The 57,671-nt window shown below is 73.8% G+C and carries 41 protein-coding genes, 1 tRNA gene and 1 pseudogene (2 of these 43 cut by a window edge); 29 read left to right on the top strand and 14 right to left on the bottom strand.

The window, feature by feature from the left end; translation table 11 throughout:
* Positions 1 to 729, top strand: the 3' portion of a protein-coding gene (locus ACFTWP_RS05420; protein ID WP_380262940.1) for an MBL fold metallo-hydrolase. It extends 93 nt beyond the left edge of the window; 729 of the gene's 822 nt are visible here — the last part of the coding sequence; its start codon lies off the left edge, out of view; its stop codon occupies positions 727 to 729.
* A gap of 100 nt (positions 730 to 829) precedes the next feature.
* On the opposite strand, the gene ACFTWP_RS05415 is transcribed toward ACFTWP_RS05420, so the two are convergent.
* From ACFTWP_RS05415 to lpdA, 3 genes are all read right to left on the bottom strand, one after another.
* Positions 830 to 1,504: a Crp/Fnr family transcriptional regulator gene (locus tag ACFTWP_RS05415; protein WP_073924653.1), complete on the bottom strand. Its 675-nt coding sequence runs from the start codon at positions 1,502 to 1,504 to the stop codon at positions 830 to 832.
* A 297-nt stretch (positions 1,505 to 1,801) separates the two neighbouring features.
* Positions 1,802 to 2,689: an SPFH domain-containing protein gene (locus tag ACFTWP_RS05410; RefSeq protein ID WP_380262939.1), complete on the bottom strand. Its 888-nt coding sequence runs from the start codon at positions 2,687 to 2,689 to the stop codon at positions 1,802 to 1,804.
* Positions 2,690 to 2,878: 189 nt separating this feature from the next.
* Entirely contained in the window at positions 2,879 to 4,282 is a 1,404-nt protein-coding gene (gene lpdA / locus ACFTWP_RS05405; protein WP_380262938.1) for a dihydrolipoyl dehydrogenase, read from the bottom strand.
* 299 nt (positions 4,283 to 4,581) lie between these two features.
* Here lpdA and nth point away from each other — a divergent pair, with 299 nt between their 5' ends.
* The 4 genes from nth (at position 4,582) to ACFTWP_RS05385 (ending at position 8,483) form a co-directional block, all read left to right on the top strand.
* Entirely contained in the window at positions 4,582 to 5,508 is a 927-nt protein-coding gene (nth, locus tag ACFTWP_RS05400; RefSeq protein WP_380262937.1) for an endonuclease III, read from the top strand.
* Positions 5,505 to 6,236 carry an NUDIX hydrolase gene (locus ACFTWP_RS05395; protein ID WP_380262936.1) on the top strand — a complete coding sequence of 244 codons (732 nt, stop codon included), beginning with the start codon at positions 5,505 to 5,507 and terminating at the stop codon, positions 6,234 to 6,236. The genes nth and ACFTWP_RS05395 overlap by 4 nt, the downstream gene beginning before the upstream one ends.
* Positions 6,237 to 6,342: 106 nt before the next feature.
* Entirely contained in the window at positions 6,343 to 7,527 is a 1,185-nt protein-coding gene (locus ACFTWP_RS05390) for a MarP family serine protease (protein ID WP_380262934.1), read from the top strand.
* A 254-nt stretch (positions 7,528 to 7,781) separates the two neighbouring features.
* Entirely contained in the window at positions 7,782 to 8,483 is a 702-nt protein-coding gene (locus ACFTWP_RS05385) for a metal-dependent hydrolase (protein ID WP_380262932.1), read from the top strand.
* A gap of 78 nt (positions 8,484 to 8,561) precedes the next feature.
* Here ACFTWP_RS05385 and ACFTWP_RS05380 read toward each other — a convergent pair whose 3' ends face one another.
* The 4 genes from ACFTWP_RS05380 to nhaA all read right to left on the bottom strand — a co-directional run bounded on the left by ACFTWP_RS05380 (position 8,562) and on the right by nhaA (position 12,297).
* A complete protein-coding gene (locus tag ACFTWP_RS05380) occupies positions 8,562 to 8,771 on the bottom strand; it encodes a hypothetical protein (protein ID WP_380262930.1) in 210 nt (69 codons plus the stop codon).
* Between the two features lie 337 nt (positions 8,772 to 9,108).
* Complete coding sequence (locus ACFTWP_RS05375) at positions 9,109 to 10,146, bottom strand: alpha/beta fold hydrolase (protein WP_380262928.1); 1,038 nt, start codon at positions 10,144 to 10,146, stop codon at positions 9,109 to 9,111.
* A 122-nt stretch (positions 10,147 to 10,268) separates the two neighbouring features.
* Positions 10,269 to 10,745 carry a phage holin family protein gene (locus tag ACFTWP_RS05370; protein WP_380262926.1) on the bottom strand — a complete coding sequence of 159 codons (477 nt, stop codon included), beginning with the start codon at positions 10,743 to 10,745 and terminating at the stop codon, positions 10,269 to 10,271.
* A 205-nt stretch (positions 10,746 to 10,950) separates the two neighbouring features.
* Complete coding sequence (gene nhaA / locus ACFTWP_RS05365) at positions 10,951 to 12,297, bottom strand: Na+/H+ antiporter NhaA (RefSeq protein ID WP_380262924.1); 1,347 nt, start codon at positions 12,295 to 12,297, stop codon at positions 10,951 to 10,953.
* 526 nt (positions 12,298 to 12,823) lie between these two features.
* Between nhaA and ACFTWP_RS05360 the strand changes: the two genes are divergently transcribed.
* Positions 12,824 to 14,059, top strand: coding sequence for a serine hydrolase domain-containing protein (locus ACFTWP_RS05360; RefSeq protein WP_380262922.1), 1,236 nt, complete (start codon positions 12,824 to 12,826; stop codon positions 14,057 to 14,059).
* 75 nt (positions 14,060 to 14,134) lie between these two features.
* Here ACFTWP_RS05360 and acs read toward each other — a convergent pair whose 3' ends face one another.
* The 3 genes from acs to ACFTWP_RS05345 all read right to left on the bottom strand — a co-directional run bounded on the left by acs (position 14,135) and on the right by ACFTWP_RS05345 (position 19,985).
* Positions 14,135 to 16,090 (bottom strand): acetate--CoA ligase, encoded by a 1,956-nt coding sequence (gene acs, locus ACFTWP_RS05355; protein ID WP_380263087.1) that lies wholly within the window; start codon positions 16,088 to 16,090, stop codon positions 14,135 to 14,137.
* Positions 16,091 to 16,300: 210 nt separating this feature from the next.
* Positions 16,301 to 18,604 (bottom strand): SulP family inorganic anion transporter, encoded by a 2,304-nt coding sequence (locus tag ACFTWP_RS05350; protein ID WP_380262920.1) that lies wholly within the window; start codon positions 18,602 to 18,604, stop codon positions 16,301 to 16,303.
* A gap of 391 nt (positions 18,605 to 18,995) precedes the next feature.
* The gene (locus ACFTWP_RS05345; RefSeq protein WP_380262918.1) at positions 18,996 to 19,985 is read right to left on the bottom strand and encodes an ATP-binding protein; all 990 of its coding nucleotides are present in this window, start codon (positions 19,983 to 19,985) and stop codon (positions 18,996 to 18,998) included.
* Positions 19,986 to 20,132: 147 nt separating this feature from the next.
* On the opposite strand from ACFTWP_RS05345, the gene ACFTWP_RS05340 reads away from it, so the two are divergent.
* On the top strand, positions 20,133 to 21,068 hold the full coding sequence (locus ACFTWP_RS05340; RefSeq protein ID WP_380263086.1) for an oxidoreductase: 936 nt from the start codon (positions 20,133 to 20,135) through the stop codon (positions 21,066 to 21,068).
* Positions 21,069 to 21,580: 512 nt separating this feature from the next.
* On the opposite strand, the gene ACFTWP_RS05335 is transcribed toward ACFTWP_RS05340, so the two are convergent.
* Positions 21,581 to 22,426 carry an HAD family hydrolase gene (locus ACFTWP_RS05335; protein WP_380263085.1) on the bottom strand — a complete coding sequence of 282 codons (846 nt, stop codon included), beginning with the start codon at positions 22,424 to 22,426 and terminating at the stop codon, positions 21,581 to 21,583.
* 1,043 nt (positions 22,427 to 23,469) lie between these two features.
* Between ACFTWP_RS05335 and ssd the strand changes: the two genes are divergently transcribed.
* The 7 genes and pseudogenes from ssd to ACFTWP_RS05300 all read left to right on the top strand — a co-directional run.
* Positions 23,470 to 24,585, top strand: a complete 1,116-nt coding sequence (ssd, locus tag ACFTWP_RS05330; protein WP_380262916.1) for a septum site-determining protein Ssd — start codon at positions 23,470 to 23,472, stop codon at positions 24,583 to 24,585.
* Entirely contained in the window at positions 24,585 to 25,943 is a 1,359-nt protein-coding gene (locus ACFTWP_RS05325) for a TadA family conjugal transfer-associated ATPase (protein ID WP_380262914.1), read from the top strand. The genes ssd and ACFTWP_RS05325 overlap by 1 nt, the downstream gene beginning before the upstream one ends.
* Positions 25,944 to 26,054: 111 nt before the next feature.
* Positions 26,055 to 27,149, top strand: coding sequence for a type II secretion system F family protein (locus ACFTWP_RS05320; RefSeq protein ID WP_380262912.1), 1,095 nt, complete (start codon positions 26,055 to 26,057; stop codon positions 27,147 to 27,149).
* On the top strand, positions 27,077 to 28,132 hold the full coding sequence (locus ACFTWP_RS05315) for a type II secretion system F family protein (RefSeq protein WP_380262910.1): 1,056 nt from the start codon (positions 27,077 to 27,079) through the stop codon (positions 28,130 to 28,132). The genes ACFTWP_RS05320 and ACFTWP_RS05315 overlap by 73 nt, the downstream gene beginning before the upstream one ends.
* A 49-nt stretch (positions 28,133 to 28,181) precedes the next feature.
* Positions 28,182 to 28,484, top strand: a complete 303-nt coding sequence (locus ACFTWP_RS05310) for a DUF4244 domain-containing protein (RefSeq protein ID WP_380262908.1) — start codon at positions 28,182 to 28,184, stop codon at positions 28,482 to 28,484.
* Between the two features lie 67 nt (positions 28,485 to 28,551).
* On the top strand, positions 28,552 to 28,911 hold the full coding sequence (locus ACFTWP_RS05305) for a TadE family type IV pilus minor pilin (RefSeq protein WP_380262906.1): 360 nt from the start codon (positions 28,552 to 28,554) through the stop codon (positions 28,909 to 28,911).
* Positions 28,899 to 29,342 (top strand): annotated as a pseudogene (locus ACFTWP_RS05300) (Rv3654c family TadE-like protein); the annotation flags it as partial. The gene ACFTWP_RS05305 and the pseudogene ACFTWP_RS05300, both read left to right, overlap by 13 nt.
* Before the next feature lie 237 nt (positions 29,343 to 29,579).
* Here ACFTWP_RS05300 and ACFTWP_RS05295 read toward each other — a convergent pair.
* Positions 29,580 to 32,066, bottom strand: a complete 2,487-nt coding sequence (locus ACFTWP_RS05295; protein WP_380262904.1) for a DEAD/DEAH box helicase — start codon at positions 32,064 to 32,066, stop codon at positions 29,580 to 29,582.
* Positions 32,067 to 32,286: 220 nt separating this feature from the next.
* Here ACFTWP_RS05295 and bldG point away from each other — a divergent pair, with 220 nt between their 5' ends.
* The 15 genes from bldG to ACFTWP_RS05220 all read left to right on the top strand — a co-directional run bounded on the left by bldG (position 32,287) and on the right by ACFTWP_RS05220 (position 55,615).
* Positions 32,287 to 32,628: an anti-sigma factor antagonist BldG gene (gene bldG, locus ACFTWP_RS05290; protein ID WP_014178436.1), complete on the top strand. Its 342-nt coding sequence runs from the start codon at positions 32,287 to 32,289 to the stop codon at positions 32,626 to 32,628.
* Positions 32,629 to 32,749: 121 nt separating this feature from the next.
* On the top strand, positions 32,750 to 33,166 hold the full coding sequence (locus ACFTWP_RS05285; RefSeq protein ID WP_380262902.1) for an ATP-binding protein: 417 nt from the start codon (positions 32,750 to 32,752) through the stop codon (positions 33,164 to 33,166).
* Between the two features lie 518 nt (positions 33,167 to 33,684).
* Entirely contained in the window at positions 33,685 to 34,053 is a 369-nt protein-coding gene (locus tag ACFTWP_RS05280; protein WP_380262900.1) for a cyclophilin-like fold protein, read from the top strand.
* A gap of 127 nt (positions 34,054 to 34,180) precedes the next feature.
* On the top strand, positions 34,181 to 34,894 hold the full coding sequence (locus ACFTWP_RS05275) for a small secreted protein (protein ID WP_380262899.1): 714 nt from the start codon (positions 34,181 to 34,183) through the stop codon (positions 34,892 to 34,894).
* A 164-nt stretch (positions 34,895 to 35,058) separates the two neighbouring features.
* Positions 35,059 to 36,606, top strand: a complete 1,548-nt coding sequence (locus ACFTWP_RS05270) for a methyltransferase (protein WP_380262898.1) — start codon at positions 35,059 to 35,061, stop codon at positions 36,604 to 36,606.
* Positions 36,607 to 36,870: 264 nt separating this feature from the next.
* Positions 36,871 to 37,350 (top strand): DUF3592 domain-containing protein, encoded by a 480-nt coding sequence (locus ACFTWP_RS05265; protein ID WP_380262896.1) that lies wholly within the window; start codon positions 36,871 to 36,873, stop codon positions 37,348 to 37,350.
* Positions 37,351 to 37,860: 510 nt separating this feature from the next.
* Complete coding sequence (gene topA / locus ACFTWP_RS05260) at positions 37,861 to 40,719, top strand: type I DNA topoisomerase (protein WP_380262894.1); 2,859 nt, start codon at positions 37,861 to 37,863, stop codon at positions 40,717 to 40,719.
* Positions 40,720 to 40,865: 146 nt separating this feature from the next.
* Entirely contained in the window at positions 40,866 to 44,087 is a 3,222-nt protein-coding gene (gene tmk / locus ACFTWP_RS05255) for a dTMP kinase (RefSeq protein WP_380262892.1), read from the top strand.
* Positions 44,088 to 44,253: 166 nt separating this feature from the next.
* A complete protein-coding gene (locus ACFTWP_RS05250) occupies positions 44,254 to 45,465 on the top strand; it encodes a DNA polymerase III subunit delta' (protein ID WP_380262890.1) in 1,212 nt (403 codons plus the stop codon).
* A gap of 258 nt (positions 45,466 to 45,723) precedes the next feature.
* Entirely contained in the window at positions 45,724 to 46,830 is a 1,107-nt protein-coding gene (locus ACFTWP_RS05245; protein ID WP_380262888.1) for a hypothetical protein, read from the top strand.
* A gap of 347 nt (positions 46,831 to 47,177) precedes the next feature.
* Positions 47,178 to 48,842, top strand: a complete 1,665-nt coding sequence (locus ACFTWP_RS05240; protein ID WP_380262886.1) for an alpha/beta hydrolase — start codon at positions 47,178 to 47,180, stop codon at positions 48,840 to 48,842.
* Positions 48,843 to 48,945: 103 nt separating this feature from the next.
* Positions 48,946 to 49,608 carry a leucine efflux protein LeuE gene (gene leuE, locus ACFTWP_RS05235; protein ID WP_380262884.1) on the top strand — a complete coding sequence of 221 codons (663 nt, stop codon included), beginning with the start codon at positions 48,946 to 48,948 and terminating at the stop codon, positions 49,606 to 49,608.
* A gap of 136 nt (positions 49,609 to 49,744) precedes the next feature.
* Positions 49,745 to 49,818 (top strand) — tRNA-Thr (locus ACFTWP_RS05230).
* 1,241 nt (positions 49,819 to 51,059) lie between these two features.
* Positions 51,060 to 51,389 (top strand): trypco2 family protein, encoded by a 330-nt coding sequence (locus ACFTWP_RS05225; RefSeq protein ID WP_380262882.1) that lies wholly within the window; start codon positions 51,060 to 51,062, stop codon positions 51,387 to 51,389.
* Positions 51,390 to 51,616: 227 nt separating this feature from the next.
* On the top strand, positions 51,617 to 55,615 hold the full coding sequence (locus tag ACFTWP_RS05220) for a tetratricopeptide repeat protein (protein ID WP_380262880.1): 3,999 nt from the start codon (positions 51,617 to 51,619) through the stop codon (positions 55,613 to 55,615).
* Between the two features lie 50 nt (positions 55,616 to 55,665).
* Here the strand turns inward: ACFTWP_RS05220 and ACFTWP_RS05215 are convergent, their stop codons facing one another.
* Positions 55,666 to 57,276, bottom strand: coding sequence for a DUF2079 domain-containing protein (locus tag ACFTWP_RS05215; protein ID WP_380262878.1), 1,611 nt, complete (start codon positions 57,274 to 57,276; stop codon positions 55,666 to 55,668).
* A gap of 1 nt (position 57,277) precedes the next feature.
* Positions 57,278 to 57,671: the 3' end of a glycosyltransferase 87 family protein gene (locus tag ACFTWP_RS05210; RefSeq protein WP_380262876.1), read on the bottom strand. It continues 878 nt past the right edge of the window; the window shows 394 of its 1,272 coding nt (coding positions 879-1,272); the start codon falls outside the window, past its right edge — the gene reads right to left on this strand; its stop codon occupies positions 57,278 to 57,280.

The following is a 57,671-nucleotide window of genomic DNA, read 5'->3' as shown; positions in this document are numbered from 1 at the left end:
ATGACGCTGGACGGCACCAACACGTGGCTGCTCGCCGAGCCCGGCTCGGACCTGGCCGTGGTGGTCGACCCCGGCCCGCTGGACGAGGCGCACCTGCGCCGCGTCGTCGAGACGGCCGAGCGGCAGGGCAGGCGGGTAGCGCTCACCCTGCTCACCCACGGCCACGCCGACCACGCGGAGGGCGCGGCCCGCTTCGCCGAGCTGACCGGCACCAAGGTGCTCGCGCTGGACCCGGCGCACCGGCTGGGCGACGAGGGCCTGCGGAACGGGCAGCGGCTGGAGGTCGGCGGCCTGGACCTGCGGGTGGTCGCCACCCCCGGCCACACCGCCGACTCGCTCACCTTCCACCTGCCCGCCGACGGCGCGGTGCTGACCGGCGACACCGTGCTGGGCCGCGGCACCACCATGGTCGCCCACCCCGACGGGCAGCTCGCCGACTACCTGGACTCGCTGCGCCGCCTGCACACCATGGCCTCCGAGTACGGCGTCCGGACGGTGCTGCCGGGCCACGGCCCGGTGCTCGCGGACGCGCTCGGCGCGGTGGACTACTACCTGGCGCACCGGGCGAACCGCCTGGCCCAGGTGGAGACCGCGGTGGAGGCCGGCTGCCGCACCGCCGAACAGGTGGTGGCCCGGGTGTACGCCGACGTGGACCCGTCCCTGTGGCCGGCCGCCGAGCTCTCCGTCCGCGCCCAGCTGCGCTACCTGGAGGACCACGGCCTGATCTGAGCGCCGGCCGCCCCCGCGCGTGCGGGACGGGCGGCCGCTCCGCGCCCGGTACGCGTGAGGGCCCGCACGCCACCGGCGTACGGGCCCTCACGAGCGGGTGTCAGCGCGAGCGCCGGGACAGCCGCTCGACGTCCATCAGGACCACCGCGCGGGCCTCCAGCTTCAGCCAGCCGCGGCCGGCGAAGTCGGCGAGCGCCTTGTTGACCGTCTCGCGGGAGGCGCCGACCAGCTGGGCCAGCTCCTCCTGGGTGAGGTCGTGGGCGACGTGGATGCCCTCGTCGGACGGCACGCCGAAGCGGCGCGAGAGGTCCAGCAGGGCCTTCGCCACCCGGCCGGGCACGTCGGAGAAGACCAGGTCGGACATGACGTCGTTGGTCCGGCGCAGACGGCGGGCGATGGCCCGCAGCAGCGCGATGGAGACCTCCGGGCGGGCGTGCAGCCAGGGCTGCAGGTCGCCGTGGCCGAGCCCGAGGAGCTTGACCTCGGTGAGCGCGCTGGCGGTGGCGGTGCGCGGGCCCGGGTCGAACAGCGACAGCTCGCCGATCATCTCGCTGGGGCCGAGCACCGCGAGCATGTTCTCGCGGCCGTCGGGCGAGGCCCGGTGCAGCTTGACCTTGCCCTCGGCGACCACGTAGAGCCGGTCGCCCGGGTCGCCCTCGTGGAAGAGGGACTCGCCGCGGGCGAGGGTCACCTCGGTCATGGAAGCGCGCAGCTCGCCGGCCTGCTCGTCGTCGAGTGCCGCGAAGAGTGCGGCGCGCCGCAGAACGTCGTCCACGTGCTTCCTCCTTCTCGGCCGTCGGCCCGTCGGGGCGTCCGGCGCAAGTCCGTACAGTGCTCTGCATCACCAAGCATGGCGCATGTCGCTCCGATCATATGAGGAGGGGGTGCGCCGGGGAGCACTGTACGGGGCCATTCGTACTCATCGGTTACATTTCGGCCCCGCTGGTCAGGGCCCGGGCGGGGCCGCTGGGAGCCCGCCGCCGGTCGGACGGCGGCCGGTCCCCTCGCCCCGCGGCGCCGGGCCCTCGGCGTCCGGATTCGGTGTCGGCCCCGGTGCCCGGGCGCCGGCGGGTCAGCGCTTGGTGCCGTCCACGATCACCGGTGTGCCGGCCGAGCCGCACGGGCTGGCGTAGACCGGGTTCTTCTCGGCCGCCGCCTTGAAGGCCTCGATGCACTGGCTCAGCAGGATCTTGTCGGTCAGCGAGTTGGCGATCGCGGTGTTGGCCGCCGCCTGGCTCTCGGAGTCGATCTTGCGCTTCTCGGCCTCGGCCTTCGCGGTGCGCACCGCGGCCTCGGCCTGGGCGGTCGACTGGTCCTGCTGGATCTTCTGGTCGATCGCCTTCTGCAGGCCCTCGCTGGGCTTGACGTTGCGCAGGTTGACGCCGTTCACCAGGATCCCGCGCGGAGCCAGCCGGGCGGTGATCAGCTTGTCGATCTCGGTGCTGATCGCCTCCCGCTGCGAGGAGTAGCCCTCGACGCTGGTGTGCTTGGCGAAGACGTTGCGGACGATCTCGCGGCTGTCCGGGTAGACCAGGCGCTGCTGGACCGCCTCGGCGCTGCCGGCCAGCTTGTACAGCGCCAGGGTGTGCTCGGCGTCGATCGACCACTTCACGGTGAGGTCGGCGTAGAGCACCCCGCCCTCGGAGGAGCGGACCTCGACCGTGTCGTCGCCGGTGAGGTTGAGGTCGGTCGGCCGGGTCGAGAAGGTGGTCACGTCGGTCAGCGGCGACTTGAGGTGCAGCCCCGACTGCCAGGTGCCGCCGACCTTGCCCAGCGTGGTGGGCACGCCCACGTGGTACGGCTCCACCACGTACGTGAAGGTGCTCAGACCGGCGGCGAGCCCCACCACGGCGGCCAGGCCGCCGCCCACGGCGGCCCACCGGGAGGTCGTCACCCGGCGCCGTCTGAGCACGAGCAGGATCACGCCGGTAACGAGGAACAGGATCGCTATGAAGAGCATCGTCACATCTCTCGGAGTCTGGTGCGGAACGGCCGCAGCCTAGGCAGCGGCGTCCCGACCCGGCGGTGAGTTCGGACGATGTTCATGAAGGTACGGACCATTCGGCCCGCGGCGGCCGGTCCGCACCCGTGCGGGGCGCGGACCGGCCGGGGGATCGAGGTGTCCCGTTGGCGCCGGTCGGCCGGAGCGTCAGAAGTTGATCATGTGCCCGGCGAGGCCGTGCACCGCTTCCTTGACGGCCTCGCCCAGGGTCGGGTGCGCGTGCACGTTGCGGGCGACCTCGTGCACGGTGAGGTCCCACTGCTGGGCCAGGGTCAGCTCGGGCAGCAGCTCGGTGACGTCGGGCCCGATCAGGTGGGCGCCGATGATCTCCCCGTACTTCGCGTCGCTGATCAGCTTCACGAAGCCGGTGGCGTCGCCGAGGCCGTGCGCCTTGCCGTTCGCGGTGAACGGGAACTTGGCGACCTTGACGTCGAAGCCCTGCTCGCGGGCCTGCGCCTCCGTCCAGCCGAAGCTGGCGATCTGCGGCTGGCAGTAGGTGGCGCGCGGGATCATCGGGTAGTCGAGCTCCATCGTCTCGGCGTCCGCGATCGTCTCGGCGGCGACCACGCCCATCGCCTCGGCGGTGTGCGCGAGCATCAGCTTCGCGGTCACGTCCCCGATGGCGTAGATGTGCGGCACCGAGGTGCGGCAGCGGCCGTCCACGTCGATCGCGCCGCGCTCGGTGAGCCGCACCCCGGTGGCCTCCAGGCCGTAGCCGGTGACGTTCGGCGCGAAGCCGATCGCCTGCAGGACCTTGTCGGCCTCCAGCACCCGCTGCACGCCGTCCTTGCCGGTGACGGTGACCCGCACCTGCGGCCCGGACTCGTCGATCGACTCGACCCGGGTCGAGGTCAGGACGTCGATGCCGAGCTTGCGGTACTGCTTGGCCAGCTCCGCCGAGACGTCCGCGTCCTCCAGCGGCGCGATCCGGTCCAGGAACTCGACGACGGTGACCTTCACCCCGTAGTTGTGCAGCACGTACGCGAACTCGATGCCGATGGCGCCCGCGCCGGCGATCACGATCGACCGCGGCACGTCCTCCGCCAGGATCTGCTCCTCGTACGTGACGACCCGCTCGCTGCGGCTGGTGCCGGGCAGCAGCCGGGGCGTCGCGCCGGTGGCGATGATGCAGTCGCCGAAGCCGATCGTCCGGGTGCTGCCGTCCGACAGGGCCACCTGCAGCGTGTTCGCGTCCAGGAAGGTGCCGCGGCCGTCGAACTCGGCTATCCCGTTCTTCTTCATCAGGTAGTGGACGCCCTTGACCCGGCCGTCCGCCACCCGGCGGCTGCGCTTGAACGCCTCGGTGTAGTCGAAGGTGACCTCGCCGTCGACCTTGATCCCGAAGGTCTTCGCCTCGTGGGTGAAGATGTGCGCCAGCTCGGCGTTGCGCAGCAGCGCCTTGGTCGGGATGCAACCGACGTTCAGACAGACGCCGCCCCAGTACTTCTCCTCGACCACCGCGACGCGCTTGCCCAGCTGGGCGGCGCGGATCGCGGCCACGTAGCCGCCGGGGCCCGCGCCGAGTACGACGACGTCGAACTGCTCGTCCATGGGGAGTTCCTTCCGATGAGGGTTGGTCCAGCCGAGGGGTGGTTCGGCGCCGGCCGGTCCGGCTGTCCACCGTTCGACTGCGGCGGCTCGGGACACCGTCCAGCCCAAGAAGATCACACCCCGCCCGGCGGCGGCGAGGAGAAGGCCGATCCCCGGCCAGCCACCGGCGTGCCCCGGCCACCGCGCGCCGTCGCCCCGCACCGGACGAGCCCGGCCGACCCGGACCGGCCCCCGCGCGGGCCGCGGGCACCGGTCGCAATCGGCTCCGATCGGCCGCACCACCGGCGTAGCCTTCGTGCATGGCAGAGAGCAAGGTCCGGAAGCCGGCGGTGAAGGCCGCGGCCAAGCCGGCGGCGAAGACGGCGAAGCCGAGGAAGCCGGAGTCGCAGCTGGCGATGGTGCGACGGGCGCGGAGGATCAACCGGGAGCTGGCGGAGCTGTATCCGTACGCGCACCCGGAGCTGGACTTCGAGAACCCCTTCGAGCTGCTGGTGGCCACCGTGCTGTCGGCGCAGACGACGGACCTGCGGGTGAACCAGACCACGCCGGTGCTGTTCGCGAAGTACCCCACTCCCGAGGACATGGCCGCGGCCGTCCCGGAGGAGCTGGAGGAGATCATCCGGCCGACCGGCTTCTTCCGGGCGAAGGCCCGCTCGCTGCTCGGTCTCTCCGCCGCCCTGCGGGACGACTTCGGCGGGGAGGTGCCCGGCCGCCTGGAGGACCTGGTCAAGCTGCCCGGCGTCGGCCGCAAGACCGCCAACGTCGTCCTGGGCAACGCCTTCGGGGTGCCCGGCATCACCGTCGACACCCACTTCGGACGGCTGGCGCGGCGCTTCGGCTGGACGACCGAGGAGGACCCGGTGAAGGTCGAGGCGGCGGTCGCCGAGATCTTCCCGAAGTCCGAGTGGACCATGCTCTCGCACCGCGTGGTCTTCCACGGGCGGCGCGTCTGCCACTCCCGCAAGCCGGCCTGCGGGGCCTGCGCGATCGCCCCGCTCTGTCCGTCCTACGGGGAGGGCGAGACCGACCCGGAGAAGGCACGGAAGCTGCTGAAGTACGAGCTGGGCGGGCAGCCCGGCCAGCGGCTGCGACCGCCGGCCGGATACCCGGGGCAGGCCGCCGCGCCCGGGCCGGCGGCCGGCGGGCAGGGCGCGGACGGGCAGGGCACGGACGGGCCGGACCCGGACGGGCCGACGGCGGGCGGCGAGCAGGTGGAGGTCGCGTGAGCATCCCGATCGAGCGGGAGGGGCTGCCCGCCTGGCTGCTGCCCGTCCGGGACGCGGCCGAGACCGTCCGGCCCGAGCAGCTGAGCCGGTTCCTGCCGCCGCCCGAGGGCGGCCGGCCCTCCGCCGTGCTGATGCTCTTCGGGGAGGGGGCCGCCGGGCCGGACCTGCTGCTGATCGAGCGGGCCCGCTCGCTGCGCTCGCACGCCGGGCAGTCGTCCTTCCCCGGCGGCGCACTGGATCCGGAGGACGGCGACCCGGACGGGCCCGGGCCGGTGGCCGCCGCGCTGCGGGAGGCCCGCGAGGAGACCGGCCTGGACCCCTCGGGGGTGCAGGTGTTCGCCACCCTCCCCGCCTTGTACATCCCGGTGAGCCGGTTCGTCGTCACCCCGGTGCTCGGCTGGTGGCGCCGGGAGAGCCCGGTCGCCCCGGTGGACCGGGCCGAGACCGGAGCGGTGTTCCGGGTGCCCGTCGCCGAGCTCACCGACCCCGCCAACCGGGCCAGGCTCCGGCACCCCTCGGGCCACCTCGGGCCGGCCTTCGCGGTCGCCGACCGGCTGGTCTGGGGCTTCACGGCCGGTGTGATCGACCGGGTGCTGCACCACAGCGGTCTGGAGCGCCCCTGGGACTCCACCCGGACGCTGTCCCTCTCCGAGGAGGCCATCACCCTCGCCCAGCGCGGCCTCGGCCCCGCCCGGGCCCTGCTGCGCGACACCCCCGCCACGGGATAGCGGTGGCCCGCTCGCCTCGTCCAGGGTTGTACGGGCGACGGTCGGGGCAGGAGCGGGGCACCGAGCCTGGTGCCCGCCCGGCCCGACGCCGTGGGAGGGTGTCCGGGTGAACGTCCTGGATCTGCTGTTGATCGCCGCCGCCATCGGCTTCGCCGTGTCCGGGTACCGGCAGGGATTCGTGGTCGGCGTGCTGTCGGTCCTGGGGTTCCTCGGCGGCGGACTGATCGCCGTACAACTGCTCCCGCTGCTGCTCAGCCACCTCAGCCCGGGCACCACCGCCTCGGTGGTCGCCGTGGTGGTGGTGATCGTGCTGGCCGCGGTCGGGCAGGCCGTCACCACCCACTTCGGCTGGAAACTGCGCGGCCACATCGACCGCAAGCCGGCCAAGGTGCTGGACGCCGCCGGCGGTTCGGTGGTCAATGTGATCTCGATGCTGCTGGTCGCCTGGCTGATCGGCTCCGCGCTGGCCGGAACGTCACTGCCGACCGTCTCCAAGCAGGTCAGGACGTCCGCCGTGCTCGGCGGGGTGCAGGACACCCTGCCGGCCGACGCCCCCAACTGGTTCTCCGACTTCTCCAAGGCGCTGGCCCGCAACGGCTTCCCGCAGGTGTTCAACCCCTTCGAACACGAGCCCATCACCGAGGTGTCGCCGCCCGACCCGGCGCTGGCGGCCGGCCCGGCGGTGGCCAAGGCCCGGCAGTCGCTGGTGAAGGTGGTCGGTACCGCGACGTCCTGCGGCAAGACCCTGGAGGGCAGCGGGTTCGTCTACGCCCCGCACCGGGTGATGACCAACGCCCACGTGGTGGGCGGCGTCGACGAGCCCACCGTCCAGATCGGCGGCGTCGGGCAGCTCTACGACGCGACCGTGGTCAGCTACGACTGGCAGCGCGACATCGCCGTCCTGGACGTCCCCAAGCTCACGGCGCCGCCGCTGACCTTCGCCGGCGAGGCCCGCACCAACGACAGCGCCATCGTCGCGGGCTTCCCCGAGAACGGCGCCTTCAACGTGCAGCCGGCCCGGATCCGCGGCCGGATCCAGGCCAACGGCCCGGACATCTACCACCGCGGCCAGGTCGTCCGCGACGTCTACTCGGTGCGCTCGCTGATCCGCCAGGGCAACAGCGGGGGGCCGCTGCTGACCCCGGACGGCCAGGTGTACGGCGTGGTCTTCGCCAAGTCGCTGGACAGCGCCGACACCGGCTACGTCCTGACGGCCGCCGAGGTCCGCGGGGACGCCGACCGGGGCGCCACCGCCACGGCCAGGGTCGACACCGAGGGCTGCGCGCTCTGACCCGGTGGTGCCCGCCGGGGGAGTCGCGGTGCCCGCTCCGGGAGCCACGAGGCCCCTCCACGGCTCGGCCGGCGGCGCGCAGGCGTGCACGGTGCCCCGGGCGGGTATCCGGGGTTCGGGCGCGGCCCGCCGGCGCGCACGACGGGGCCGGCAGGGGACGGGGCCAGCAGGGCACGGGGACGGCAGGGCACGGGGACGGCACGCGACGGAGGCGGTAGGCATGACGGGAAGTACGCGATGACCGGGAGCACGCCATGATGGGTCACTCGCACGCGGTCAGCGGCGCGATGCTGTACGCGGCCTCGGCGCCGTTCCTCCCGCCGCTGCTGCTGCACACCACGCTGCAGCCCGCCGACATACTGATGGGCACGGTGCTCTGCGCCGGCGCGGCCCTGCTGCCGGACCTCGACCACCACGACGGGACGATCGCCAACTTCCTGGGCCCGATCTCCAAGCTGCTCTGCCGCTTCGTGGCCTGGATCTCCGGCGGGCACCGGCACGCCACCCACTCACTGCTGTTCGTCGCCCTGATGGGCGCCGGCAGCTGGGCGGGCGTGACGTTCCTCGGCCGCAACTTCACCCTGGGACTGACGTTCTTCCTGCTCGCGCTGGCGATCCGGGCGCTGCACCTGCACCCGCCGGGCGACGGGCCGGCGACGTGGATCATCATCATCGGGCTGGCCGCGCTGGGTACGGCCGGCCTGAACAGGTGGATGCCGAACGCGCCGGGCTGGCTGCCCTACGCGGTCGCGCTCGGCACCCTGGCGCACCTGCTCGGTGACTGCCTCACCAAGAAGGGCGCGCCGCTGCTCTGGCCGCACAAGGAGCGCTACGAGCTGGTCCTGATCAAGCGCAGCGGCAACGGCGTGGAGACCAAGCTGCTGGTGCCGCTGATGTCGCTGGCGACCTTCGTCCTGCTCTGGTTCACGGTGCTGTCGCCGGGCTTCATCGGCTGACCGCCCGCCGTGCCTGCGGCACGGCGGGCGGTGCTCCGGCGGGTGGCGTCAGGTGGGCGGTGGTGCGGCGCGGGCCGGTCAGGTCTCGCGCCGCAGTCGGGCGCCGACCCAGCGGGCCCGGCGTCCGATGATGCGCGGGATGCCCAGCTGGTGCGGGCCGCCCCGGCGCTCCGGCCCGTCGTGGGTGAGGTCGTCCGCCCAGGCGGACCGTCGGGCGAGGCCCTGTGAGCTGTGGCTGGTACGGCGTCGGCTGCGCGGCGCTGCGCTGCGATCGGGCATCCAGGTCATACCGGATGGATGCCCGTGGGCCGTGCGGAGTAACCGCCCGGCGGGTATCGGCTTGGCCTATGCGTTTGTCATATGAGCCCACCATTGCGGTAGTTGACTCCTGACCCGGCGCCAGGCGGCGGTCCCGTGCGGCCGGGCCCCGCGAGCCCCGCCGCGCCCCGTACGGCCGGCCTGACCCCCGGTACGGCCGGTACGGCCCTGCGACGACGGGCCGCCCCCGCCGCGGTCGTACCGGACCGCCAGGCGTCACTCCCGCTCGTACCGGACCGCGGGGTGTCCCTCCCGGTCGTACCGGACCGCCGGGCGGCGCCGCCGCGGGCGTGCGGCGGCCGAACGGTCAGTCCTTGTGCTGCCCGATCCAGTCGATCAGCTCCGCCGAGAACTGCTCCGGCACCTCCTCGTGCGGGAAGTGGCCGACCCCCGGCAGCAGCCGCCACCGGTACGGCGCCTTCACGTACTCGCCGCCGCCGAGGGCGGTGTGCGACAGCAGCACCGGATCCGCCGCGCCCTGGACGTGCAGCGTCGGCGCGGTGATCGCCTTCTTCATCCGGCGGGCGAACTGGATGCCGTCCGGGCGGGCCATCGAGCGCAGCAGCCAGCGGTAGGGCTCGATGGAGCAGTGCGCCGTGCTGGGGATCTGGATCGCCTGCCGGTAGGCGGCGACCGCGGTCCGGTCCAGCTGGTTCGGGCCCGTCCAGGCGTCGAGGTAGCGGCCGACCAGCGCCGCGTCGTCGGCGACCAGCCGGCGTTCCGGTATCCAGGGGCGTTGGAAGCTCAGCACGTGCTCGAACGCGGCCAGCTGGCGGCGGTCCGTCAGCAGGGCCCGGCGCAGGTCCCGCGGGTGCGCCGCGGAGACCGCGGTCAGGCTCTGGATCACCGAGGGCCGCATCACGGCCGCCACCCAGGACAGCGTCCCGCCGGAGGCGTGGCCGACCAGGTGCGCCCGCCGCTCGCCGAGCGAGCGGATCACCCCGGTGATGTCCAGGGCGAGGTTGCCGGGGTCGTAGCCGCGCGGGGTGCGGTCGCTGCCGCCGATTCCGCGCAGGTCCAGCGCGACGGCCCGGTAGCCGGCCTCGGCCAGGGCGGTCATCTGGTGCCGCCAGGCCCACCAGTACTCCGGCCAGCCGTGCACCAGCAGCACCAGCGGGCCCTCGCCGAGTTCGGCGATGTGGAACCGGGCGCCGTTGGCCGCGAGGTCGCGGTGCGTCCACGGCCCGGGCTGCCGGATGCTCCAGTCGCCGCCGCCGAGGCCGGCTCCCGGGCGGGTGCTTTCCGGGCCGGTGCCTCCCGGGACGACGTCGCCGGGGGCGTCACCGGAGGTCGGCTGCGACGGCCGGGGCTGGGGCTGGGGCACGGGCTTCTGGTCGAGCGGCATAGCGAGAGCGTGTCATATCCGCGCGCCGGACACGTGCCCGGCACTCGTACCGGTCGCGCCCGATGCGTCCGGCCCCCACCCGGGCCGGGCCCCCGGTGGGCCGGGTGCCCGCTCCGGCCGGGTCAGGGGCGGCGGCCCAGGGCCCGGTCGATCTCCTCCTTGGTGGCGGGTCGCGGCCTGGCGTTCTTGAGGACCTCGGCGGTCGCCTGGGCGCCCTCGATGGTCCGGCGCGGCGGCTCGATCTTCTTGAAGGAGCGCAGCGCGAGCAGGCCGAGTACGGCGGCCAGGACGAGGTAGGCGCCCGCCACGATCAGGAACGACCAGCCGAGCGTGATGCCCAGCGCGTGCAGCCCGAGGGCGGCCGCGGCGCTCAGCATCGGGACGGCGGCCAGCGCCACCACGCCGGCCACGCCCAGCGAGACGCCGCCGGAGACACCGCGCTTGACGTCCTGCCTGATCTCGGCCTTGGCCAGGGCGATCTCGTCGTGCACGAGCGCGGACAGGTCGGCGGTGGCCGCGGCGAACAGCTCCCCGACCGAACGCTCGCCCTCGTAGGGCGCCCGGCCGTTGATGGACGGGTCTGCGGCTCCTGCGGGCATCAGTGGTCTCCTCTGGGGCATCCGTGCACTGTCGACAGCTCAGAATCATGCCCCTACCGGCGAGTCGGGCACCACTCCGGGGGCCCGGCGGAGCGGCGTGTCCGTCCGGCGCATACCCGGGCGGCGTCCGGGGTACTCCCGGGGCCCGGCGCGGTGGGCCGGTGCGCCCACGGCCGGACGGGCGCGCGGCGCGGTGCGGTGCGGGTCACTCCGGAGGGTCCGGCCGGTGACCCGTCCGGGCCTGCCAGGCCGGGTCGTCCTGCTGGTAGACGTCGGGGACGCCGTCGTCGTCCGTGTCGGCGTTCTCCTCGTCGACCAGCTCGCGGTAGTGCCGGTTGCGCAGCTTGATCAGGACGGTGGCGGCCGTCGCGCACACCAGCGAGCCCACCAGCACGGCGGCCTTCGCCCGGTTGGCCAGCGCCTCGTCGTCCTCGAAGGCCAGCTCGCTGATCAGCAGGGAGACGGTGAACCCGATGCCCGCCAGGGTGGCGACCGCGAACAGGTCCGCCCACTTGAGCTGCGGGTTCAGCTCCGCCCGGGTGAATCTGGCGGCCAGCCAGGTGCCGCCGAAGACGCCGATGGTCTTGCCCGCCAGCAGGCCGACGATGATCCCGAGCGGGGCGGCCTGGGTGAAGACCTGGGCCAGGGCCGAGCCCGAGATCGTCACCCCGGCGGCGAGCAGCGCGAAGACCGGTACGGCGAATCCCGCCGAGACGGGCCGCACCAGGTGCTCGATGTGCTCGCCGGGAGACTGCTTCTCGCCGTCGACCCGGTGGCAGCGCAGGATCAGGCCCATGGCCACGCCGGCGACCGTCGCGTGGACGCCGCTCTCGTGCATCAGCGCCCAGATGACGAAGGCCAGCGGCAGGTACAGGTACCAGCCGTGCACCCCGCGCCGGTGCAGGAACCAGAACAGCACCAGGCCGGCGAGGGAGAGCCCGAGCGCCCAGAACCTGATGCCGGAGCTGTAGAACACCGCGATGATCAGGATCGCGATGAGGTCGTCCACCACCGCCAGGGTGAGCAGGAACGCCCGCAGCGCGGAGGGCAGGTGACTGCCCACCACGGCCAGCACGCCGAGTGCGAAGGCGATGTCGGTGGCCGTCGGGATCGCCCAGCCGCCCAGGTGGCCGCTGGTCGCGTTCACCGCGGCGTAGATGACCGCGGGCAGGGCGACACCGCAGACGGCGGCGACCACCGGCAGCGCGGCGGCGCTGGGGGTGCGCAGCTCCCCGGCGACGAACTCGCGCTTGAGCTCGATCCCGGCCACGAAGAAGAAGATCGCCAACAGCCCGTCGTTGGCCCAGGTGCCGAGGCTGAGGTCCAGGTGGAGGGGGGTGGACGGGCCGACGGTGTGGTCCACCACGCTCTCGTACCCGGCCGGCCAGACGTTCGCCCAGATCAGGGCGATCACCGCGGAGAGCAGGAGCAGGATGCCGCCGACCGTCTCGGTGCGCAGCGCGTCGGTGATGTACGTGCGCTCGGGGAGGGACAGCCTGCCGAGGAACTGGCGGCCTCGGGGCGTCGGCTCGGGGGGCGGCTGGCTGGCCACGCGGGACCTCCTGGGGCGGGGACGGCATGTGGATGCACCTGTGGTGCAGTGCCGACCAGACTTCCCGGCGCGCCCTGTGACCCGTCCAAGATCTTGATGGGTCTTCGACAGTCTAGAGGCCGCAGCTAGGAGATATCCGTTTTGCGCATTTTAGGACGATCGCTCCCGTGGGTCGGGGAACCTCGACCCGAATGGCGGCGGGCGCATGCAGTCGGGTGATGCCGTCCCTATCGTCGGTCGAGGGCGCCACCCGACCGGGGTGGCGCCCTGATCGAAACGAAAGGCACCACATGCCCAGCGCGGAAGCGGACGGCCCCGACGCCGTGCCGCACGCCATAGCCGGCGGCGAGGGCGCGCGGAGCGTCCCGCCCCTGTTATCCGCCCACTCCGGGACATCCGCCCACTCCCGGACCACCCACACCCGGACCGCCGACCTCCGGACCGCGGACACGCGGACCTCCGACACCCGCACGGTAGCCATCCGGACGGCAGCCGTCCGGACCATCGACGCCCAGGGCACCGGCCGATGACCGCCGATGTGATGGACCGTTCGGCGTCCGACCTGGAACCCCGGCTCCGCCCGCTCTTCCGCGCCGCCGCCCCCGGTGCAGGCGTCGCCGTCGCGGTGATCCGCGGCGACGAGCGCTCCGTCTCCTGCCGCGGCTACACCGACCGGGCCGGTGAACGTGCCGTCCGCGCCGACACCCGGTTCGAGATCGGCTCGGTCACCAAGACGTTCACCGCCCTGCTGCTCGCCGAGATGGCGGCCCGCGGCGACGTCCGCTACGACGACCCGATCGACCGCTACCTCCCGGCCGACGCGGTGCCCGGCTATCCGCACGAACGGCCGATCACCCTGCTCCACCTCGCCACCCACACCTCCGGGCTGCCCCGGCTCCCGGTCGGGCTCACCCCGGCGGTGGTCCCCCGGTGGTTCACCAGGCCGTACGCCACCTTCGGGCCCTCCCACCTGCTGCGGGCCCTGCCGCGCACCCCGGTGCGCGGCACGCCCGGGGACACCGTGCGGTACTCGAACCTGGGCTGCGGACTGCTCGGCCTGCTGCTGGCCAACGCGGCGGGCCAGCGGTACGAGGAACTGCTGCGCTCCCGGATCTGCGGACCGCTCGGCCTGGTCGACACCTCCTGCGGACCGGGCGGCGAACCGGGCACCGGGTACCGCCGCGGCCGACGCGTCCCGTCCTTCCGGCTGCCGGCCCTGCCCGGCGCGGCGGCGCTGCGCTCCACGGCCGACGACATGCTCCGCTACCTGCAGGCCCACCTCGCGCTCGACGCCGTCCCGCTGCCCGAACGCACCGACGCGGTGGCACTGCGCACCGCGCTCGGCGAGGTGAGCACGCCCAGGGTCGGCCGCCGGCGGACCGGTGCGCGGATCTGCCTGGGCTGGAACCAGCGCTCGCTGGACGAGGGCGACCCGGTCCGCCGGTACGGCGGTGCCTTCGGGGGCGGAGGTGTTGACGGCGGTGGTGTCGGGGGCGCCGGTGTCGAGGGCGCCGGGCGGGTGGACGGCGGCCCGGGCGGCGCGGGCGACGAGGGCCCGGGCGGTGACGGTGGTGCCGGGGCCGACCAGCTGGTCTTCCACGCGGGAGCCACCCGCGGCTTCACGACCTTCGTCGGCTTCAGCCCCGGCGCCCAGGTGGGGTTGGCGGTGATGGCCGCCACGCACCCGATGCGCGGGCGGGGCATGATCCAGGGCGCCTACGAAACGCTGCGCACCCTGGTGGCGGAGCGGCGACCGGGGTAGCCCGGCGCCCCGCGGGCACGGACGAGCCCGGCTCCCGGACGGTCACGACCGTCCGGGAGCCGGGCACGCACCGGATCAGGCCTGGTTGCCGGCCGGGGGCAGCTGGGACTGGATCAGGTTCATCACGGTGCTGTCCGCGAGGGTGGTGGTGTCGCCGACCTCGCGGCCCTCGGCGATGTCGCGGAGCAGACGGCGCATGATCTTGCCGGAGCGCGTCTTGGGCAGCTCGCTGACCACCTTGACCTGCTTGGGCTTGGCGATCGGGCCGAGCGTGCGGCCGACGTGCGCGCGCAGCTCCTCCACCAGCTCGGGGCTGTCGGTCGCGGTGCCGCGCAGGATGACGAAGGCCACGATGGCCTGGCCGGTGGTGGCGTCGGTGGCGCCGACGACCGCGGACTCGGCGACCGCGGGGTGGCCGACGAGGGCCGACTCGACCTCGGTGGTCGAGATGTTGTGGCCGGAGACGAGCATGACGTCGTCGACGCGGCCGAGCAGCCAGATGTCGCCGTCCTCGTCCTTCTTGGCGCCGTCGCCCGCGAAGTAGCGGCCCTCGAAGCGCGACCAGTAGGTGTCGATGTAGCGCTGGTCGTCGCCCCAGATGGTGCGGAGCATGGACGGCCACGGCTCGGTGAGCACCAGGTAGCCGCCGGCGCCGTTGGGCACCTCGTTGGCCTCGTCGTCGACGACGGTGGCCGCGATGCCGGGCAGGGCGCGCTGGGCGGAGCCCGGCTTGGTCTCGGTGACGCCCGGCAGCGGGCTGATCATCATGGCGCCGGTCTCGGTCTGCCACCAGGTGTCCACGATGGGGGCCTTGCCCGCGCCGATGTGCTCGCGGTACCAGATCCACGCCTCGGGGTTGATCGGCTCGCCGACGCTGCCCAGCACCCGCAGCGACGACAGGTCGAACTTGGCGGGGATGTCGTCACCCCACTTCATGAAGGTGCGGATGGCGGTGGGCGCGGTGTAGAGGATGGTGACGCCGTACTTCTGGACGATCTCCCAGAACCGGCCCTGGTGGGGGGTGTCGGGGGTGCCCTCGTAGATGACCTGGGTCGCGCCGTTGGCCAGCGGGCCGTAGACGATGTACGAGTGGCCGGTGACCCAGCCGATGTCGGCCGTGCACCAGTAGACGTCCGACTCGGGCTTGAGGTCGAAGACGGCGTGGTGGGTGTAGGCGGCCTGGGTGAGGTATCCGCCGGAGGTGTGCAGGATGCCCTTGGGCTTACCGGTGGTGCCGCTGGTGTAGAGGATGAACAGCGGGTGCTCGGCGTCGTGCGGCTCGGCGGTGTGCTCGGCCGACTGGCGCTCGGTGATCTCGTGCCACCACACGTCCCGGCCGGGGGTGAAGGCGGTGTCCTGACCGGTGCGGCGCACCACCAGGACGTGCTCGACGTCCGGGCACTTGGTCAGGGCCTCGTCGATGGCGGGCTTGAGCGCGGTGGGCTTGCCCCGGCGGTAGCCGCCGTCGGCGGTGATGACCAGCTTCGCGTCGGCGTCCTGGATGCGGGAGGCGACCGCGTCGGCGGAGAAGCCCCCGAAGACGACCGAGTGGGTGGCGCCGACGCGGGCGCAGGCCAGCATCGCGACGACGGCCTCGGGGATCATCGGCAGGTAGACCGCGACCCGGTCGCCCTTGCTGACGCCGAGCTCCAGCAGTGCGTTGGCGGCGCGCGAGACCTCGTCCTTGAGCTGGGCGTAGGTGATGGCGCGGCTGTCGCCGGGCTCGCCCTCGAAGTGGATGGCGACGCGGTCGCCGCGCCCGGCCTCCACGTGGCGGTCGACGCAGTTGTAGGCGACGTTGAGCTTGCCGTCGGCGAACCACTTCGCGAACGGCGGGTTGGACCAGTCGAGGGTCTCGGTGGGCTCGGTGGCCCAGTCGAGGCGGCGGGCCTGCTCGGCCCAGAAGGCAAGGCGGTCCTCGGAGGCCTGCGCGTACGCGGCCGCCGTCACGTTGGCCGCGGCGGCGAGCTCCGCGGGCGGGGCGAAGCGCCGCTCCTCCTTGAGCAGGTTGGCCAGGCTCTCGTTGCTCAACGCGCACTCCTCATCGAGTTTCTTCATGGGACACTCCCGTGCGTAGGGATTGTCCCGTGTGTCCCAGCACACAGCTCACCAGGCGAACCGGGCTGTTGACAAGAGGCTCCGAGGAATTGGTGTAGACCTTTGATGTGAAAGCGGCCGCCCGGCGGCGGATCGCGGCGACCGGCCGGGCCCCTGGCCAGCGGTGCAGGGGCCCGGCCGGACTCAGGCGGCGATCTGCAGGGGCTCCTCGTCCCGCTCCGTGACCGGGGAGAAAAGTCCGCTCCGGCGGTCGAGGACGTAGGCCTGGGCGGTCGCGAAGTCGAAGTACATCCCGACCAGTCGCAGCGTGCCCTCCTCGACCCGCCGCTCCACCGCGGGGTTGGCCATCAGCTGGTCCAACTGCTGGACGACGTTGGTGAGGCAGAGCTCTTCCACCAGATCGGCGGTGGGGCGGGCCGCGAACCCGGCCGGTGCCCGGCGCAGCCGGTCGAGCGAGCCGCGGCCGTTGCGCAGCCAGCGGGTCAACGGGCTGGGCGGCCCCGGGCGTTCGTGCACGCCGTCCAGCAGGGCCTTCATCGCCCCGCAGCCGGAGTGCCCGCAGATCGTGATGGACCGGACCTCCAGCGCCTCCACGGCGTACTGCACCGCGGCGGCCACCGAGTCGTCGGCCGCGCCGGGCTCGAAGGGCGCGGGGACGAGGTTGCCGACGTTGCGCACGGTGAAGAGGTCGCCCGGGCCACTGTTGGTGATCATGCTGGTGACCAGTCGGGAGTCCGCACAGGTGAGGAAGAGCTCCGAGGGCGTCTGTCCCTCCCGGGCGAGCCGGGCCAGCTCGGGACGGACCAGCGGCGCCGTGTGCTGCTGGAACACCCGGACCCCGTCCAGCAGCCGGCCGTGCGGGTCCTCCTGCTGCTCGATGCAGTGGTGGCCGACCCAGGGCGTCCAGGCCCGGCAGCGGTGCGGGCCGGGCGAACTGCCCGAGCGCACCGCGCCGTCCGGGTCCAGCAGTTCGTCGGTCGGGCGCTCGGTCACCAACAGGACCGTCCCGCCGCCCGCCTCGTGCCCGGTCCGCCAGGAGTGCAGCGCCTCGTAGGCCGCGTGGTCCAGGAACGAGCCGTCGTGGCAGACGGTCACCCGGGCCGCACCGGGGATCCCGGCCAGGGCCCGGCTCAGCCGGGGCACGGCCGCGAAGGTCAGCGGCCCGTGCGTCCGCACCGAGAACGATCCGTCGGGTGCGGCCGTGACGTCCACATGGGCGCGGGTCAGTCGGTGCAGCGCGAGCAGGACGGCGATCGCGGCGCCCAGCGCCACCCCGGGAAGCACCCCGAGCACGACGACGCCGAGCACCGTGGCCAGGTAGACCGGGAACTCGCGGTGCTGGTGCACCTTGCGGATGTGGGCGAAGCTCACCATCTGCAGGCCGACCACCAGGACCAGCGCGGCCAGTGCGGCCAGCGGGATCCGTCGCAGCCCGCCCGTCAGGGCCACGGCGGCCAGCAGGACCCAGACCCCGTGCAGGACGGAGGACCAGCGGGTACGCGCGCCGGCCCGGACGTTGGCGGTGCTGCGGACCGCGCCGCCGGCCACCGGCAGCCCGCCGAGCAGGCCGCTGACGACGTTGGCGAGACCCTGGCCGCGCAGCTCCCGGTCGAGGTCGCCGGAGCGGTTGGACATCCGGTCGACCGCGACGGCGGAGAGCAGTGACTCGACGCTCGCCACCGCGGTCACGGTCAGCACGGCGGCGACCACGGCGACCGGTGAACCGTGCGGCAGCAGGGGCAGGCTCTGCGGCTCCCAGGCGGGGAGCTCGACCCGGGCGAGCCGCAGGCTCAGGCCCATGGACAGTGCGGTGGCGGCCGCGATGGCGACCAGGGGGCCCGGGATCCGGGCCAGCCGGGAGCCCAACTCCCCGGCCCGGCCGGGCAGCAGGCCCAGCCGGGGCCAGCCGCAGAGGATGGCGGTGGCGAGGGCGCCGACCATCAGGGCGGGGAGGTGCGGTCCGGCCAACTGGCCCGGCAGCGCCACCAGGTTGGCGAGCGCCGAGCTCTGCGGCGAGCCGCCGAGCACCACGTGCAGTTGGGCGATGGCGATCGCCAGGCCGACGCCGGCCAGCATGCCGTGCACGACGGCGGGCGACACCGCCAGCGCGGTGCGGGCCAGGCCGCGGGCTCCCAGCAGGAGTTGGAGCAGACCGGCGGCGAGGGTGATGGCGCAGGTGGCCTGCCAGCCGTACTGGGAGATCAGGCCGGCCGTGATCACGGTGAGGGCCGCGGAGGGGCCGCTGACCTGGAGGGAGGTGCCGCCCAGCAGGCCGACGACGATGCCGCCGGCGGCGGCGCCGATCAGGCCGGAGAGGAGAGGGGCGCCGGTGGCCAGGGCGATGCCGAGGGAGAAGGGTAGGGCGATCAGGAAGACCACCAGCGAGGCCGACAGGTCGCGGGAGCCGCGCAGCCGGGGCCGTGCGGCCGGCGGGGCGTGGTCGGTGGTGTCGGAGGCGATGGGGGCGGTGGAGATGTCGAGGGTCATGTCTTCCCGTCTTTCCGGGGGAGCGAACGCAGTCAGGTCCGGGTGGTGCTCGGGGAGTCGGATCGGCTGTCGTGGGTCGCGACGGTGTGGCGGGATGGCGTGGGCGCGAGGGGCTGTGCGGGGGTGGCACAGGCGGGCCCATGGACCATCAGGAATCGGAACCATCAAGAATCGGTAAACCGAGAGTAATGAAAGCTTTGCACAGCGTAGAACACGATGACGGTATCGGGAGTCGGATTCACCCCTATGGGTGGTATCCGAACTGACCGGGAACAGGCGGGGAATCGTCGCGCGCGTGTGACGCGGCGGGCCGTCGTCCTCGGGGGAGAGGACGGCGGCCCGCCGCGTCGGTTGTTCGGGCGGACCGTTCCGCCCGCCGCTCGTGGTCCGGTCAGGCGCGAGCGCCCGCCGCGGCCTGCTCGGCGCCGAGCACGAACTCCTCGTCCACCTGCGTCGCGAGATCGAGGCCGACCTTGGCGTTGCCCCAGCTCCGGGCGTTGCGGAGGTGGAACTGCACGGCCTGCCGGGTGTAGCGGTGCGGGTCGCGGTCGTCGTACGCGGCGTCCGCCTCCGCCTTCAGCAGCTCCAGCACGCCGCGGTTGGCCGGCTCCAGGGTGCGCAGCGCGGGCTCCGCGCCCTGTTCGAGGCGGCGGACCCACTCGGAGTGTCCGAAGGCGGCCAGCAGGTCGTCCCCGGCCTCGCGTTGGAGGTAGGCCAGATCGTCCTGCCCCTGCACCTTGTTGCCGATCACGCGCAGCGCGACCCCGAAGTCGCGCGCGTACTCCTTGTACTGACGGTAGACGGAGACTCCCTTGCGGGTCGGCTCGGCGATCAGGAAGGTCAGGTCGAAGCGGGTGAAGAGCCCGGAGGCGAAGGAGTCCGATCCCGCGGTCATGTCGGTGACCACGTACTCGTCGGGGCCGTCGACCAGGTGGTTGAGCAGCAGCTCCACCGCGCCGACCTTCGAGTGGTAGCAGGCGACCCCGAGATCCTCCTCGGTGAAGGCGCCGGTGGCGAGCAGTCGGACCGAGCCCTCGTCGAGGGCGACCGGCCGGGCGCAGGCCGCGTACACCGGGTTCTCCTCGACGATCCGCAGCAGGCGGGAACCACGACCGGGGGGCGTGGTCTTGATCATCTCGTCGGCCGATCCGATCAGCGGATTTCCGCCGCGCAGGTATTCCTTGATCAGCGGCAGGTGTGCACCCAGGGAGGGCAGTTCGCCGGACTGGGCATCGGTCAGGCCCAGTGCGGGGCCGAGGTGTTGGTTGATGTCGGCGTCGACGGCGATGACCGGGCGGCCTGCGGCGGCCAGGTGGCGGATGAACAGTGAGGACAGCGTGGTCTTGCCGCTGCCGCCCTTGCCGACGAAGGCGATCTTCATCTGGGACTCCGGCTCTCGCTCGTGGCTCTCGCTCGAAACTCTTCCCGATCCCCAGTGTTGGAAATCGTTATCGTCACCGATAGCGCCATGCTAGCCGGGCTCGGGGGCCGGACAGGGCCGGGAACGAAGGATTGCCTCGAACGGGTGATGGCGGGGTTGCTGTGTCGGGGGTGGCGGCCGGGACCTTACTCTCGGGTAGTGAGCACTGGAACAGATCCCCTCGCCCCGCTGGCCGAGCTGCCCGGGGTGCCCGAGGCCGTCGCCGAGGTCCGCAAGTCCGTGGACCGGCTCTACGGTCACCGTGTGATGCGCCGCCGCGCCTCCGAGGTCACCTCCGAGGCCGCCCTGCGCGGCGCGCGGGCCTCGGCCGCGCTGGACGGTGCGGACTGGCCGCTGGAGGAGGTCCGCAGGCGCACCGACTTCGGGGCGGACGCCGACGCCCGGACGGTCGGCGCGGCCCTGCGGGTGTCGGCCGAGGCCGGGCAGTTGCTGAGCGTGTGGCGGCACTCGCCGCTGCAGGTGCTGGCGCGGCTGCACCTGCTCGCGGCCGGAGACGGCGCCGAGGCGGCCGGCCGGCCCAGGCGGGCCGGGGAGGGCGCCGAGGCCCTGTTCCCGCTGGAGGTGAAGCCCGCGGAGGGCATGGCGGGCGCAGCCGGTCCGATCGCCGACCTGCCGCCCGCGCCGGGGGCCGAGGAGGCGACCGCCCGGCTCGACCAGCTGTCCACGCTGCTGGTCGCGCGGGCTGAGGGCGCGGGCGCCAAGGCGCCGGCGCTCGTGGTCGCCGCGGTGGTGCACGGTGAGCTGCTGGCGCTGCGGCCGTTCGGCTCGCACAACGGCGTGGTCGCCCGGGCCGCGCAGCGCATCGTCCTGATCGCGGAGGGGTTGGACCCGAAGGCGATCTGCCCGGCCGAGGTCGGGCTGGCCGAACTCGGCAGTGAGGCGTACCGGCGGGCCCTGGGGGGCTACTTGACGGGGACGGCGGACGGCATGGCCGCCTGGATCGACCACTGCGGGCAGGCGCTGCGGCTCGGAGTGCGCGAGAGCACCGCCGTCTGCGAGGCGATGCAGCGCGGGATGGTCTGACTCGGGCGGGCCGGGGTGCAGGTGCGCCCCGGCCACACCGCCGAGGGGCGTGCGTAGGGGGCGTGCGCGTGGCGGGTGCTACCGGCGGCGGAGTGTCAGGCGGACGGCCGGGCAGCAGGTCCGTGGGCGAGGCCGGGGCGCCGCGGACAAGGAGATGCGGCGGCACCTGATCCTGCCGGGTGCCGCCGCTGGTACAGGTGCCGGGTTACCAAGCATGCACCGGAAGTGCCCATCAGACGGGGATCCTGCCCGTTCGCCTGGTGCGGCGGCCCGACAGCGGGTCGGCTGCATGTGGGTGCTCGGCTATCTGTACGCGGTCCGTGGGGCCTGAACTGCGTTGTCGGTTTGACCTCTTCGGGTCCGGACCGGGTCTCGCGGGCCGTTGCTTCATTTGTATCGCGTTTCAGGCCAAAGGGGAACCCGAAACGCGAAGTCTTTGCCCTTTGTCCGTTTTGCGACGCCCCGAATTCCGCGCCTCCGATACCCGCTCTCCGTGGCCGCGACGCCCGCCCTCAGGCCGCCGGGCGCCTGCGCCTGGCGGCGTACCAGACCACCCCGGCGGTCAGCAGCGCCGTGCCGATCGCCACCGCCGTGAGCACCGAGCGACTGGGGGCGGAGAACTCCGGCAACCGCCGCCGAAGTTCCACCGGGCGGTCGAAGACCAGCACCGGCCACTCCCGCGCGACGGCCTCCTTGCGCAGCGCGCGGTCCGGGTTGACCGCCGAGGGGTGGCCGACGGCTTCGAGCAGCGGGAGGTCCGTCGAGGAGTCGCTGTAGGCGTAGCAGTCCGCCAGGTCGTAGCCCTCCGTCGCGGCCAACTCCCTGATCGCGGCTGCCTTGTTCTCGGCGTACGCGTAGTACTCGATCTCGCCGGTGTAGCGCCCGTCCTCGATCTTCAGCCGGGTGGCGATGACGTGGTCCGCGCCCAGCAGTGCGCCGATCGGCTCCACCACCTCGGAGCCGGAGCTGCTGACGATCACCACGTCGCGCCCGGCGGCATGGTGCTGCTCGATCAGGGACGCGGCCTCGTCGTAGATGATCGGGTCGATCAGGTTGTGCAGGGTCTCCGCCACGATCTCCCGGACCTGCTGGACGTTCCAGCCCCGGGTGAGCGCGGAGAGGTACTCGCGCATCTTCTCCATCTGGTCGTGGTCCGCGCCGCCGACCAGGAAGACGAACTGGGCGTAGGCGCTCCGGAGCACGGCCCGACGGTTGATCAGGCCGCCCTGGTAGAAGGGGCGGCTGAAGGCCAGGGCGCTCGACTTGGCGATGATCGTCTTGTCGAGGTCGAAGAAGGCCGCCGTCCGGGGGCCGGCGCCACGGGGCCGGGGCGTGGCGGGGGCGGGGGCGGGGTGCACGGCCGTGCCGGTGTCGCCCGCGCTTCTGGTGTCTGCGCCGCTGTCGTCCGTGCCGCTGTGGTTCGTGCCGTCCGTACCTCGGCCGTCCGTACCTCTGCCGTCCGGGTCGGCGTCGGCTGGGGTGCCGAGGTCGGCGGTGTCCACCGCCGGGTCGGAGCCGGCTTCGCCGGGGGCGGTGGAGGCCGGGGCGGGGCCGGGCCGGTCGGAGTCGCCCGGGGGGACCGCTTGGGCGGGGTCGGACTTCGGGAGGGGGGTCGGCCCGGCTTGACGGCCCGGCCCGGAGTCCCGTTCGGCGGCGGCCTCCCGGGGCGTCCCCGGGCCGGTCCCGGAGTTCGCGCCGGTGCCGGCGGTGTCGTCCGCGTACTCGTCGGCGTTCTCGGTGGTGTCCACGGGAACCGAGGATAGAGGGCGCCGCAAAACAGCCCGCCATTCGGTGTACTCCGAGGTGCGCGGGTTTGTGTTTCTGGCCGCTCGGGTACACCATGGAAGTCACGGATCGTTCGCGACCGTGCTAACCCGGTCCGGCTCCTCCCCCCCGAGTCGGACCGTGGATAGACGACCCCCGCTCTCCCCCCCGGCGGGGGTCGTCGCACGTCCGGGCCCGTTTTCGAGCCGCGAAGAGGCTCCGCCCGGAGACGTGCACAGGGGGTGTGCACCCGGTGCGGATCCGGTAGGCGGGCTCTGTCGACGGCGTCGGATCGTCACTCTCCGTGTCCAGTTACTCCGAGTGGCCAAACTGCGGACAATACGTCATCCGAGCCACCGGGACCGTGCAGTCCATTGTTCACCGGTGTTCCCGGTGATCCAGTTCCGTCAATTCCTTCTCATTAGTCACCCAAGTGGGTGAACTCGGTAATCCACACCCCCGGGTTATCCACAGGGAATCAGATCCTTGCTGACAGATTCCTGATCTCCCCCCACCTTGGTGATCGGCAGCGGGCATTCGTCCTTCAACCGGAGGACGAAGATCGCTGCCGAACGACAGGGCTAGGCGAGCGCGTCGTACCGGGGCCCGGTACGACGCCCCACCCGGGGAGACCATCATGTCGACACCGATCACCGACCACGACCAGTCCGGGGAGCGGGTGCCCGCCGGCCCGCTGATCGTCACCGAGGACGAGGCCCTCGCCGAACACCTGCTGCGGCTCTGCGCGGCGGCCGGCGCCGACCCGCTGCTGATCTCCGGTGCCCCGCCGCCCCGTCTGCTCTGGGAGGGGGCGCCCCTGGTGCTCGTCGGGGACGACCAGGCGGAGCGCTGCGCGGGTTTCGCACGCCGCCCGGGGGTGCTCCTGCTCGGGCTCGACCTGGACGACTCCGAGATCTGGGTCCGCGCCGTCCAACTCGGCGCCGAGCACGTGCTGTTCCTGCCCGACGCCGAAGGCTGGCTGCTGGACAGGATCGCGGACGCGGCCGAGGGCGCCGGACCTCCTGCGCTCACCGTGGCCGTGCTCGGCGGCCGGGGCGGGGCAGGTGCCTCGACGCTGGCCTGCGCGCTGGCGGTCACCGCGGCCAGAGCAGGCCACCGCACGATGCTGGTCGACGCCGATCCCTTGGGCGGTGGCCTGGACATCCTGCTCGGCGGCGAACGCGCCTCCGGCCTCCGCTGGCCGGACTTGGCCGGCTCCCGCGGCCGGGTGAGCGGCGCCGAACTGGCCAGGGCACTGCCGGTGCTGCACCGACTCACCACGCTCTCCTGGGACCGTGGCGACACGCCGGCCGTACCGCCGGAGGCCATGAGCAGCGTCCTGGCGGCGGCGCGACGCCAGGGCGGTCTGGTCGTCGTCGATCTGCCCCGCCACCTGGACCCGGCGGCGGGCCAGGCCCTGGAGCAGTCGGACCTCGCCCTGCTGGTCGTCCCGGCCGAAGTGCGCGCGACCGCCGCCGCCGGCCGGGTCGCGGCGGCGGCGCGGATGCGGCTCACGGACATCCGGGCCGTCGTCCGCACACCCGGGCCGTCGGGGCTGGCCGGGGTCGAGATCGCCCGCGGGCTGCGGATGCGGCTCGCCGGTGAACTGCCGCGGGAGCCCGGCCTGATGGTCGACGTGGAGCGGGGCGTGCCGCCGGGCATCCGGGAGCGGGGTCCGCTGGCGCGCTTCTGCGGGACGTTCCTCGACGAAGTGATGCCGCCGGTGCCGGCCGTCGGCGGGGGTGTGTGCTGATGAGCCCGCTGCGCAGATCCCGGGGCATCGGCTCACCCGGCGCCGGAGGCGGCGAGCCGCCCGGCAGCCGCAGCGGCCCGAGCGGTACCACCCGGGGCGTCCCGCCCGGACGACGAGCCCTCGTACCCGGGCGGGCGCCGGCCCCGACGACGGGCGACGGCCGCCCTGCGGCGGACCGGGCGGCGGCACTGGTCGATGCCGTGCGGCTGCGGCTGGCCGAGTCGGGCCAGGCACCGACCGCAGGCTCGATGGCCGCGGCGCTCCGGGCCTCCCGGCCGCCGCTGGGCGGGGACGACGTGCTCGACGCCGTACGGACCCTGCGGGCCGAACTCGTCGGCGCGGGCCCGCTCGACCAGCTGCTGTCGGCTCCCGACGTCACCGACGTCCTGGTCAACGGGCCGGACGAGGTCTGGGTCGACCGGGGTGGCGGGCTGCAGCGGGCGGTGGGCGTCCGTTTTCCCGACGCCGAGGCCGTACGGCACCTGGCGCACCGCCTCGCGACAGCGGCCGGCCGCCGGCTGGACGACGCCCGGCCGTGGGTCGACGCCCGGCTCCCAGACGGCACCCGGCTGCACGCGGTGCTGCCGCCGATCGCCGCCGGGTGCACCCACATCTCGCTCCGGGTCTGCCGGCCCCGCCCCTTCACCCTCGACGAGCTGGTCCACGCCGGTTCGCTGTCCCCCACCGGGGCGGAACTTCTCGGCGCCGTCCTGCGGGCCAGGCTGTCGATGATGATCAGCGGGGGCACCGGCACCGGGAAGACCACCCTGCTCGCGGCCGTCCTCGGCCTGGTCGGCCCGGGTGAGCGGATCGTCATCGCAGAGGACTCCGCCGAGCTGCAGCCCGCGCATCCGCACGTGGTCCGGCTCCAGAGCCGGCCCCCGAATCAGGAGGGCCTGGGCGAACTGACCCTGCGGGACCTCGTCCGGCAGGCCCTGCGGATGCGCCCGGATCGGCTGGTGATCGGCGAGGTGCGCGGCGCCGAGGTGTCCGACCTGCTCGCGGCCCTGAACACCGGCCACGAAGGCGGCTGCGGGACGGTGCACGCCAACACCGCCGCCGACGTGCCCGCCCGGCTGGAGGCCCTCGGTTCGCTCGCCGGTTTGGACCGGCTGTCCCTGCACAGCCAGTTGCGGGCGGCCCTGGACGTGGTCGTGCACCTCGTCCGGGACCAGGGCACCGGCCGGCGCCGGATCGCGGAGATCCACACGTTGTCCGGCGACCGCCAGGGGCTCGCCGTCACCACTGCGGCGGTGAGGTTCACGGCCGGGGGCGCCACGTCGTTCGGAACAGGCTGGGACCGGCTCTCCCAGCTGTGCGCCGCGCGCGGGGTGCAGCTCCCCGGGCGGCCGGGATGATCGCGCGCGTGGCTGAACTGCTGTTCGTACTGGGGCTCTGCGGCCTGCTGTTCGCAGGTGGGGCACTGCTCGGGCCGGGAGTCCGGCGAAGTCCGTCAGAAGGAGACGAGGATGAGTGTCGGTCAGGTGGACGTGTACTGGGCGGCGGCGCTCTGCGCAGCGGCGGCCGGCGCCCGGCAGGCCCTGCAAAGGCGGGCCGCCGGGGCCCGCCACCTGCGCCTGCTGCCGGTGATCGGTGCCGAGGGCGCCGTACTCGGCACCGGCGAGCGGGCCGGTGTGAGGGGGCCGACCCCGTCACGGGTGTGGCCGCGGGTGCGCACCCGACTGCGCGGCCGCCTCGCCGGGATCACCGCCGCTCCACCGGTCTGGCTGGTGCCCGAACTCCTGCTCCTGCCGGTCGGATCGGCCGCCTGGCAGGCAGCCGACTCGCCCCTGCCGATGCTCGCCGCTGCGGCAGCCGTGGTGCCGTTGCGCCGATGGCGGCGGCGGCGCGGGCGGGAGAGGGAAGCCCGGCGTCGGTCCGCCGCAGTCCTCGAACTCTGCACGGCGCTCACCGCCGAGGTGCGCAGCGGGGCCACGCCTGAACAGGCCCTGCACACCGTGACCTCAAGGATCGCCGCCGACCAGGAGGCGTTGGACGGGCTCGGTCCGGAGCCGGTGGCAAGGCTGGCGGCCGGGCGGTACGGCGGCGACGTCCCCGCCGCGTTCGAGCTGCTCGCCGAACTGCCCGGCGGCAGGGGCGCGGCCTCGGTCGCGGCCTGCTGGGAGGTCACCTCGGGCAGTGGCGCGGGGCTCGCGAACGGGTTGGAGCAGGTCACGGAGGCACTGCGCGCCGAGCGGGCACTGACCGAGGAGATCGAGGGCGAACTGGCCGCGCCGCGCGCCACGGTCGCGGTCCTGGCCGTGCTTCCGCCGGTGGGGCTGCTGCTCGGCGCCACGTTGGGGGCCCACCCGCTGGACGTCCTGCTCCACACGCCCGCAGGCCTGGTCTGCCTGGCGGTCGGTACGACGCTGGAGGCGGCCGGGTTGGCCTGGACGGCACGGATCGTGCGGTCCGCCCGCGGAGGTGCGGACAGCCCTGGACACGGCTCGGCAGGGGCCGGGGGAGCGGAGCCGGGCTGGGGAGGGGCGGAGTGCGGGATCTCCCGGCGGAGCGTGGCCACCCGGCGCACCGGCCCCGTGTCGAAGCGGCTGGTGCTCCGGTGAGCGGCGCGGCGGCGGACGGCTGGCTGCTCCTGGGGCTGCTCCTGTCGGCCTGGGGCGCTGCGGGCGGGGCCGCCCTGAAGTACCTGGCGCGCCGCCGGGGCATCCGGCGGCGAACCCTCGTCTGGCCCGAGCCGCCAGGCGGCGGAGCGCTCCTGGAGCACGGTTCGCCGGCGGGTGGTCCTCGTCGGGGCCGTACCGGTGGCGCGGCCAGGGGGAGCGTCGGGCGGCGCTCCGGGAGGAGGCGGATTGCCGATCGCGCCGGGAGTACGTCGCGAGGTTTCGACCCCGCGTCCGGACCCGTGTCCAGCCCCGCGTCCGGCACCACCGAGGCGACGGACGCGGGATCTGGGGCCGGGGCCGGGAGGGCTGCGTCGGCCGGCCGCACCCTGGCCGTGGTGGCGGCGGGGATCGCTGCGGCCGGCTTGTTCGGGGGCCTCGGGGGTGCCGTGGCAGGCGCGGTTCTGGCCGTTGTGCTGCACCGCCGGCTGCCACGGCCCCGATCGCCCGATCAGCGCCGTGCGGCGGCGGAGCAGGAAGCCCTTGCCCGGCAACTCCCCCTGACGGCAGAACTGCTGGCCGCCTGCCTGGCGTCCAGTCCGTCTCCCTCCCTTGCCGTGGCAGCCGTCGGGCGCAGTGTCGGGGCGCCGATGGGGCGGCGCCTTGCGGCGATCTCCGCCGAGCTCGCCCTCGGCGCGCCGCCGGAGCTCAGCTGGCGCCGGCTCGGCCGGGAATGCCCGGTGCTGGCCCCGCTCGGGCGCTGCCTGGTCAGGACGAGCATCAGCGGAGCTCCGCCGGCCGGTCCGCTCACGGCTCTCGCGCACTCCCAACGGACCTGCGCGGCACGGGAGGCGCACGCCAGGGTGCGGCGCGCCGGGGTGCTCGCCACAGCGCCGCTCGGCGTCTGTTTCCTCCCGGCCTTCGTGCTGATCGGTGTCGTCCCGGTGGTGCTGGGGCTGACTTCGATCTTCGCCGGACAGATGTGATCAGCCGTCACCGTGCATTTCCGGCAGGCCTTTTGCGTGTGATTCCTGAATGTCCACCGCGTTCCTACTATCGAGGAGATCTCTCATGGCGGCAATCATCGTCTCGCGGGCAACCGTCGGGCTTCCGCACCGCACTTTGCTGGCGTTGACGCGGCGACGCGGCCACTGGGCAGCCTTCCGGGTCCGGAGGATGCCGAACGGCCGGCGGGACAGCGGGATGACCACGGCGGAGTACGCGGTGGGCACGGTGGCCGCCTGCGCCTTCGCGGCGATCCTCTACAAGGTCGTCACCAGCGGAGTCGTGAGTGGTGCGCTGACCGACATCCTCAACCGGGCCCTCGGTGCGGTCTGACGGGGCGGGGCCGCACCGGGCGGAGCCCGACCGTACGCGGCGCCGCGCTGCCCCGGACGCGGGCTTCGTGACGGCGGAGACGGCGGTGGCGCTGCCGGCCCTCGTCCTGCTCGCCGCGATGCTCGTCTGGGGTGTGGTCGCGGCCGCCGCGCAGATCCGCTGCGTGGACGCGGCCCGGGCGGGTGCCCGCGCCGCCGCCCGCGGCGACACGGATGCCGACGCCCTCGCGCGCTCCGCCGCCCCACCCGGCGCGACGGTGCGCATCGCGGTGGAGGGCGAGTCCGTGCGCGTCACCGTGGAAGCCCCCTGCCCGGGCCCCGGCAGGCTGGTCGAGGTGCTCTCTGTCCGGCTGGGAGCGACGGCGGTGGCGGGCCGGGAGGACGTACTCACCGGAGCGGCCGGGGGTGCGTCGACGTGGCCGTCGTGACCAGGCCCCCCGCTGAGGGCGGGCGTACGCACGCGGACGACGCTCGCCCTGGCCCTGGCCGGGGCTCGGCCCAGGGCGGTCGGCTCCGGCGGGCCGGCGGCCGGTCGGCGGATGCGGGTTCGGCGACGGTCTGGCTGGTCGCCCTGGCGATGCTCGGATGCACGGTCTTCGCCGGGACCCTGGCCCTTGGGTCGGTGATCGCCGGCCGGCACCGGGCCGAATCCGCCGCCGACCTCGCCGCCCTGGCGGCGGCCGATCGCCTGCTGCTCGATCCGGACGGCGGCTGCGGCCGGGCCCGGGGGATCGCCGGTGCTCACCGCGCCATCCTGGTGAGCTGCTCGGTGGACGTTGCCCTGGACGCGGTCGAGGTGGTCGTTGAAGTGCCCATCGACGGCCTGCCGTTCCCGCTCGGCCCGGCCCGGGCCCGGTCACGGGCGGGCCCGGTGCGGGCCGCGGCCGACCCGGTGGCGGCCGAGACCGGCTCCCCGGCCGGCGCCGATCTCCCGGCCGATCTCCCGGCGGATCTCCCAGCCGACCTCCCGGCCGATCTCCCGGCGGATCTCCCAGCCGACCTCTCAGCCGATCTCCCGGACGGGGCCGGTGCGGCGGTCGGCCACCACCTGCCGGAGTGCTTCGCACCCGCCGGCCCGGACTCAGGGGGCTCCGCATCAGGGTGCTTCGCGGCCACCGGGAGAGCGGAGCGCACCCTCGTCGCCGCTGCCGCCCTCACCACCATCGGGTCTCACAGCCTCGGACCCCGCAGCCTCCGGTCCTGCAGTCTTGGACTCCGCACTCCCGGGCTCAGAGACTCCGGGCTCCGCAGCGCCGGAGCTCACCGCGTCGGGGGCGCCCGCCAACAGGACGTTCAGCAGCCGTACGGCCGCCGCCTTGTCCAACGGGTCGTTGCCGTTTCCGCACTTCGGCGACTGCACGCAGGAGGGGCAGCCCCGGTCGCACTCGCAGGCGGCGATGGCGTCCCGGGTCGCCGCCAGCCAGCGGGCGGCCCGCTGGAAACCGCGTTCGGCGAAACCCGCGCCGCCGGCGTGACCGTCGTAGACGAACACGGTGGGCAGGCCGGTGTCCGGATGCAGCGGCACCGACACCCCGCCGATGTCCCACCGGTCACAGGTGGCGAACAGCGGCAGCAGCCCGATCGAGGCGTGCTCGGCGGCGTGCGCAGCGCCGGGGAGCTGGTCGAACGGGATGTTCGCATCCAGCAGCTGGTCCTCGGTGACGGTCCACCAGACCGCCCTGGTGCGCAGCGTCCTCGGCGGCAGGTCCAGCTTGCTCTCGCCGAGGATCTCGCCGGTGGAGATCCTCTTGCGCAGGTAGCCGACCACCTGGTTGACCACCTCCACGGACCCGAAACTGAGCCGGGCCTCGCCCCAGTCGACCGACGTGTCGGTGGCGAGCACCGAGATCGAGGTGATGTCGCGGGCGGCGGTCGTGTAGGGCGGGTCGGCGCGCTCGACCAGGGCGACGGAGCTGTCCAGGTCCAGCTCGCGTACCCGGTAGGTCCGCCCCTGGTGCAGGTGGATGGCACCGGTGTGGACCGTGGTGTGCGCGGCGGAGGCGTCGACGGTGCCGAGCAGTCGCCCGGTCTCGGCCTCGACGATCTGCACCGGGTTGCCGCCGCTGCCGCGCAGGTCCACGGAGTCCGCCGCGCGCTCGCGCCGCGTCCAGTACCAGGTGCCGTCACCGCGGCGGCGCAGCAGACCGCGTTGTTCGAGTATCGGCAGCAGCGACGCCGTGGAGGGGCCGAACAGCTCCAGGTCGCTCTCGGTCAGCGGGAGTTCGGCGGCCGCGGCGCACAGGTGCGGCGCGAGGACGTGGGGGTTGTCGGGGTCGAGCACGGTGGCCTCGACCGGGGTGTCGAACAGTGCTTCGGGGTGGTGCACCAGGTACGTGTCCAGCGGGTCGTCGCGGGCGATCAGAACGGCCAGAGCGCCCTGCGCCTCCCGGCCGGCCCGGCCGGCCTGCTGCCACAGCGAGGCCCGGGTGCCGGGATAGCCCGCCATCAGGACGGCGTCGAGCCCGGAGACGTCGACACCGAGTTCGAGGGCGGAGGTGGAGGCGAGGCCGAGCAGTCGTCCGGAGTGCAGATCGCGCTCCAGTGCCCGGCGCTCCTCCGCGAGGTAGCCGCCGCGATAGGCCGCGACCCGGTCGGCCAGCGGTCGGCCGAGCTGGTCCTGGGTTTGGAGCGCGACCAGCTCCGCGGCCCGCCGCGAGCGGACGAAGACGACCGTCCTGGTGTCCGCCTCGACCAGGTCGGTGAGGAGGTGCGCGGCCTCGGCCGTCGCCGTCCGGCGGACGGGGGCCCCGTGCTCACCGACGTTCTCGGTCAGCGGCGGCTCCCAGAGTCCGAACACCAGCGGTCCGCGCGGGGAGCAGTCCTCGGTGACCGCCACGGCGGACAGGCCGGTCAGCCGCCGGGCGGTGGCGGCCGGATCGGCGGTGGTGGCGGAGGCGAGGAGGAAGGTGGGCGAGGAGCCGTACCGGGCACACAGTCGGCGCAGCCGTCGGAGGACCTGGGCGACGTGCGAACCGAAGACCCCGCGATACGTGTGGCACTCGTCCACGACGACGTACTTCAGCGTCTTCAGGAACGACGCCCAGCGGGGGTGGGCGGGCAGGATGCCCCGGTGCAGCATGTCCGGGTTGGTCAGTACGTACGAGGCGTACTGGCGGACCCACTCGCGCTCCTCGGGCGGAGTGTCGCCGTCGTAGAGGGCGGCCCGCACTCGCGCGGGGGCGAGTTCGGCGGCCCGGCGGCGCTGGTCGGCCGCCAGGGCCTTGGTGGGCGCCAGGTAGAGGGCGGTCGCGCCCCGCCCGTTCGGCGCCTCGGTGCCGGCCAGCAGGTCGCTGAGCACCGGGGCCAGATAGCCGAGCGACTTGCCCGAGGCGGTGCCTGTGGCGAGGACCACAGTTTGACCGGATTTGGCCAGATTCATCGCTTCCGCCTGATGGGCCCACGGCTCCACCACCCCCAGGGCCAGCGCGGCCGCCACGATCTCGGGCCGGACACTGTCGGGCCACGGCGCATGGCGGGCCTCGCGGGCGGGCAGATGCTCCGTATGGGTGAGTCGCTCCGCACGTCCCCGGACGGCGGAGAGAGTCGCGAGCAGTGCCTCGGGCGGGCGGTGACGGGGCAGCATGGGGACCCAGTGTGTCACCGGCGTGACGGAGAATCGTCGTAAGGCATCGTGCGGTCATGGTCACAGGTGGTTGAATGAGGCCGTGACGGCCACATGGCCGAGGGTCGCAACGCCGAGGCTCGCCGCATGCTGGATGGGCGTGCCCAGGCACTGACCACGCGGTGGCGGCCGCCAGGCCGAAGATCGCAATGACGTAGCAAGGCAAGGCGCTGGAGGTTCCGTGGACCTGTCCCTGTCGACCCGTACAGTCGGCGATCGCACGGTCGTCGAGGTTGGCGGCGAGATCGATGTGTACACCGCCCCGAAGCTGCGCGAGCAGCTGGTCGAGCTCGTCAACGACGGCAACTACCACTTGGTCGTCGACATGGAGGGCGTGGACTTCCTCGACTCGACCGGTCTCGGCGTCCTGGTGGGCGGTCTCAAGCGAGTGCGTGCCCACGAGGGTTCGCTGCGCCTGGTCTGCAACCAGGAGCGCATTCTGAAGATCTTCCGGATCACCGGTCTCACCAAGGTGTTCCCGATCCACACCTCGGTGGACGACGCGGTCGCCGCGACCGACTGATCTCACCTTTTTGGGGCGGGCGGGGCTCTCGTGGGCCCGCCCGCCCCGGCAAAGGGCCGGATCCGTCCGGCCCTCGGGGCTGGCTGTCCAGCCCGTGGTCGGAGAACCCCGAGGGGGAGACATGGCAACGGTCGAACTTCGATTCAGTGCACTTCCCGAGCACGTCCGCACAGCCCGGCTGGTGGCCGCGGCGGTGGCGAGACGCGCCGGGGTCGACGAGTCGGTGCTCGACGAGGTGCGCCTTGCCGTCGGCGAGGCGTGCTCCCGCGCGGTGGGCCTGCACCAGCGGGGCGGGGTGACGGGCGGTGCCGTCCGGGTCGCTCTGACCGATCAGGAGAAGCGTTTCCTCATCGAGGTCGAGGACGAGGCCGGTCCGGCGTTCGTGCCCGCCCCGGGTGTGGTGGACGACGCGGACGAGGACACCCTGGGCCTCGCGGTGATCACTGGTCTGGTCGAGGACCTTGAGGTCACCAACGGCGCTCGCGGTGGCCTGATCCGGATGAGCTGGCCGGTGTCGGTCGACGCCCTGGCGCTCTGAGCTCGCCGACGGGCCGTAGCCGAGGGTCCGAGGGCCCGTTACCGACGGCTCGCCCCTGAGGGCCCCTTCCCGGTGTTCGTGCCCGAGGGGCGCGCCTTTGACGTGCCTCCAAGTCGGTGCGCCCGCCTTCACCGTGCCGCCGTCGGCCTGGACACCTGGGCGGGCGACTTCGGCATCCCGCCCGCGTGCCGCCGGCGCGGTGGTGTCCGTCCCTTCGCCCGGCGGCCTCCCCTTCAGTCGTGGGGCCCGACCAATCGTGGGCCCGACCCGTCGCCCTTGCTGGCCGGTTTCTCCACGGTGGGCCGAGGGTCGAGCGGAACGTGCGGGGCCGCCGGAAGCCGTCCCTGAGCAGCCCGATCTCCTGGCCGGGTCTCGCACCCCGCGCCCTCCCGGTCCGGGATCCGGGGCGAGGGCGGCGCGTTCCACCACGCACCCAGAGTTGACAGATTGTTGAAATGGGCGGTTCCCTGCTCTGGGGCGCGGTCGGAGCGGATCTGTCGGAGATGAGGGAACACCCCATGCGGATGCGAATCCTTTGGCCGGCCGGGCAGGCCACGGCCACCCTGTTGCCGACACCCACCACCGAGGCGCTCTGGGAGGCACTGCCCATCAGCTCTGCGGCGAACACCTGGGGCGACGAGGTCTACTTCGGGACTCCGGTCAGCGTGCCCCTGGAGGACGACGCCCGGCAGGTGGTCGAACCCGGCACCGTGGCGTTCTGGACGGACGGTGACAGCCTGGCGCTGCCCTTCGGACCGACGCCGATCTCGCGGGCGGGCGAGTGCCGGCTGGCCGGGCCGTGCAATGTGCTGGGCGCCCTGGACGTGGACGCGAACGTGCTGCGCACGGTGCGTCCGGGCGACTCGATCCGGGTCGAGCGGGCCTGACCGGTTCCCGCGGCCCCGAGGGCGGAACCGGGGCGGCGGGGCCCGTGCGGGGCCGCCGTCGGTGCGGCCGGACCGGACGGGCGTGTAGGTTCGCCGTTCGACGACCGAAACCGAAAGGGCTCTCCCGGTGAACAAGCGACTGCTGGCCGTACCCGCGCTGGGCGCACTGCTCGCGTTCGGCGCCGTCGGGTGCGGCGGCGACAACAGTGCGCAGCTCAACGCCTGGGCGACGACCGTCTGTGACTCGGCGAAGGATCCCATCGCGCAGGCCCAGGCGGCGTTGGCGGACACCGCTCAGGTCAAGGAGGGCGAAGTCCCGGTCGACCTGCAGAAGCGGCTCTCCGCCGATGTCGCGCGGCTCGCCAAGACGAACCAGCAGATCGCCGAGGTCATCGACAAGGCCGGCGCTCCGAAGGTCGACAACGGCGCGGCCGTCCAGAAGGACGCGGTCGACGAGCTGAACAAGGCGGCCCAGGGGTACCTGGACGTGCAGAAGAAGCTGGACGCCCTGCCCAACGCCGACCAGGCGAAGTTCGCGGACGGGCTGCGCAGCGTCGGCGACCAGGTGCAGCAGTTGGCGACGCTCTCCACGCAGGCGCAGAGCAAGCTGCAGAGCGGCGACCTCGGCGCGGCGATGGCCAAGCAGCCGGGCTGCAAGCCCGGTGCGCCCGCCGCCGCGCCCACCGGAGCCTCCACGGGCGCTCCCGCCGGAGCTCCCGCCGGTGGGAGCCCGACCGCGTCGGACGCGACGGGACAGCCGGGTGCCGCGCCCTCCGCGTCGGCCACCCCCGCCGCGGGCTCTGCCGCTCCGGCCTCGTCCCCCGCGGCCTCGCCGAGCTGACCCGGGCTGACCCGGGCTGACCCGGGTCAGCCCGGCCGCCGTGCCTGCCGCCCGGCGGCCCCGCCCCGACGGGCCACTCGGCCCAACGGGGCCCCGCCCCGACGGGAGCGGCCGCGGGCGGCGTCACGGCGGGCCGTGACCCGGAGCCGCGAGACAATGGCGGGGTGACCAGTAGCCCCGTTCTCGACCCCACCCGCCTCGCCAAGTTCCGCGAAGCGCTGCTCGCCGCCTCGTACACCGCTGACGGCTGCCTCGACCTGCTCGGGCCCACCGGCTACGCCGCGTTGGCCCGCAGCGAGGCGGTGCCGGCGCTGCGCGCCACGCGCGGGGGCAGTCCGCTGGAGACCCTGGTGCGGCTCTTCCTCCTCCAGCAGCCCGTTCCGTACGCGGCCGCCGCGGCCGCGCTGCCCGTCGAGGACTGCCTCGCCGACGGCTGGCTGCGCGCCGACGGCGAGCTGGTGCGTGCCACCGTCGATGTCCGCCCGTACGCCAACGAGGTCGCCGGCCTGCCCAGTTCGGACTCCTGGGTGGTCTCCGACCTGGGGTGCGCGGTCGGCGGCGCGGGCGGTATCGGCTCGGGGGAGACCGCGCACGGCGTGGCGCGCCGGGAACTGGTGCTGGGGGTCGGTGGTGCGTCCACCACGCTGGCGAACATCGCCGTGCGGCGGCCCGTACGGGCGGCGCTCGACCTCGGGGCGGGCTCCGGGGTGCAGGCGCTGCACGCGGCGCGCCACGCCCAGCGGGTCACCGCGACCGACGTCAATCCCCGCGCCCTGCGGTTCACCGAGCTGACGCTGGCGCTGTCGGGCTTCGACACCGCCGACACGGCGGAGGGGAGCCTGTTCCAGCCGGTCGGTGACCGGAAGTTCGATCTGATCGTCTCCAACCCGCCGTTCGTGATCTCGCCCGGCAGCCGGTTCACCTACCGCGACGGGGGCATGGCGGGCGACGAGCTCTGCCGGAACCTGGTGCAGGGCGCCGCCGCCCACCTGGAGCCCGGCGGCTACTGCCAGCTGCTGGCGAACTGGCAGCACGTCAGGGGCGAGGACTGGCACGACCGGTTGGCGGGCTGGGTGGCGGGCACCGGCCTCGACGCGTGGGTCGTCCAGCGGGAGGTGCAGGACGTCGCCCAGTACGCCGAGTTGTGGCTGCGCGACGGCGGTGACCACCGCGGTCCGGGCGGCGACTACCAGGCCCGTTACGGCGAGTGGCTGGACGCCTTCGAGGCGGCGCGGGTGGAGGGGATCGGCTTCGGCTGGATCACCCTGCGGGCGGGCGGCGCGGACCGCCCGACCGTGCGGGTCGAGGAGTGGCCGCACCCGGTGGAGCAGCCGCTCGGCCCCCACATCGAGAGCTGGTTCGCCCGTCAGGACTTCCTCCGCACGCACGACGATGCCGGGCTGCTGGCCACCCGGTACGTGCTCTCCGACGAGGTCGTCCAGGAGCAGGTCGGCCCGCCCGGAGCGGAGGACCCGGAGCACGTGATCCTGCGCCACAACCGCGGCATGCGGCGGGCCACCAAGGTCGACACGGTGGGGGCCGGCTTCGTCGGGGCCTGCGACGGCACGCTGTCCGCGGGCGAGATCGTGGACGCCATCGCGCACCTGCTGGACGAGGACCGGGTCGTCCTGCGGGACCAGGTGCCGCAGTCGCTGCGGCTGCTGACCGAGCAGGGGTTCATCGAGCCGGCGGGTCTGCGGCAGGAGGACTGACGTCCGGCGGGGTCCAGGGGCGGGTCCGGCTGCCGGCGGCACTCGGCCGGCCCGCTCGGGTACTCGGCCCCGCCCCGTTCCGCCCCACTGCGCCGATTTCCGTTCACGTTCCCGTTCCCACAGGTTCGGCCCTCGTACGGCGGACGTCGGTCGGAAGTTGTCCCTGCGCTGCGACGCTCTGTCCACAGGTTGTGGACAACGGGCGTTGCGGGCCGGAGTCGTCGGTGGGCGGAGCTCCTGCCCGGCGGGGTGGGGAGGGGCGCGATGGAGGTACCCACGGGGATCGCGGCGGGGGTCGTGCTCGTTCTCTTCGGCGGCGCGTTGCTGATCTGGTGCGCCGCTGAAGTGCGCCTTCGGCGCCGGGTGCGCCGCCACGGGGTGCCGGCCTCGGCACGGGTGGTCGCGGACGAGGACCCGTACGGCACGCTGGACAGCGCCCCGCTGCTGGCCTTCGCCACCCTGCCCTCGGTCGGGGCGGCGGGCACGCCGGGTTCGGCGGTCTCCGCGGGCCGCGGTGAGGTGGTGCTGGCCCGGCCGCGGGGCCACACGCCGTTGCGGCGCCCGGCCCGGTACGGCGTGGGGGCGGACGTCCGGGTGGCCTACGACCCCCGGCGTCCGGCGCTGGTGGTGCTGGCCGCGGACGAGACGGGATCGACGCTGGTCGGCGACCTCCTCTGGCTGCTGCTGGGGGCGGGGAGCCTGGCGGGGGGCCTGGGCGTGCTGGCCTCCCTGGCCGCCCGCTGAGCCGGGGCGCGACCAGGGGGACCGCCGGCCGTCGGCCCGTCCGGCCGACGGTGGCCCGACCGTCCGGCGTCCGGCTCGGCGCGCGGGTCGGCCCGGCCGACGGATGGCCGGTGCGGGCGTGGCCGAGCCCGTCCCGTCCGGGGCCCGCGGCAGTCCCGCAGCCGGCCCGCGGGCGGCGGTCGGACGGCTGTCGTTCACGCGTCGACGATCATTGATATCGGGATGACAGATTCTGAAATCTGTTATTCCATCCTTCTTAAACCCGCCGAAGCACCCCCTCTGCGCGGCACGATCCTCCATCATCGGGTTACCGTTCGAGTGGCGTAGGTCGGCCTTGCCGGTGAAAAAGCGGGATCCGTCCGTTTGACAAGGGTGGCCGGGGTACGGTCACACTCCGCTGGTGGGGTCGTCGCGCAGCGGCAGCCCCGGACGGTGGTGAGGTCGGGCGGAGCGGCATCCGTACTGCCCGCGCCGACCAGCTCACGTAACGACCGGGAGAGAAGAGCGAAGGTGTCCCCGAGCAGCGAGACCGCGCGCAACGGCCAGCGACTCGTCATTGTCGAGTCGCCGGCCAAGGCGAAGACGATCAAGGGCTATCTCGGCCCCGGCTACATCGTCGAGGCGAGCGTCGGGCACATCCGCGACCTGCCCGGCACGGCCGCCGAGGTCCCCGACAAGTACACCGGCGAGGTGCGGCGCCTCGGCGTCGACGTCGACCACGACTTCGCGCCGATCTATGTGGTGAACGCGGACAAGAAGTCCCAGGTCACCAAGTTGAAGTCGTTGCTCGCCGAGTCCGACGAGCTCTACCTCGCCACCGATGAGGACCGCGAGGGCGAGGCCATCGCGTGGCACCTCCAGCAGGTCCTCAAGCCCAAGGTGCCGGTGCACCGGATGGTGTTCCACGAGATCACCAAGGCCGCCATCCAGGAGGCCGTCGCCAACCCGCGCGAGCTGAACCAGCGCCTGGTCGACGCCCAGGAGACCCGCCGCATCCTCGACCGCCTCTACGGCTACGAGGTGTCGCCGGTCCTCTGGAAGAAGGTCATGCCGAAGCTCTCGGCGGGCCGGGTCCAGTCCGTCGCGACCCGGCTGGTGGTCGAGCGCGAGCGTGAGCGGATCGCCTTCCGCACTGCCTCGTACTGGGACCTCACCGCGACCTTCGCCACCGGCCGCTCCGCCGCGGACGCCGCGAACCCGGAGAACTTCGGCGCCCGGCTCGCCACCGTCGACGGCCGGCGGATCGCCAGCGGACGTGACTTCGGCTCCGACGGGCAGATCAAGAGCGCCAACACCCTGCACCTGGACGAGCAGGCCGCCCGCGCGCTGGCCGCCGCCCTGGAGCAGACCGCGTTCAGCGTCCGCAGCGTCGAGTCCAAGCCCTACCGCCGCTCGCCGTACGCGCCGTTCCGCACCACCACGCTCCAGCAGGAGGCCAGCCGCAAGCTGGGCTTCGGCGCGAAGCGCACCATGCAGGTGGCCCAGAAGCTGTACGAGAACGGCTTCATCACCTACATGCGTACCGACTCCACCACGCTCTCGGACACGGCGATCGCCGCCGCCCGGGCCCAGGTGACGCAGCTCTACGGCGCGGACTACCTGCCGGACGCCCCGCGCACCTACGCCAGCAAGGTCAAGAACGCGCAGGAGGCGCACGAGGCGATCCGCCCCTCCGGCGACCGCTTCCGCACGCCCGCCGAGACCGGCCTCAGCAGTGACGAGTTCCGCCTGTACGAGCTGATCTGGATGCGCACCGTCGCCTCCCAGATGAAGGACGCGGTCGGGCAGTCGGTCACGGTGAAGGTCGGCGGCGCCTCGGCGGACGGCCGGGACGTCGAGTTCTCCGCCTCCGGCAAGATCATCACCTTCCACGGCTTCCTCAAGGCCTACGTCGAGGGCGCGGACGACCCGAACGCCGAGCTCGACGACCGCGAGCGCCGGCTGCCGCAGGTCACCCAGGGCGACCCGCTCTCCGCCGAGGCGCTGAACCCCGAGGGCCACTCGACCAAGCCGCCGGCCCGCTACACCGAGGCCTCGCTGGTCAAGGAGCTGGAGGACCGCGAGATCGGCCGGCCGTCGACGTACGCGTCGATCATCGACACGATCATCAACCGCAAGTACGTCTTCAAGAAGGGCACGGCGCTCGTCCCGTCGTTCCTCTCCTTCGCGGTGGTCAACCTGCTGGAGAAGCACTTCGGCCGGCTGGTCGACTACGACTTCACCGCGCGGATGGAGGACGACCTCGACCGGATCGCCGCCGGTGAGGCGAAGTCCGTGCCGTGGCTCAAGCGCTTCTACTTCGGCGTGGGCGAGGGCGAGGGCCATGTCGTCGGCGGGGCCGCCGAGGCCGGCAACGGCGACGGCGACCACCTCGGCGGTCTGAAGGAGCTGGTCACCGACCTGGGGGCGATCGACGCCCGCGAGATCAGCTCGTTCAAGATCAGCGACGACATCACGCTCCGGGTCGGCCGCTACGGCCCGTACGTGGAGAAGGCCTCGCAGGTCGAGGGCGAGCCCGGCCAGCGCGCCGACATCCCGGACGAGCTGCCGCCGGACGAGCTGACCGTCGAGCTGGCCGAGGAACTGCTGGCCAAGCCCAGCGGCGACTTCGAGCTGGGCACCGACCCGGTCAGCGGCAACCCGGTGGTGGCCAAGTCCGGCCGCTACGGCCCGTACGTCACCGAGATCCTGCCCGAGGGCACGCCGAAGACCGGCAAGAACGCCGTGAAGCCGCGCACCGCCTCGCTCTTCAAGACGATGTCGCTGGACACCATCACGCTGGAGGAGGCGCTCAAGCTGCTCTCCATCCCGCGGGTGGTGGGCACCGACCCCGAGGGCCAGGAGATCGCGGCGTACAACGGCAAGTTCGGGCCGTACCTCAAGCGCGGCACCGACTCGCGCTCGCTGACCAGCGAGGAGCAGATCCTCACGATCACCCTCGACGAGGCGCTGGCCATCTACGCCCAGCCCAAGCTGCGCGGCCGGGCCGCCGCCGCCCCGCCGCTGAAGGAGCTGGGCACCGACCCGGTGAGCGAGCGTCCGGTGGTGGTCAAGGACGGCCGCTTCGGCCCGTACGTGACCGACGGCGAGACGAACGCGACCCTGCGCAAGGACGACGAGGTCGAGACGATCACGCCGGAGCGCGGGTACGAGCTGCTCGCCGAGAAGCGGGCCCGCGGCCCGGTGAAGAAGGTCGCCAAGAAGGCGCCGGCCAAGAAGGCCGCGACCACCAAGACGGCGGCCAAGAAGACCACCACGGCCAAGAAGGCGACCGCCAAGAAGACGGTCGCCACGAAGACCGCCACCGCCACCAAGACGGCCGCCAAGAAGGTCGCGGCGAAGAAGACCGGCAGCTCCGACGAGGGCTGACCTGCCGACAGCCGCCGCGGGCCCGCCCCTCCCACCGGAGGTGCGGGCCCGCGGTCCGTCCCCGAAGCGTCACAACCGTGCAATGAGCGGCATCCGGAGGCCCACTCCCTCCTTTTGCGGTCACCGCAGACCGCTACGCTGACGGTATGACGAGCGAGGAGCAGCCCCCCACAGGCGCCGCCGTGGCGGCGCAGGCCGCCACCCCAGACCTCCCGGAGGTCACCCCGGCCGGGAGCGCCGGCGAACGGGCCCGCGCACTGCTCCGCCTGCGCCCCTACCGCAGGCTCTGGACGACCCAGCTGATCGGCGGCACCGCCGACCGGCTCGGCCTGCTCGTCCTGCTGGCGCTGACCGTGATCGCCGGCGCGCTCGGGCAGCAGTTCGGAGACCTGCCGCGCAGCCTGGCGTTCGCCGTGGCCGCCGTGTTCGTGGCCCGGCTGGCCGCCACCCTGCTGTTCGGCGCCGCGCTGCTCGGCCCGCTGCACCAACTGGTCGGCAGCAGGCTGGACCGCCGCTGGGCGCTGCTGGGCGCCGACGTGCTGCGCGCCGTCCTGATCGGCATCGCGCCCTGGTGGGTGATCTGGTTCCCCGCCACGGCCGCCAAGCCCACCACCGGCACCGCGACGTACGCGCTGCTGGCCACCGTCTTCGTCACCGGCGCCGCCGAGCGGATCTGGGCCGTCACCAAGGACGCCGCCGCCCCCGCGCTGCTGCCGCCCGTGAACCCGCACGCCCCGTACGCCCAGCAGCGTCCGTCCGCGGCGAACCTGGAGACCGTGCGCTCGCTGGACCTGCGCACCGGCTGGGCCACCGTGCCGCTCGCGGCCGCCGCGCTGATCGTCCTCACCCTCCTCAACAACGTCTTCGCGGCGCTCGGCTCGGACTGGCTGCGCAGCAACCAGCTCACCTGCGCGGCGCTGGGCGCCACCGCCCTGTTCGTCACCTCGACCGCCCTGACGTACCTGCAGGACCTGCCCTCCGGGCCGGTCGCCACCGCCCCGCGCTCGCCGCTGCAGGGGCTGCGCGCCCCGACCGACGCCACGCCCGGCCCCGCATTGCGCAAGGGTCGTACCGGATCGGCCCCCTACTTCACCTTCGCGGTGGCCGCCGCCCACGCCTCGCTGGCCGGTGTCGCCTCGCTCGCCCTGCTGACCGCCGTCGAGCACCGGGCCGGTCCGATCGGCTACGGCCTGGTGGTGCTCGCCGCCACCGGCGCACCGGCGCTCGGCATCCGCCTCACCCGGGCCACCCTGCCCGCCCTCTCGCGCCGCCGCCTGCTGGCGCTGGCCCTGCTGGCCGAGGGCGTCGCGCTGATCCTGGCCGGCCTGGTGCTGGACTTCGTGCTGGTCGTCCTGCTGACCGCGCTGGCCGGACTGGCCGCCGGCATCGTGGTCTCGGCCGGCCGCGGCCTGCTCGCCCAGGAGGTCGAGGAGGCCCGGCTGCCCAGGGTCACCGACCACCTCCACGCGGTGCTGCGGGTTGTGGTGGCCGTGGCGCTGGTCGCCGTGCCGCTGATCGCCGCCGCGTACGGCAACGTGGTCGTCGGCGACGCCAAGCCGGGCGGTTTCACCTTCATCCACGGCGGTGCGGCGCTCGCCGTCGGCACCACCGGACTGCTCACCCTGGTGCTGGCCGCGGTCGTGCTGCTGAGGACGGACGACCGGCGCGGCACCGCCCCCTTCGTCCGGGACCTCCTCGACGCCGTCCGCGGCACCACCGGCCCGGCCCCGCACCGCACCTCGGGCACCGGATTCTTCGTCGCCCTGGAGGGTGGCGACGGCGCCGGCAAGTCCACCCAGGCGAACGCCCTGGCGGAGTGGATCCGCAGCAAGGGCCACGAGGTGGTGCTGACCCGGGAGCCCGGCGGCAGCCCGGTCGGCCAGCGGCTGCGCGGTCTCGTCCTGGACGTCGGCAACACCGGGCTCTCGCACCGGGCGGAGGCGCTGATCTACGCGGCCGACCGCGCGGAGCACGTCGAGAACGTGATCCGGCCCGCACTGGAGCGCGGCGCCGTCGTCATCACCGACCGCTACATGGACTCCTCGATCGCCTACCAGGGCGCCGGGCGCGACCTGGCCGCGACCGAGGTGGCCCGGATCTCCCGCTGGGCGACCGGCGGGCTCGTCCCCGACCTCACCGTCGTGCTGGACGTGGACCCGGACGCCGCCCGCGACCGCTTCACCGAGGCGCTGGACCGCCTGGAGTCCGAGCCCACCGAGTTCCACCAGCGGGTCCGCTCCGGCTTCCTGGCCCTGGCCGCCGCCGACCCGGCCCGCTACCTGGTGGTGGACGGCGCCCAGCAGCCCGGCCTCGTCACCACCGCGATCCGCCACCGGCTCGACCGCGAGCTGCCGCTCTCCCACCAGGAGCGCGCCGCCCGGGTCGAGCAGGAGCGGCTGGCCCGGGAGGAGGCCGCCCGCCGCGCCGCCGAGGAGGCCCGGCTCAAGGCCGAGGCCGAGGCCGCCGAGCGCAAGCGCCTGGAACTGCTGGAGCAGCTGCGGGCCGAGCAGGCCGAGAAGGACCGCCTGGCCAAGGAGGAGGCCGACCGGATCGCCGCGGAGGCGGCCCGCAAGGCCGCCGAGGAGGCCCGCGTCAGGGCCGAGCAGGAGGCCCGCGAGCGGGCCGAGGAGCAGGCGCGACTGCGGGCCGCCGAGGAGGTCAGGCTGGCCGCGGAGGCTGCCGAAAGCGAGCGCCGGCAGGCCGAGGCCGCCGCCCAGGCCGAGCTCCAGCGCCAGCGCGAGCTGCAGCGCGCCGAGCAGCGCCGCCGGGCCGAGGAGGCCCTGCAGCGCGCGGAGGAGGCCCGGCTGGCCGAGGCCGCCGCTGCCGTGCCCGCGGACGTGACGGCGGAGCTGCCCCAGGTCGGCGCCGCCGACGTCACGCAGGAGATCTCCGAGCGGGACCGGCAGGCGGCGGTCCGCGCCGCCGCGGAGGCCGCCGAGGCCGAGCGCGCGCGGAAGGCCGCCCGCCCGGGCCCCGCCGCCCCGGCCGACGAGACCGCGGTGCTGCCGCGGGTGCCCGGCGCCGACGGAGCGGCCGACACCTCCCGTACGACCGGCGCCGAGGACAGGTCGGGGGCGCCGTCCGCGGCCGCGGACCGCACCTCGGTGCTGCCGCGGGTCGGGTCGGGCGCGACCTCCGACCGCACCCGGGAGCTGCCGCTGGTGGCGGACCCGGCGGACACCGTCGCCGAGGAGCCGCCCGCCGCGTCCCGGCCCCGGCCGTCCTGGGCCGAGGAGACCCCGATGGACGACCTCCCGAGCCTGACCGACACCCTGCTCGGCTCCCGCGAGGAGTGGGCGCAGTGGCAGCAGCCCGGCCCGGACGAGGACGAGGACGGCAAGGGCAAGGGCCGCAAGCGGCGCCGCTGACGGATCGCGGGTGGCGTGAGGACGTGCGCGTGGCGTCGGTTCCACGGTGCGACGGGTGGTGCCCCGGTCCGGGGCACCACCCGCTGTCGTCGCGGACACGTATGCTCGACCGCGAGCGGAGCCCGGCAGGGCGAAGCCGTACGGACAAGAGGGTTGAGGAGCGCCGGTGGCCGTCTGGGACGACCTGGTGGGCCAGGAGCGGGTGGTCGAGCAGCTGACCGCCGCTGCCGCGGCGGCCCGGGCGACCGTCCTCGCCGGGCGCGGCGCCGACCGGGCGGCGGGCACCAACGCCTCCTCGATGACGCACGCCTGGCTGTTCACCGGCCCGCCCGGGGCCGGTCAGACGACCGCGGCCCGCGCCTTCGCCGCCGCCCTGCAGTGCACCAGCCCCGACCTCGAACTCGGCGGCACCCCCGGCTGCGGGTTCTGCGACGGCTGCCACACCGTGATGGCCGGCAGCCACGCCGACGTGAAGTTCGTCCGCACCGACGGGCTGTCGATCAGCGTCAAGGACATGCGCGACCTGGTGCTTCGCGCCTCCAGCTACCCGACCGGCGGGCGCTGGTCGGTGATCATGATCGATGCCGCCCACCGGCTCACCGAGGCGGCGGCCAACGCCCTGCTGAAGGCCGTCGAGGAGCCCTCGCCGCGGACCGTCTGGCTGCTCTGCGCCCCCTCCGTCCAGGACGTGCTGCCCACCATCCGCTCGCGCGCGCGCCTGCTGGTGCTGCGCACGCCCGCCGCCGAGGCGGTCGCCGACATGCTGGTCCGCCGGGACGGGGTCGAGCCCGCGACGGCCCGGATGGCCGCCCTGGCCGGGCAGGGTGACGTGGAGCGGTCCCACCGGCTGGCGGTGGACGAGCAGGCCCGCACCCGCCGCGCCGACGTGCTGCGGATCCCGCTGGAGGTCGCCGACATCGGCGGCTGCCTGAGCGCCGCCCAGCGGCTGGTGGACACCGCGAAGGCCGACGCCGACGCCTTGGCCGAGACGCAGGACGCCCGCGAGACCGACGACCTCAAGGCGGCGTACGGCGCGGCGGAGGGCTCGAAGGCCCCGCGCGGCATGGCCGGGGCCGTGAAGGAGCTGGAGAAGCGCCAGAAGAGCAGGGCCACCCGGACGCGCCGGGAGACCCTGGGGGTGGCCCTGCTCGACCTGCTGGGCTTCTACCGGGACGTCCTCGCGCTCCAGCTCGGCTCGACCGGCGCGCTGGCCAACGAGGACCAGCGGTCGGCGCTCTCCCGGGTGGCCTCGGCCGGTCCGCCGGAGGGCACGCTGCGGCGGATCGAGGCGGTGCTGGCCTGCCGCCGGGCACTGGACCGCAACGTCGACCCGCTGCTGGCGGTGGAGGCGATGACCGTCGCCCTGCGGGCGGGCTGAGCCCGCCGGGGCGCCGTCCGGTCCGCACCTCCGGGGCCCCGCTCGGCCCGGCGCCGCACGGCCCTTCGCCTGCCCGCCGTAGCGCCGGGTCCCCCTTTCGAGTGAACGTCCGCACTCGCCCGGAACGCTCGCGTGCGCCGGGCCGATCGTCTTGCACCCTGTGGACCCAGTACACCGTGGCCGTCCGGCGGAGCTGGTCGCCCAGGCCGCCGCGGCCTCCGCTACCGGTCCTCCGGTCATCCCGAGGTGGTGCGTCCCATGCTCCGTCCGCTCCTCGTCGTCCTCCTGCTCGCCGCCGCGGCCTGCGGTGCCTGGCTGGCCCGCGACGCGCTGGCGCGCTGGCGGGACCTGCGCTCCGCGCAGACCTACGAGCTGACCGGGGAGCAGCGGCCGGTGCTGCTGCGGGCCGCGGGCGCGGTGCTCTGCGCGGTCTGCGTCGTCGCGTCGGCCGTGCCGCTGGTGCTCGGCTCGCTCGGGGGGAGCGGCGCCGGCAGCGGGCTCGCCCTGGAGGACACCCGCACGGGCACCGCACCCAAACCGGCGGCCCCGCCGCCCGGCGAGGCCGCCGCCCCGGCCCAGGCGGCGCCGGCGCCGGCTCCGGTGGTCACCCGCTTCGAGAGCATCGGGCACCCGGCCGGCGGGGACCTCCAGGAGGCCTCGGTCGCCGGCCGGGACGGGCATCCGCACAAGGTCCGGGTCTGGCTCCCGGCCGAGTACGCCAAGGACCCGAACGCCCGCTTCCCGGTGATCGTCCTGCACGGCGCCACCCCCCGGAAGACCGCCGACACCGAGGTGCCGGACGTGTTCGACGGCATCGCCTCCGCCGTCCAGACCGGCCGCTCCCGCCCCTTCGTGGTGGTCGTCCCGGAGGCCCCCTCCGGCACCGAGCGCCCCTGCGACCTGGTCGCCGCGGCTCCGCAGGCCGTCGCCGACGACGCCGCGCTGCGCACCGCCGTGGCCGCCGCCTTCCGGACGGCCCCGGCCGGGCCGGCGGGCTGGGGGGTGCTCGGCGTCGAGGGCGGCGCGCCGTGCGCGGCGGCGGCCGGCCTGTCCCGCCCCGACCTGTACGGTGCCGCCGCCGCGGTCTCCGGCCGCTACGACACGGCGGCGCTGGCCAGGACGGGTGCCGAGGCCCCGGCGGCCGACGCCCCCCGTCTGCTGCTGGCCGCCGCCAAGGCCGACGCACCCGGCCTCGACGGCCTGCGCAAGCTCCAGGCGGCCCTGAAGGCCGGCACCGGCCAGGCGGCCCGCGCCGATGTCCGGACCTCGGAGATCGTGCAGGACTACACCCCGGCGCTGGAGCGGTTGCGGCTGGTGCGGGTCGCGGTCCAGTACCTCGCGGAGACGCTCGCCAAGCCGTCCTGAGCGGCGCGGGCGGCCCGGCGCACTACGCTTGATCCACGCCGCGCAGGTGGCGGCGGGCTGTACCACGGGCGCCCCGAACACCACGGCACACGGACGGACAGGCACGGCGGTCTCGACGGTCACTCCAGCCACTGGAATCACCACGGGACCCTTTTGCCACCCCCGGACCGTTGTGCACCACAGGACCACCACAGGACCACCGCAGGACCACCACGGCACCCGAGTACGCGAGTACCCGGGTGCCGTGCCGCACCCGGGCCGGCCCGGGCCCCGGGCGCGGATCCACGACCGGCCGAACCGGACACACCAGCACACCAGCACACCAGCACCTGAGGGGAACCCCGCCGATGCGCGCAGTCCAGCCGGCCGGAGCGCCGACCGCAGCACCGACCCGAACCCGGGCGGGTGCGCGGCTGCGTACGGCCGCCGTGCTGGTGGCGGCCACCGGGCTGCTGCTGGGCGGCTGCTCGTCGCCGGGCGGCGACCCCGGTCCGGCATCCCCGCCCGCATCCCCGCCGCCGTCCTCCTCGGGGGCGCCGACGCAGGCCGCCCCGGGTGCGGCGGCTCCGGCCGGACCGACCCCGCTGCAGGCGCTGCCGCCCGAGATCCCGACGGCGCTGGCCGGCTACTACGCGCAGAAGCTGGACTGGAAGTCCTGCGACGAGCGCTTCGAGTGCGCCACCTTCAAGGTGCCGCTGGACTACGCCGCGCCGACGGGCGGCGACATCTCGCTCACCGCGGCCCGCCGCCCCTCCGACGGCACCGCGAAGCGGATCGGTTCGCTGTTGCTCAACCCCGGCGGGCCCGGCGGCTCGGCGATCGAGTACATGGAGGCCGCCGTCGCCGGCTACGACGCGGGCGTGCTCGGCGCCTACGACCTGGTCGGCCTCGACCCGCGCGGGGTCGGCCGCAGCAGCCCGGTCACCTGTCTGAGCGGTGAGCGGATGGACGCGTACACCGCCGTCGACATCACGCCGGACGACCAGGCCGAGACGGACGCCCTGGTCGCGTCCGACAAGGAGTTCGCCGAGGCGTGCAAGCAGAACTCCGGAGCCCTGCTCGGCCATGTCGGCACCGTCGAGGCGGCCCGCGACATGGACGTCCTGCGCGCCCTGCTCGGGGACGACCGGCTGTACTACGTGGGCAAGTCCTACGGCACCTACCTCGGGGCCACCTACGCCGGCCTCTTCCCCTCCCGGGTCGGCCGGCTGGTGCTCGACGGGGCGATGGACCCCTCGCTCGACTCGGTCACCGGCAACCGCACCCAGGCGGGCGGCTTCGAGACCGCCTGGGCGGCCTTCGCGAAGGACTGCGTCAAGCGCGACGGCTGCCCCGTCGGCAAGGACGAGCAGCAGGCGGGCGGGCAGCTCGACGCGCTGTTCAAGTCGATCGACGCCAATGCGCTGGCCACCGACTCGGGCCGCCGCCTGACCGAGTCCCAGGCCACCACGGGGGTGATCGAGGCGATGTACGCGGAGTTCCTCTGGCCGAACCTGCGCAGCGCGCTGACGGACGCCAAGGCGGGTGACGGCACCGGCCTGCTGGAACTCTCCGACTCGTACTACAACCGCGGCGAGGACGGCTCGTACCCCAACCTGATGTTCGCCAACATGGCCGTGAACTGCCTCGACCTCCCGGCGCCCTTCGCCAGCCCGGCGGACGTCCGGCAGGCGGTGCCGGACTTCGAGCAGTCCTCCCCGCACTTCGGCCGGGACATGGCCTGGATGGCGCTGGCCTGCGGATACTGGCCGGTCGCCGCCACCGGCGCGCCGCACACCGTCCGCGCGGCCGGCGCCGACCCGATCGTGGTGGTCGGCACCACCCGCGACCCGGCGACCCCGTACGCGTGGGCGCAGTCGCTGGAGGGGCAGCTGGAGTCGGGCCGGCTGATCACCTACGAGGGTGACGGGCACACGGCGTACGGGCGGCACAACACCTGCGTGGACGGCGCCGTGAACCGCTACCTGCTGACCGGCCAGGCTCCGGACGAGGGCCTGCACTGCACGAAGTGATTCGTGCTTCAACAGTCCGCCTGCGGCCAGGTACGATGACTCGCCCGTTTCCGCGTCCGCAGCCCGGACGCCGGCTGTCCCGTGCCTGCAGGAGGAGCGCCCCGTGCTCGGAGTCAACGACCTGGCGACCTACGTCCTCGGGGCCCTGGTCATCGTGCTGCTGCCCGGCCCGAACTCGCTGTACGTCCTGTCGGTCGCCGCCCGCCGGGGCGTGCGCACCGGCTACCGCGCCGCCCTCGGCGTCTTCGTCGGCGACTTCACCCTGATCAGCCTGACCTCGCTCGGCGCGGCCTCCCTGCTGAAGGCCAACCCGGCGGTCTTCCTGGTGGTGAAGTTCGGCGGCGCCGCCTACCTGCTCTGGATCGGCCTCGGCATGCTGCGGGCCGCCCGCCAGCTCTGGCGCGAGCACCGGTCGGCCGCCGGGGCCGCCCCGGACGCCGGGCCGGCGGAGACGACCGCCACCGAGGAGAACCCCTTCCGCCGGGCGCTGGTGATCAGCCTGCTGAACCCGAAGGCGATCCTCTTCCTGCTCTCCTTCTTCACCCAGTTCGTCGACCCCTCGTACGGGCAGCCGGCCCTCTCCTTCGCCCTCCTCGGCGGGATCCTGCAGGGCTTCAGCCTCCTGTACCTCTCCCTGCTGATCTTCGCGGGCACCACCCTGGCCGCCGCCTTCCGCCGCCGCAGGCGCCTCTCCGCCGGTCTGACCAGCGGCGTCGCCGTCCTCTTCGCCGGCTTCGCCGCCAAGCTCGCCGTCTCCTCCGCCTGACCCGCCCACCCGCTCCCTCCGGAGCCCGCTCGAACAGAGCTCCGGAGGGCCGGTGCGGACCACCCCCCGAAACTGTGTAGACTTGCCCGCGTTGCCGACGCAATGATTGCCCTCCGGGGCAGCAGAGCCCGGCGGCGCCGCTTTAGCTCAGTTGGCCAGAGCAACGCACTCGTAATGCGTAGGTCTCGGGTTCGAATCCCGAAAGCGGCTCTGCGAAACCCCAGGACTCACTCGCCGTGACCTGGGGTTTTGTGTTTCCCGGGCCCGGCGGTGCCAGGTCCGGACGACCTTTCCAGTCGCCCTGGCCGACCTCCCCACAGTGCCGCGCCCGTAACCGAGGCTGCGGCTGCCGACGCTACCTGTGTTCAGCGGGTCGCCATCCGCGTGGACGAGTGCCCGAGGATCTCCGTCCCCACGCGCGATTCACGTCGCTCTCGAAACCGGCCGGCCCGGGGGCTCGACGGCCTGGCGCGCTGGCCGGCCCACCTGCCGGCCACGTGGGGTCCGGGAAGGGGCGTCAGAAGTGGCGTTTGGACCGCGACCGGGAAGTGGCGTTGCTAAGGTCGAGTCATCACCATGCGGAGGGGTGCTCACCACCACCCGTCCGAACTTGCTGAGTGGATTCGCGACCGGGCCTCGATCTGGACGTGCCGGGCCACGCAGAGGCCCCCCGCCAATCGCTGTGGCGGGGGGCCGTTCTGCTGCCCGACTGTGCCAGCCCGGGGGTGCACGGTAGCGACGGCTAGGCCACGATCACGCTCACCACAAGCGTGACGAGGCTCAGCAGGACCGGCAGGCTGTACTTGTACCGCCTGCACCATCGGTCGAACGCTTCCCATGCCCTGGTCGCCATGCTCGGCCCCTTCCACAGTGGCCCCGGACGTTCCGGGGGCGCGGCGGGTGGAGAGCCGGGCCGCTGATCGGCGACAGCAGGAACGCTACGCGACGGCCTGTGATCGCGGCAACGTACGGATGGTCAGAACTGCCTGCCAAAGGCACATCTGGGCCCGAATGAAGAAGAACCATCCGAACGGGCCAGCGGCCCATAGTCCAGATGGTGCGGCCCAATCCCCCCGCGGTGCCACAGCGCAGCGGCGATGGACCTGAAACACGCGGGGTGGCAGCTTCTGGACCCGACCCTGGCCGGTCGAGCGCGTCGGCTCCGGGCAGTGCCGAAGGTCCGTGCCCGGGTGAGGGCGGCGGGGTCATGAACAGGTCGAACCGTACGGATGTCTCCGCTGCCCAACTCGGCGGTGATGCAAGATCATTGGGCGCGTCCGGCCCGGGCGGACGGGTGGCTCCGCGGCCCGGCAGGAATTCCCGTGATACCCGGAAAGTGACCGGCGACGCGCGGTAGCGTCGGTCAGCATCCGGGCGCCGACCGAACGCGGGTCACCTGCCCGGGATCGGTGTCACCGGGCCCGCGAGCGATGCGGGCGGGAGGGGGAGAGATGGGCGGCTCGAACGGTACGGGGGAGGAATGGCTGGACCTGGCGGACGCGATCACGCTGCTGCGCGGCCAGGTCGCCGAGGCCCGGGACCGGCTCAACCGGAACGGCGCACGTGAGTCCGGGGTGCTGTTCAACCTGGGGGAGATCACGCTGGAGCTCGGGATGGAACTGACCCGTACGAAGGGCGGGGACGGGAGTCTGCGCTTCGGCGTCGCCGGGTTCGGGGGCAAGTACGAGAAGGCCAACAAGGCCACGCACAAGGTGACGGTGCGCTTGGAGGCGCACCAGATCGGCGGCGGCTCCGTCGAGGTCAGCAGCCGCGACGACTAGTAGCTGCCGGCGGCGGGGGCCGCCCGGCACGGCACTCGGGAGCAGGGGGGAACGTGGACTTCGACCGCGAGCTTGTGGAGCTGGAGCGCATTGTTCAGGTCCGCCATCACAGGCCGGGGGAGGATGGGGCGGACTTCGGTACGGGTTTTCTGGTGGCGCCTCGGCTGGTCCTGACCGCCGCACACGTCTTCCGGGACGGTGCCGGGCCGGCCCCCGGGGATGCGACGGTGTCCCGGCCCCGGCCGGCGCTGCCCGGTGAGCAGGGCGACGGGCAGGCGTTCGGCCCGGAGTTCGCGGCCACGGTGCTCTGGCAGCGCTACGACGAGTTCGTCGACGCGGCCCTCGTCGAGATCGACGAGGGCAACCACTGGCAGCCCCCGGAATCCCTGGAGGACATCGGCACCCGCCCGCCGCAGCGCTGGGGCCACCTCATCGGGTCCGCTCCGTACGGCGTGGTCGTACCGGGTTTCCCCCGCATGCAGAAGCAGGCCAAGGCGAAGGGTGGCCGGTGGATCGACGAGCAGGTCATCGGCACGGTGAACCCGGGGAACGGCTCCCTCGCCCACCGCTACGAGATCTCCAGTCAGATGGGGATCCCCGCAGTCGAAGTGCAGCTCGGGAACGGCACGGTGTGGTCGGGCCTGTCCGGGGCCGCCGTCCTCGCGGGTCCGTTCCTGTGCGGAGTCATCAGGGAGGACCGCCGGGCCACCGGGGGCACCCGACTGACGGCGACACAGGTCGCGCACCTCGTCGCGGACGAGGAGTTCCGTCAGTACGTCGAGAAGCACAGCGGCTGGGAGCCGGTCCTCGAACCCGTCGAACCCGCCCATCTCCTCATCCCCGCGGTCCACGAACGCCGGGTGGCATCCCCTGCCGCCCTCCTGCGGGCCGACGTCGAGGCGGTGGCGTTCCACGGGCGGGACTCCGAGCTGGCGGAGCTGACGGCGTGGTGCACCGAGGGCCCGGCCGCCCTCTCCGCGCGTGTCCTCACCGGCCCCGGTGGTCAGGGCAAGACCCGCCTCGCCCGGCAACTGACCACGCGTCTCGGACAGGCCGGCTGGGTCACCGGCCACCTGCGCCCCGATCTCACCGACAGCCCCGACCAGACGGTGACCGATTTCGGCGCTCTGGCCACTGCTCTGCCGATGCTGCTGGTGGTGGACTACGCCGAGACCCGCCCGTATCTGGTGCGGCGGCTGGTGGCGCAGCTCCTCCAGGGGCGTCATCGGGTCCGGCTGCTGCTGCTCGCCCGGGCCGACGGCGACTGGCTCACCGACTCACTGAGCGCCGCGCACGCCACCCGGATGGTCCTGAACACGGCGGCGGTCATCGAACTCGCCCCCCTCATGCCCCGCGGGCGGCCGGCGCACGACCGGTTGGAGGCGTTCCGGAGCTCGGCGCGCGACCTGGCCCGTCTCCTGCCCGCGGTCGCGTCCCTGCCCGCGCACGCGTGGTCCCCGCTCGCCGACTCCCTGGTGCCGGTCGACGATCTGAACGACTCCCGCTACGAGAACGTCCTCACCCTGCAGATGACCGCCCTGACCGCGCTCCTGCAGCAGGGGCCCACCCCGGTCCATGCCGACCGCGGTGCGCCGGCCGAGAAGGTCCTGCTGCTGCACGAGGAACGCTTCTGGCTCGACAGCGCCAATGCGCCGGCGTTCGGGCTGGGGATGAACGGCGAGACGGTGAAACACCTGGTCGCGGTGGCGGCCCTGTGCGGAGCCGAGGACGAGGACGAGGCCCTCGGGGTCGTCGGGACGGTGACCGGGCTCCCGGCCGAGCGGAGCCTGGCCGCCGTGCGGTGGCTCTCCCTCCTGTACCCGTCCGGGCCGGACGGGTACTGGGGCTCCCTCCAGCCCGACCGGGTCGCGGAGTTCCACGCCGCGGAGATGCTCATCAGGAAGAGCATCCGGCTCCCGGCCCTGCTGTCCGCCGCCTCGCCCGGTCAGCAGGCCCAGGTCGTCACCGTGCTCGCCCGCTCGGCCGTCGCCCACTACAACAACCGCCGCACCGCCGGCAGCGAGGCGGTGCTGAAGGCCCTGGACGCCGCACTGGAGGCGGCGCCCCTCCACTACGAGGCCCTGCGCCCCGCCGCGGTCGCCCTGGGCAATCCCTCTCGGATCATCCGGCCGCTCGGCATGAAGCTCATCCGGGACCGGCTGGACGTGCTCCGCCAGAGGGCGGCGGACGACCCCGCGACCCACGAGGCCCTGCTGGGGAGGGTGCTCTCCAGTTTCGCCGGTTACCTGGCCGAGGCCGGGGACCGTACCGGGGCCGCGGCCGAGGAGCGTCGGGCGATCGAGATCCACCGACGCCACGCGGCGCAGGATCCCGAGGCCCGGGACGGGCTCGCCAGGTCCCTCTCGAACCTGGGCTTCTACCTGTCGGAGCTGGGGCGGTGGGACGAGGCCCTGGCGGCGGGGGAGGAGTCGGTGGTGGTCTGCCGCGACATCGCGAGCACGAACGCCGCGTTCGACGAGTCCGTCCTCGCGGTGGCGCTCTCGAACCTCAGCATCCGTCGGTCCGAGACCGGTCGGCACGGCCCGGCCCTCGAAGCCGCGGAAGAGGCGGCGGAGATCCAACAGCGCCTGGCCGGGCAGGACCAGGCCGCCCATGAGCGCGGCCTCGCCAGATCACTCTCCAACATGGGCGTCCGGCTGTCGGAGAACGGGCGGTGGACGGAGGCCCTGGCGGCGGAGGAGAGGGCGGCGGAGGTCATGCGCCGGCGCGCGGCCATCGACCCCGCCGCCTGCGAAGCGGAGTACGCCGACTCGCTCTTCAACCTGGGTGTCCGATTCTCCGACGTCGGGAGGTGGCAGGAGGCACTGGCCGCGGAGCAGACCGCCGTCGACATCTACCGGAGGCTCGCGGCCGACAATCCGGCCCGCCACGAGCCCGATCTCGCCGGCACCCTGGGCAATCTCGCGAACTTCCTCTCCGAGGCCGGACTGCCCGAGAAGGCGCTCGCGGCGGTCGAGGAGGCGGTCCGGCTGCGCCGGCGGCTGGCCGAGGAGTACCCCGCCGTCCATGAGCCGGACCTGGCCGCCGCACTGCAGAACCTCGGCAACCACCTGTCCACCGCAGGCGATTCGGCGCGGGCGCTGTCGGTGACGGAGGAGGCTGTGGAGATCCGCCGGCGCCACGCGGAGCAGAACCCCGACGTCCACCGGCCCGACCACGCCGCCGCGCTGTTCTGCCTCGGTGTCCACCTGCGCGCGGCGGGACGGCGGGAGGACGGCGTCAGGGCGGTGGAGCAGGCGCTGGAGATCTACCGGGGCCTGCGGCCCGGTGCGGCCCGCCCCCACCAACTCGCGCTCACCCTGGTGCACCTGGTCGGCGCCCTGCCCTCCGTCGGCCGCAACGACGAGACCCTCGCCCTGGCCCGGGAGGCCGAGGCGGTCTACCGGCAGCTGGGGGACAACCCGGCGTTGGACCCCGCGCGTGCGGGTCTGCTCGTCGGCCTGGCGGACCGTGCCGCGGAGGCGGGGGACAGGGAGGGTGCCCTCGAAGCCGGCGAGCAGGCACTGGAGGTCTACCGACGACTGTCGGCGGACCGTCCGGACGCCTTCGAGGGCATGCTCGCCGTTGCCCTCTCGGCCCAGGGCGTGCGCCTTTCGGAGGCGGGACGCCACGAGGAGGCACTCGTCGCCACGGAGGAGGCGGTGGCCCTCTGCCGGCGACGGGCTGCGCAGGACTCCGCTGCCGCGGTCCGACCCGAACTCGCGCTCGCGCTCGGCGGGCTGGTCGGGCTCCTGGAGGCGGCGGGAAGGACCGAGGACGTCCTGCCCGTCGCGGAGGAGGCGGTGGAGACTTCCCGGAGGGTGGCGGAGGCCGATCCGGTCGGCTCCGAGCACCTGCTCGCACTGGCGTTGAACAACCTGGCCCGCTGCCTCGTACCGCACTCCGAGCGGTGGCCGGAAGGCCGGGCCGCCGTGGACGAGGCGGTGGAGGTCTTCCGGCGGGTGGCGACCCGGGACCCGGGAACGTTCGAGCAGTACCTCGCTCTGCCTCTTGCAGCGGCGCTCTGGCTCGCGGCGGAGTACCACAAGGAGGAGCAGGACCTCACCGGTGCACTGGAGCTGTTGTCCGAGTCGGAGCAGCGCTACGAGGTGCTCGTCCGCAGGCTCCCCGGAGCCTTCGAGGCCCTGCGCGACGCCGTCGTCGCCGCCAGGACCGAGCTCCTCGGGAAGCTGGGGCAGGGCGCCGACCGGCCGGGCGCCGGGTGAGCTCCCGGCCGGTCGTGGTGGTGCAGCCCGTGCCCGGCCGGGCCGCCGGCTCAGCCGCGGAAGAGGTTGTGGCCGACGTCGGAGGGCACCACGTCCTGGACGGGCTTGCTGTCGGGGCCCGGGACGTGCTCGCCCGGTACGGGGTCGGTGCTCTCCCGGTGCAGCAGGGTGACGCCGTCCTCGGCCCAGATCTGCCGGTAGCCGTGGGCGAGCAGCAGCTGGATGCGTTCGGCCTGCTGCTTGTCGGTGGCGAACGGGAACGACCGCTTGTTCGACCTGGTGAGCACGTACTCGCGTCCTCGGGGCGTCTCGTCCACCAGGACCACGTCCGTCCTGGCGGTGAGGCGGGGCGCGATCTGGTTGTCGGCCTCCACCGAGGCGCCGTCCGGGATCAGCGCGGCGGCCCGGACGAGCGCCGCCTCGCTGGGCTTCGGCTGCCAGTAGGCCGGCACGGCCAGTGAGGCCAGGCCCAGGGGCACGGCGGCGGTCAGGGCGACGACGGCGGCGGCGAGGCCGAGGCGGCGGGCCCGTCGGCCGGTCCGCTCGTCGGCGGTCAGCCTGCCGAGCACCTCGATCGTCGCGGTGAGCAGGATCGGCCAGAGCAGGGAGTCGTAGTGCCGGGCGATCGACCAGTGGTTGGGGTTGCTGGAGAGCACCCGCTCGGCGAGCAGCGGCACCGCGCAGAGCACGGTCGCGGACCGCAGCGGCAGCAGGAACAGGGTGCCGAAGAGCCAGAGCAGCAGCAGCGGTTTGAGCGGTTGGTCGAAGGCGGCCTGCACCAGCAGGAGCGGGTCGCGGAGCAGGTTGTGCAGGGCGCCGCCCGCGTCGGGCCCGAGCGAGCCGTAGTTCCAGTAGTAGCCCGGCTCGCCCCCCATGCCCGGGATGAGCCACCGGATGGCGACGGCCGAGGCCAGTGGTCCGCCCAGCAGCAGGCCGAGGCCCGTCCACCGGCCCGCGGCGTCCCCCGTGCGGCGGGTGCGCAGCAGCAGCACCAGGCCGTAGGCGGCGACCATCAGGCCGAGGTCCTCCTTGGTGCAGCAGAGCAGCACGGCGGCGAGCACGACCGTGCGGTACCGGCGGGCCAGGCCGCGCTCCAGCATCAGCAGGGTCAGCGGTACCGCGAAGGCCACCTCGTGGAAGCCGACCCGGGCGGCGATCAGCAGCGGCCAGCCGAGCGCGTGGACGAGGCCGGCCAGGTCGGCGGCCCGGCGGGCGAGCCGCGGGTCGCCGGCCGCGAAGCAGTGAGCGGTGATCCGGCGGATCAGCGGCACTCCGGCGGCGAAGAGCAGGGCCTGACCGACGATCAGTGACCGGGGGTCGTCCCAGAGCCAGTAGAGCGGGGCGAGCAGGGCGAGGACGGGCGAGAAGTGGTCGCCGAGCAGGGAGAAGCCGGGCGGGAACGCGTGGTGGTAGCTCTTCAGCGAGGAGACGGGCAGGCCGAAGTGCGCGTAGCCCCGGACGCCCTGGTCGAAGATGCCGAGGTCGAACCCGCCCAGTGACACGGAGCTCCAGCCCTGCAGCCCGATGGCGCACATGACGGTGAAGCAGAGCGCGCTGAGCAGGAGGGTGCGCCGGGCCGCCGGGAGGGCGAGGGTCGCCCGGGTGCGGGCGCCGGTGCGCGTCCGGGCGGGGGTGGGCCTGGTTTCCGTGTGAGTCGTCATGTCACTTCTGATTCGTCAGTGAAGCGTCCTGCTCCAGGTCGACACGTCGCAGGAGCCGGGCGGCCTCGGCATCGAGGTCGGACCGTCCTCGCACGCGGTGCAGGCGCAGTCCCACGACGGTCAGGAGTGCGACTGCGAGGGGCGCGTACACCGAGGAGGGCAGCTGCCAGTACCAGGGGAGGCCCAGGCCCCGGCTGAGCGGCACCAGCCACATGGCGTACGAGAGGAACGCGGCCAGCGTGAGGCCGAGCAGGGCGCGCCGGCGGCCGTCGGTGGCCTCGGCGGCGAGGAGGACGAGCAGGGGGAGGCACCAGACCCAGTGGTGGGTCCAGCTGATCGGGGAGATCAGCAGGGCGGTCAGTGCGGTGCAGACGACGCCCCAGGCCTCGGCCCGG

Origin of the sequence: Kitasatospora sp. NPDC057015, from assembly GCF_042673745.1 — a bacterium.
In the GTDB taxonomy this organism is placed as follows: Bacteria; Actinomycetota; Actinomycetes; order Streptomycetales; family Streptomycetaceae; genus Kitasatospora.
This window is presented reverse-complemented; position numbering and strand designations above follow the sequence as displayed.

Coding starts and splice junctions, on each gene's coding strand:
- ACFTWP_RS05410 (WP_380262939.1), bottom strand. CDS start 2,689: ATGCTCTTCATAGCGATCCTGTTCCTCGTTACCGGCGTGATCCTGCTC.
- lpdA (WP_380262938.1), bottom strand. CDS start 4,282: ATGGACGAGCAGTTCGACGTCGTCGTACTCGGCGCGGGCCCCGGCGGC.
- nth (WP_380262937.1), top strand. CDS start 4,582: ATGGCAGAGAGCAAGGTCCGGAAGCCGGCGGTGAAGGCCGCGGCCAAG.
- ACFTWP_RS05385 (WP_380262932.1), top strand. CDS start 7,782: ATGATGGGTCACTCGCACGCGGTCAGCGGCGCGATGCTGTACGCGGCC.
- ACFTWP_RS05380 (WP_380262930.1), bottom strand. CDS start 8,771: ATGACCTGGATGCCCGATCGCAGCGCAGCGCCGCGCAGCCGACGCCGT.
- ACFTWP_RS05375 (WP_380262928.1), bottom strand. CDS start 10,146: ATGCCGCTCGACCAGAAGCCCGTGCCCCAGCCCCAGCCCCGGCCGTCG.
- ACFTWP_RS05370 (WP_380262926.1), bottom strand. CDS start 10,745: ATGCCCGCAGGAGCCGCAGACCCGTCCATCAACGGCCGGGCGCCCTAC.
- ACFTWP_RS05360 (WP_380262922.1), top strand. CDS start 12,824: ATGACCGCCGATGTGATGGACCGTTCGGCGTCCGACCTGGAACCCCGG.
- ACFTWP_RS05350 (WP_380262920.1), bottom strand. CDS start 18,604: ATGACCCTCGACATCTCCACCGCCCCCATCGCCTCCGACACCACCGAC.
- ACFTWP_RS05345 (WP_380262918.1), bottom strand. CDS start 19,985: ATGAAGATCGCCTTCGTCGGCAAGGGCGGCAGCGGCAAGACCACGCTG.
- ACFTWP_RS05340 (WP_380263086.1), top strand. CDS start 20,133: ATGGCGGGGTTGCTGTGTCGGGGGTGGCGGCCGGGACCTTACTCTCGG.
- ssd (WP_380262916.1), top strand. CDS start 23,470: ATGTCGACACCGATCACCGACCACGACCAGTCCGGGGAGCGGGTGCCC.
- ACFTWP_RS05325 (WP_380262914.1), top strand. CDS start 24,585: ATGAGCCCGCTGCGCAGATCCCGGGGCATCGGCTCACCCGGCGCCGGA.
- ACFTWP_RS05320 (WP_380262912.1), top strand. CDS start 26,055: ATGAGTGTCGGTCAGGTGGACGTGTACTGGGCGGCGGCGCTCTGCGCA.
- ACFTWP_RS05310 (WP_380262908.1), top strand. CDS start 28,182: ATGTCCACCGCGTTCCTACTATCGAGGAGATCTCTCATGGCGGCAATC.
- ACFTWP_RS05295 (WP_380262904.1), bottom strand. CDS start 32,066: ATGCTGCCCCGTCACCGCCCGCCCGAGGCACTGCTCGCGACTCTCTCC.
- ACFTWP_RS05285 (WP_380262902.1), top strand. CDS start 32,750: ATGGCAACGGTCGAACTTCGATTCAGTGCACTTCCCGAGCACGTCCGC.
- ACFTWP_RS05280 (WP_380262900.1), top strand. CDS start 33,685: ATGCGGATGCGAATCCTTTGGCCGGCCGGGCAGGCCACGGCCACCCTG.
- ACFTWP_RS05265 (WP_380262896.1), top strand. CDS start 36,871: ATGGAGGTACCCACGGGGATCGCGGCGGGGGTCGTGCTCGTTCTCTTC.
- tmk (WP_380262892.1), top strand. CDS start 40,866: ATGACGAGCGAGGAGCAGCCCCCCACAGGCGCCGCCGTGGCGGCGCAG.
- ACFTWP_RS05245 (WP_380262888.1), top strand. CDS start 45,724: ATGCTCCGTCCGCTCCTCGTCGTCCTCCTGCTCGCCGCCGCGGCCTGC.
- ACFTWP_RS05240 (WP_380262886.1), top strand. CDS start 47,178: ATGCGCGCAGTCCAGCCGGCCGGAGCGCCGACCGCAGCACCGACCCGA.
- ACFTWP_RS05225 (WP_380262882.1), top strand. CDS start 51,060: ATGGGCGGCTCGAACGGTACGGGGGAGGAATGGCTGGACCTGGCGGAC.
- ACFTWP_RS05215 (WP_380262878.1), bottom strand. CDS start 57,276: ATGACGACTCACACGGAAACCAGGCCCACCCCCGCCCGGACGCGCACC.